Here is a 57671-nt window from a genome sequence, read left to right on the forward strand (position 1 = left end):
GGGTGCCCACCCTACGTTAAACGGTGGGCACAACCCGTGCCCACCGTGTTAAACTTATGAATTCCGAGGAGCGTTGCGACGAAAGGTCTCTCTTTCGCCAGGCTCGGATCATCAACACCGCGCTCACGTTACTTTTTTCTTAACATGAAAGGAGGGCGTGATGAGCGCCGTACTGAAAAACACTTCCCAGGATTACCTCGTTGCCGACATCGGCCTCGCCGCATGGGGCGAGAAGGAAATCCGCATCGCCGAAACCGAAATGCCGGGCCTGATGGCCATCCGCGAGGAATATGCCGCCAGCCAGCCGCTGAAGGGTGCGCGCATCGCCGGTTCGCTGCACATGACCATCCAGACCGCCGTTCTGATCCGCACGCTGGAAGCCCTCGGCGCGCAAGTGCGCTGGGCGTCGTGCAATATCTACTCGACCCAGGACCACGCTGCCGCCGCCATCGCGTCGGTCGGCACCCCGGTGTTCGCCATCAAGGGCGAAACCCTGGACGAGTACTGGGAATACACCCACCGCATCTTCGAATGGCCGGGCGACAACCACGCCAACATGATCCTGGACGATGGCGGCGACGCCACCCTGCTGCTGCACCTGGGCGTGCGTGCCGAGAAGGACATCTCGGTGCTGGACAAGCCGGGTTCGGAAGAAGAAATCTGCCTGTTCAACGCGATCAAGGGCCGCCTGGCTGTCGATCCGCAGTGGTATTCGAAGCGTCTGCCGGCAATCAAGGGCGTGACCGAAGAAACCACCACCGGCGTGCACCGCCTGTACCAGATGCACCAGGAAGGCAAGCTGGCCTTCCCGGCAATCAACGTCAACGACTCCGTCACCAAGTCGAAGTTCGACAACCTGTACGGCTGCCGCGAATCGCTGGTCGACGGTATCAAGCGCGCGACTGACGTGATGATCGCCGGTAAGATCGCCGTCATCGCCGGCTATGGCGACGTCGGTAAAGGTTCGGCACAAGCCATGCGCGCGCTGTCGGCCCAGGTCTGGGTTACCGAGATCGATCCGATCTGCGCGCTGCAGGCTGCGATGGAAGGCTACCGCGTCGTGACCATGGACTACGCTGCCGAACACGGCGACATCTTCGTCACCTGCACCGGCAACTACCATGTGATCACCGAAGCGCACATGCAGAAGATGAAGGACCAGGCGATCGTCTGCAACATCGGCCACTTCGACAACGAAATCGAAGTCGCGGCGCTGAAGAAGTACGAGTGGGAAAACATCAAGCCGCAAGTCGACCACGTGATCTTCCCGGACGGCAAGCGCATCATCCTGCTGGCCGAAGGCCGCCTGGTGAACCTGGGCTGCGGCACCGGTCACCCGTCCTACGTGATGAGTTCCTCGTTCGCGAACCAGACCATCGCCCAGATCGAGCTGTTCGCCAACACGGACAAGTACCCGGTCGGCGTGTACACCCTGCCGAAGCACCTGGACGAGAAGGTCGCGCGCCTGCAGCTCAAAAAGCTGAATGCGCAGCTGACCACGCTGACCGACGAGCAGGCTGCTTACATCTCCGTCAGCAAGGAAGGTCCGTACAAGCCGGATCATTACCGCTACTAATTAGTAGTCTGGTAAGCTTTCCGTGATAGGCGCTATCCACCCGGATAGCGCCGGCCCTCTTACGCCTTCACGAAAGACACCGATATGCGCCTGCTCCTGACCTGGTTGATCAACGCCGCCGCCCTGATGGCCTTGCCGTTCTTGATGCACTCCGTGACCGTCACCAACATTGGAGCCGCCCTCGTGGCTGCGCTGGTGCTGGGCCTGGTCAACACCGTCATCCGTCCCGTGCTGGTCGTCCTGACCTTGCCGGTGACGCTGGTGTCGCTCGGGCTGTTCATTCTGGTCATCAATGCCTTGCTGTTCTGGCTGGTCGCGCACCTGGTCGAGGGCTTCCATGTCGCCGGATTCTGGTCGGCCTTCCTGGCGGCGATCCTGTACAGCGTGATTTCGTGGGCGCTTTCTACCTTACTCCTGAATAAAGATGGAAACCCCTAATATCAGCATCGAGTTTTTCCCGCCCAAGACCCCCGAGGGCACGGAAAAGCTGCGCGTGGCGCGCCAGAAGCTGGCGGAGCTGCAGCCTAAATATTTCTCGGTGACCTTCGGCGCCGGTGGCAGCACCCAGCAGGGGACGCTGGACACCGTGCTCGAGATCCAGTCCGAAGGCCATATCGGCGCGCCGCACCTGTCCTGCGTCGGCGGCACCCGCGAATCGATCCGCGGCATCCTGCGCGAGTTCCAGTCGCATAACATCCGCCGCCTGGTGGCCCTGCGCGGCGACTTGCCGAGCGGTTATGGCGGCGCCGGCGAACTGCGCTATGCCAGCGACCTGGTCGAGTTCATCCGCCAGGAAACCGGCGACTGGTTCCACATCGAAGTCGCGGCCTATCCGGAGATGCACCCGCAGGCGCGTTCCCCGCAGGACGACCTGCAGGCGTTCGCGCGCAAGGTGCAGGCCGGCGCGAATGCGGCCATCACCCAGTATTTCTACAACCCGGACGCCTATTTCCAGTTCGTCGACAATGTCGCCAAACTGGGCGTGGACATCCCCATCGTGGCCGGCATCATGCCGATCACGAACTACACCCAGCTGATGCGTTTCTCGGAGATGTGCGGCGCCGAGATTCCGCGCTGGATTCGTTTAAAACTGGCCAGCTTCGGCGACGACAGCGCTTCGATCAAGGCCTTCGGCCTGGACGTGGTCAGCCAGCTGTGCGAGAAGCTGCTGGCGGGCGGCGCGCCCGGCCTGCATTTCTACAGCATGAACCAGGCGGCGGCCACCACCGCCATCTGGCAGCGTCTGCAGGGTTCGCGCACCAGCGCTTAACAGCCCGCAGACAACAAAAGCCCGCGTGCCAAAAGTCCGCGGGCTTTTTTGATTTGTGATCCGCAGTCACAAATCGCTCAACGCGGCCAACGCGCTCAACGAATGTTGCTACGCTCGGTCACGATCGCATCCAGCGGTACATCGTGCGGACCATGCCCGAACTGCGCCTCCTGGTTGCTGTAGGCGATGCCCAGCGTGAGCGGACGCGGTACCAGTTCGAGCGTGCGGTCGTAGTAACCGCCGCCATAGCCCAGCCGATAATTTTCCGCATTAAAACCCAGGCAGGGAATCAGCAGGGCAGGGGGGCGTTCGACGAAGCGCAGTGTGGCCGGCACCGCCACGCCCATCTCGTCGGCCAGCATGGGCTCGTCCAGCTGCCATTCGGTGAAGGCGAGCGGGGCGTTGCGTTCCATCACCACCGGCAGCGCCAGGCGCACGCCGGCCAGCGCCAGCTCGGCATAGGCGGCGCGCAGGTCGGGCTCGCCGGCCAGCGGCCAGTAAACGCCGACCGTATCCATCTGGCGCAGCCGCCACCAGGCGACGACCTGGGCGCCGATATGGGCGTCCCATTGGACCTTGATTGCCGGGTCAAGCCCCCCACGTGCGGTTCTGAGCGCTTTACGCAGCGCTGCTTTGGCGGCTGTGGCATCGGCCGTCACGCTTGAGGTGTGGTCTGGCAGGCCCGAGAGCGGGCGTGGTATTCTTGAATCGCCGGTCATGGATGAAATGAAGCGTACATTGAGGTTGGTTTGATGTTTCCGTTGAAATTGTTAGCCGGCGCAAGTTTTGCTGCCTCTACCCTGTTGTCCCTTGCCCCTGCGCTGGCCCAGACGGCCCAGCCTGGAGCGCCCGCAGCGTCCCCAGTGACCACCGTGCCAGCAAGCCCCGCCGCAGCGCCGGCGACAGGCTTGCCGCAGGCGGCTGCCACGGACGCGGCGCGCGAGCAGGATGCGATCTTCCTGCAGCTGCGCGATGCTGCGCGCCAGAACGATGCCGCCAAGGCGGCCGAGCTGGCGGCGCGCCTGCCCGGCTACGCGATTCCCTCGTATGTCGACTATTATCGTCTCAAACCGCGTCTGGGCAGCGCATCGAACGAGGAAGTCCTGGATTTCCTGAAGCGCTACGAGGGCAGCGCGATCGCCGACCGCCTGCGCAACGACTGGCTGCTGGAACTGGGCCGCAAGCGCGACTGGCTGAACTTCGACCGCGAACTGCCGCTGTTCGTCAAGAACGACGACTACCAGGTCAAGTGCTACGCGCTGCTGTCGCGCGCCGTCAAAGGGCAGAACGTGGCGTCCGAAGCACGCGCGCTGCTCGACAATCCACCGCTGTACGGCGAAGCCTGCGCGGCCCTGGTCGCCCAGCTGGCCCAGTCCGGCCAATTCACCAACGCCGATCTGCTGGCCCAGCTGCGCCTGGCCGGCGAGATGCACGCCACCGGCCCCTCGCGCCGTACCGCGCTGCTGCTGGGCGCTTCCGATACGCGTGCCGCGCAGGCGGTCGACGTCCCGGCGCTGGCGATGGCGCGCGGCATCGGCACTACCCGCGCCGAGCACGAGATCTACCTGGTCGCGGTCGGCCGCATGGCGCGTACGAGTCTCAAATTGGCGACCGTCGCGCTGAACAAGAATGCGCCCAAGCTGTCTGCCGAGGAAAAGGCGATCGGCTGGTCGAACATCGCCCTGGCCGCCTCGCTGGTGCTGGCGCCCGAAGCCTACGACTACTGGCAGCGCGCCGCCGGCGCCCCGCTGTCGGAAACCCAGGCCGAGTGGAAGACCCGGATCGCGCTGCGCCGCGGCGACTGGAAGATGGTACGCGCCACCATCGAAGCGATGCCGGCGGACCAGCGCGCGCTGTCGGCCTGGACATATTGGCTGGGTCGCGCCCACCAGGCCCAGGGCCGGAAAGAGGATGCGCAGGCGCTGTTCCGCCGCATCGCCGACCAGAACAATTTCTATGGGCAACTGGCACTAGAGGAAATCGGCCAGCAGATCTCGATCCCGCCCAGCGCCATGGGACAAACCGCGCCGACCGCCGCCGAGCTGGCGCAGATGGCCGCCAATCCCGGCTTCAAACGCGCCCTGAAATTCTTCAGCCTGCGCCTGCGCTTCGAAGGCACGCGCGAATGGAACTGGACGCTGCAGAACTTTTCCGACCGTCAACTGCTGGTGGCGGCCGAATATGCGCGTCAGAACGAGATCCTCGACCGTATGGTGAACACCTCGGAGCGCACCCGCACCGAGTTCGACTACACCCAGCGCTTCCCGGCCCCGCACAACGACATCCTGCACCCGACCGCGCAGGGGCTGGGCCTGGACCAGGCCTGGGTGTATGGCCTGATCCGCCAGGAATCGCGCTTCATTTCCGATGCCCAGTCCGGCGTCGGCGCGTCCGGTTTGATGCAGGTGATGCCTTCGACCGGCAAATGGGTGGCGGAAAAGATCGGCATGACCGATTACGGCCACGGCATGCTGAACGATATCCGCACCAACATCCTGCTCGGCACCAATTACCTGAACATGGTGCTGAACAATGCCGAGGGTTCGCAGGTGCTGGCCACCGCCTCCTATAACGCCGGTCCGGGCCGCACCCGCACCTGGCGCGGCCTGCTGAACGCGCCGATGGAAGGCGCGGTCTGGGTCGAAACCATTCCGTTCGAGGAAACCCGCAACTACGTGCGCAATGTGATGTCGAACGCAACGAACTACGCCGCACTGTTCGAAAAGCGTCCGCAGTCGCTCAAGGCCCGCCTGGGGACGATCATGCCGCGCGGCGGCACGATAGCGCTGCCATGACCGGCCTGTCCTAGGAGTCCAGCATGCGTACGCTGTCGGTAGTGTTGTTCGGAGGAACAGGATTTATCGGCAGCCACCTCGCGGCAAGGCTGGCCGAGCGCAATGTCAGCATCGTCGCCGTCACGCGCCACGAGGCGCATGCGATGCACCTGATGCCGCTGGGCGTGGACATCGTCGAGGCCGACATCCGCGACGATGCCGTGCTGCGCCGGCTGGTGGCGGGCAAGGATGCCGTCATCAACCTGGTCGGCATCCTGCATTCGCAGCGCGGCACGCCCTACGGGCCGCAGTTCCGCCATGTCCACGTCGAGCTGCCGCGGCGCATCGCCGCCGCCTGTGCCGCCGGCGGGGTGCCGCGCTATTTGCACATGAGCGCGCTGGGCGCGTCGCGCAATGGTCCCTCGATGTACCAGCGCTCGAAGGCCGACGGCGAACTGGCCGCCGCCGGCGAGCCGGAGGTCGCGGCCACGATCTTCCGCCCCTCGGTGGTGTTCGGACCGGAAGACAAGTTCCTGAACATGTTCGCGCGCCTGCAGCGCCGTCTGCCGGTGGTGCCGCTGGCCGGGGCGCATGCGCGTTTCCAGCCGGTGTATGTCGGCGATGTTGCCGATGCCTTCGTTCACGCGCTGTTCATGCCGGAAAGCCGTAACAAGACGTACGAGCTGGGCGGTCCGGCGGTGTACACGTTGGCCGAACTGGTGCGCCTGAGTGGGCGCTACGCCGGCCACCCGCGTCCCATCATCCCCTTGCCGGATGCATTGGCGCGCCTGCAGGCCGGCTTCTTCGAGCTGTTGCCCGGCACGCCGCTGATCACGCGCGACAACCTGGATTCCATGAAGGCCGATAATGTTGTCAATCCGTCCAATCAGGCCTTGACAGCGGCGGCGCTCGACATCAAGCTCACGGCGCTCGAGTCCGTCGCGCCGGCCTATCTGGCGCCGACCGGGCAGCTGGACGAGCTGCGCTCCCGGGCGCGGCATGCGCATGCGGAACATCCCCATTCGAAATAGAAAGAGACCATGCAGACTATCGAACTCGACCCGACACTTTCGCAGACCCTCGACCAGGCGCGCCAGGCGGGCCTGACCCTCGTCATCGGCAACAAGAACTATTCGTCGTGGTCGATGCGCCCGTGGGTGGCGGCGGTGGCGGCCGGGATTCCGTTCACCGAAGTCCGCGTGCTGCTCGATCAGCCCGATACCGCCGCCAACATCGCGCGCTTTTCGCACGCCGGCCGCGTGCCCGTGCTGTTGGCCGGCGAGATGACGATCTGGGACAGCCTCGCCATCTGCGAATACCTGGCCGAGCAATTCCCGGAAAAGCACCTGTGGCCGCAGGACGTGGCGGCGCGCGCAATGGCGCGTTCGGTGGTGGCCGAGATGCATTCGGGCTTCCCCGACCTGCGCAGCGCGATGTCGATGAACATCAAGGCGCGCCTGCCGGGCCGCGGCCGCACGCCGGGCGCCCAGGCCGACATCGGCCGCGTCTGCGAGATCTGGGAAGAGTGTCTGGCACGCTTCGGCCACCACCGCTTCCTGTTCGGCGATTTTTCGATCGCCGACGCCTTTTATGCGCCGGTCGTGATGCGCTTTAAAACCTATGGCGTGGCGCTGGCGCCGGCCCTGCAGGCCTATTGCGACCGCATGCAGGCGCACCCGGCCGTGGCGCGCTGGGTCGAGGAGGCGATGAAGGAGACGGAAATCGCCGCCGGCCACGAAGACGAGCTGCCGGAGTAAGGGCGCATGACGATGCAGGCCTATGTCGTCGGCGGCGCCGTGCGCGATGAACTGCTGGGGCTGCCGGTGCAGGACCGAGACTGGGTCGTGGTCGGCGCCACCCCCGAGCAGATGGTGGCCCAGGGTTTCCGGCCGGTCGGCAAGGATTTCCCGGTCTTCCTGCATCCGGACACCCAGGAAGAGTACGCCCTGGCGCGCACCGAGCGCAAGACGGCGCCGGGCTACCACGGCTTCGTGTTCCACACCTCGCCCGATGTGAAACTGGAAGACGACCTGATCCGGCGCGATCTGACCATCAACGCGATGGCGCGCGCGGAGGACGGCAGCATCGTCGATCCCTATGGCGGCCAACAGGATTTGCAGGACCGCATCTTCCGCCACGTATCCGAGGCGTTTACGGAAGACCCGGTGCGCATCCTGCGCCTGGCGCGCTTTGCCGCGCGCTTCCCGGACTTTCGCGTGGCCGAGTCCACGAATGCCCTGATGCGCAAGATGGTCGAGGAGGGCGAGGTCGACGCCCTGGTGCCGGAGCGGGTCTGGCAGGAACTGTCGCGCGGCCTGATGGAGCAGAAGCCCTCGCGCATGTTCGACGTGCTGCGCGACTGCGGCGCCTTGGCGCGCATCCTGCCCGAACTTGACGCACTGTGGGGCGTGCCGCAGCCGCCGCTGCATCATCCGGAAGTCGATACCGGCGTGCACATGATGCTGGTAATCGATTACGCCGCCGAACGCGGTTTCGAATTGCCGGTGCGTTTTGCCGCCCTGATGCACGATCTGGGCAAGGGCCGTACGCCGGAACAGGATTGGCCCAAACACCACGGTCACGAAGGCATGGGGCCGCGCCTGATCAAGGAACTGTCCGCACGCCTGCGCGTGCCGACGGATTGCCGCGACCTGGCCGTGATGACGGCGCGCGAGCACGGCAACGTCAGCCGTGCGCTGGAATTGCGCCCGAACACCATCGTCACCCTGTTCGAACGTTGCGACGCGTTCAGGAAGCCGGAACGCTTCACGCAGATGCTGCTGGCCTCCGAATGCGACGCGCGCGGGCGCGGGCATGAGACGCACGAGATGCGTTACCGGGACTATCCGCAAGCCGGCTACCTGCTGCAGGCCCTGGCAGCGGCGCGTGGTGTGAATGCGGGGGAAATTGCGGGGCGCTATGTGGAGAACAAGGAAAAGATCCCTGAGGCGATCCATGCGGCGCGGGTGTCGGCAGTCAAAGTGGCGCTGAAGGACGTGCGCGACTAGGAACGCTGAAAAAATTTCCTATGCCTTTATGGCAACACCATTGAAATGGCTGAGAAGATCGCCAGATTGCTTGCTGTAGCGCCAGAGCCATTCAGCATGCAAAAGAAGGTGATCTTTCAGTGGATAACGAAAACAAAGAGCCTGGCCCAAATGCGATTCATGCGCCACGATCCTGGAGAGAGCGATATCGCTGGCTCGGCGTCATGCTAGTGGCTGCGTTTGCAGGCTTCGCGCCAGCCCCGCCGCCGCCGAAACCGCCACTATCCGAATATTCTCAGCTTGCCGAGGATCCAGATGAGCCGACCCTGGATCCTTTTGCAAAAGACGCTTGATAAGGATGAATCAAGCGTCAATGCGTAGCGCTTGCGCATCGGAAAATGGACCCGCGCCGCCAGGCTCGGCCGCGCGCCTGCGCACTGCGCTACAATAGCGCCATTGGTGCAGTGCACAAATTCTCCCTCCGACCCCATGCAGGACAAGCCCCTCCGCCGCTGGTTGCACAACCTGATCGGCAAACACGGCCGCCAGCCGGTGCTGGTCAAGGCGCTGAGCGAGCGCGATCGCCGGCGCGTGCTGCGGCATTTCATGGCGCTCGACAGCAGCGACCGCCTGCTGCGTTTCGGCAGCATGTTGCCGGACGACGCGGTCGAGAAGTATGTCGGCAAGATCGATTTTGCCAAAGACATCGTGTTTGGCGTCATCAACCGGCGTTTCCAGCTGGTCGGCGTCGGCCATCTGGCCTTCATGGATAAGCAGGCCCATCCGGACAGCCTGCATGTCACCGAGAAGGAAAAAGTGGCCGAGTTCGGCGTTTCGGTATCGGCGTCGGCACGCGGCAAGGGCGTGGGCACCCGTTTGTTCGAACGCGCGGCGATGCACTGCCGTAATTCGGACGTCGACACCCTCTATATGCAGTGCCTCTCGTCAAACCGCACCATGATGCACATCGCCAGGAAGGCCGGCATGGAGATCAAGCGCGAGTACGGCGAGGCCGACGCCCACCTGCACCTGCCGCCGCCCAGCCCCTCGAGCGTACTGGCCGAGGCGCTGGAAGAGCAGATGGCGAAGATCGATTACACGGTCAAGCTGGCCCAGAAGATCCGCAGCAGGTTCAGACGATCGGCAGGGCCGTCGTCTCCTTGATCTTCTGCAGCGCAAAGCTCGACTTCACGTCCAGCACCGCCGGGTGGCGCAGCAGCGAGCCCATCATGAAGCGCGAGAAGTGGTCCATGTCCTCGACATGCACGCGCAGCAGGAAATCCATCTCCCCCGTCATCGCATAGCAATCCACGACTTCCGGCCAGGCCGACACCGCCTGGGCGAACTCGAAGCGCGGCGAGGTGGCCGGCACACGCGCATTCGGCGCGCCTTCCGCATGCTTTTCCAGACGCACGTTCACATAGGCCAGCAGGCCCAGCCCCAGCTTGTCCGCGTCGAGCAGTGCCACGTACTGGCGGATCACCCCGGCTTCCTCGAGCCGCTTGATGCGGCGCAGGCAGGGCGATGGGGACAGGTTGACCCGCTCGGCCACGTCCTGGTTGGACAGGCGCCCATCGTCCTGCAGAATGGCCAGGATCTTCCGATCGGTTTTATCCAGCTCGATTTTTGACATGAATTTCCCTTGGTCTTCAAATGTGCCGCAATTTTATTGCGCAATTCGTTCGGTGTGGGGAATTGATTGAAATTATATGGCCGGGGCTCAGGCCTATACTGACGATAAGAATGGCGCGGACTCCACCACTTCCGGGGACGACCGCCCGCACAACAATGGAGACACCATGAACGCACCCCTGGACCGCAGCCAGCTGGCGCCGGCGCAGCCTGCGCACGAGATCACCCTCGACGACAAGTGGACGCTGCAGCGCGGCCGCGCCTTCATGACAGGCACCCAGGCGCTGATCCGCCTGCCGATGCTGCAGCATGAGCGCGACCTTGCCGCCGGCCTGAACACCGCCGGCTATATCACCGGCTACCGCGGTTCGCCCGTCACCGCGGTCGACCAGACCGCCATGAAGGCGAAAAAGCACCTGGAAGCGCACAACGTCCACTTCCACCCGGGCATGAACGAAGACCTGGCGGCGACCGCCGTCTGGGGCACCCAGCAAACCAATCTGTTCAAGGACGCCAAGTACGACGGCGTGTTCGCCATGTGGTACGGCAAGGGCCCGGGCGTGGACCGTTGCGGCGACGTCTTCAAGCACGGCAACAACGCCGGCTCCGCCAAGCATGGCGGCGTGCTGGTGCTGGCCGGCGACGACCACGCCGCCAAATCGTCGTCGACCGCGCACCAGTCCGACCACATCCTGCACCACGTCGGCATGCCGGTGCTGTATCCGTCGTCGGTGCAGGAATACATCGATTACGGCCTGCACGCCTGGGCGATGAGCCGTTACAGCGGCCTGTGGGTGTCGATGAAGTGCGTGACCGACATCATCGAGTCCGGCGCCGTGGTCGACCTCGATCCGGAGCGCGTGCAGCCGGTCATCCCGACCGACTTCGCCATGCCGCAGGGCGGCCTTAACATCCGCTGGCCGGACGCCGTGCTGGACCAGGAAGTGCGGATGAACAATTTCAAATGGTACGCGGCGCTGGCCTATGCGCGTGCCAACAAGCTGAACAAGATCATCTGGGACAGCCCGACGCCGAAGATCGGCATCATCACTGCGGGCAAGAGCTACCTGGACACCCGCCAGGCGCTGGCCGACCTCGGCATCGACGAGCAGGCCGCCAGCGAAATCGGCTTGCGCGTCTATAAAGTCGGCATGACCTGGCCGCTGGACTCCGTCGGCGTGCACGAGTTTGCGCAAGGCCTGGACGAGATCATCGTGGTCGAGGAAAAGCGCCAGGTGCTGGAATACGCGCTGAAGGAAGAGCTGTACAACCTGCCGGACGGCGAGCGGCCGCGCGTGGTCGGCAAGTTCGACGATACCGGCGAGTGGAGCATCGAGAGCCGCTCCGGCCGCGGCGACTGGCTGCTGCCCGGTACCTACGAGCTGAACCCGGCCCAGATCGCGCGCGCCATCGCTTCGCGCATCGGCCACTATTGCGCCGGCCATCCGGTGGCGCAGCGCGTCAAGGAACGCATCGCCTACCTGGAAGCCAAGGAAGAAGTGCTGAAGGCGATTCCAGTGAAGGCCAATCCGGAAACCGACCGCATCCCGTTCTTCTGCTCGGGTTGCCCGCACAACAGCTCGACCAAGGTGCCGGACGGTTCGCGCGCGCTGGCCGGCATCGGCTGCCACTACATGGTGCTGTGGATGGACCGCGAGACGTCCACTTTTACGCATATGGGCGCGGAAGGCACGACCTGGATCGGCCAGGCCCCGTTCACCGACGAAAAGCACGTGTTCGCCAACCTCGGCGATGGCACCTATTTCCACTCGGGCGTACTGGCGATCCGCGCCTCGGTGGCGGCCAAGGTCAATATCACCTACAAGATCCTGTACAACGATGCGGTCGCGATGACCGGTGGCCAGACCCACGACGGTCCGCTGGACCCGGCCAAGATCAGCCGCCAGCTGGCGGCCGAAGGCGTCAAGCCGATCATCATCGTGACCGACGAGCCCGAGAAATACCCGGCGGATTATCCGTGGGCCGAAGGCGTCACCGTGCGCCACCGCCTCGAACTGATGGACGTGCAGAAGGAACTGCGCGAGATGCCGGGCGTGTCGGCGATGATCTACGACCAGACCTGCGCCTCGGAAAAGCGCCGCCGCCGCAAGAAGGGCGAATATCCCGACCCGGCCAAGCGCGCCGTGATCAACGAAGCCGTCTGCGAAGGCTGCGGCGATTGCTCGAAGCAGTCGAACTGCCTGTCGGTCGAGCCGCTGGAAACGGAACTGGGCCGCAAGCGCCAGATCAACCAGTCCTCGTGCAATAAAGATTTTTCCTGCGTGACCGGCTTCTGCCCGAGTTTCGTCACCGTCGAAGGCGGCGGCCTCAAGAAGCCGAAGAAGGCTGCTGCGACCTCGCAAGCGCCCGAGGCAGTGCTGCCCGCGCCGCAGATCCCGGCGACCACCGAGCCTTTCGGCATCCTGGTCACGGGCATCGGCGGCACCGGCGTAGTGACGGTCGGCCAGATCCTGGCCGTCGCCGCCCACGTCGAAGGCAAGGGCGCGCTGGTGCTGGACATGAGCGGCCTGGCCCAGAAGGGCGGGCCGGTGATGTCGCACGTGCGCCTGGCCGATAAACAGTCTGACCTGCATTCGACCCGCGTCGGCACCGGCAACGCGGATCTCGTGATCGGCTGCGACCAGATCGTCACCGCCAGCCGCGACGCGCTGTCGCGCATGGGCGAAGGCCGTACCCGCGCCTTCGTCAACAACAGCGGCGCCACCACGGCCGCCTTCATCAAGAACCCGGACTGGCAGTTCCCGGCCGAGGGTTCGAAGGGCGCGATCGTGCAGGCTTGCGGCGCGAACAATGTCGATTTCGTCGATGCCGGCCAGATCGCCACCGCGCTGATGGGCGACGCTATCGCCACCAACATGTTCATGCTCGGCTACGCTTTCCAGAAGGGGCAGGTGCCGCTGCAGGAAGCCTCGATCATGAAGGCGATCGAGCTGAACGGTGTGTCGATTCCGTTCAATAAAGCCGCCTTCAACTGGGGCCGCACCGCCGCGCATGACCTGGCCTCCGTGACCAGGCTGACCACCCCGGCCAAGGTAATCGAGTTCAAGCGCACCCAGTCGCTGGACGACCTGGTCAAACGCCGCGTCGAGCTGCTGACCGCTTACCAGAACGTGGCTTACGCCCAGCAGTACAAGGCTTTCGTGGACCAGGTCCGCGCCGCCGAGGAAAAGCTGGGTAAAGGTACCCGCCTGACGGAGGCCGTGGCGCGCTACCTGCACAAGCTGATGGCCTACAAGGACGAGTACGAAGTCGCGCGCCTGTACACCGATCCGGCCTTCATGGACAAGGTGAACAGCATGTTCGAAGGCGACATCAAGCTGAAGTTCCACCTGGCGCCGCCGCTGCTGGCGAAGAAGGACAAGCAGGGGCACCTGGTCAAGCAGGAATTCGGCCCGTGGATGATGAAGGGCTTCGGCGTGCTGGCGAAACTGAAGGGTCTGCGCGGCACTGCCTTCGATCCGTTCGGTCATACCGAGGAGCGCAAGATGGAGCGTGCGCTGATTGGTGAATACCGCCGCACGGTCGAGGCCCTGCTGCCGAAGCTGACGGCCGGCAACCTGGCGCAAGCCGTGGCGATCGCCAGCATCCCGGAAGACATCCGCGGCTACGGCCACGTGAAGGAGCGCAATCTGGTGGCGGCCAAGCGCAAGGAAGCCGAGCTGATCGCGGCCTTCCATGCGGGTGCAACGGCGTCGCGCGCGGCATAGTGCTAAATTAGGACATGCACCCCATGTCCGACACCTGCCGGTCGCTGCTGCAGCAGTCACGCAGCCACGCGCCGCTGTACGGCAACCGGCTGGCGAACCACCTGCCGATGGCGCTGCTGGCGCTCGACCGCCTCGGCGCCGACGATGCCACGCTGCGCCGCTTCGCCGACGGCTACGCGCAGCGCCTGCTGCCGGCGCCGGCCTGCGCCAGCGCGCTCGATCCGCACGATTACCTCGGCAGCAGCGGCGACTATCCGCGCTTCGTGCGCTTTTTCGAGGAGCGCATCCGCGAAGCCGGGGTCGAGGCCGTGCTGCACGATTGGGTGCCGGTCCTGATGCCGGGACTGGCGTCATCGGCCTTCCACGCCATGATCCGCCTGGCGTATGCCATCGAAGGCGGGTTCGAGGACGAGATCGCGCTGGCGCTGGCCTATTGGGCCAGCGAGTACGCCAGTCTGCCGCTGCCCTTGGCGCCCGCCGAGGGCAGTCTCGAACAGATCGCCGGCCGCCTGCGGGCCAGTCTGAGCGGCTACGTGTTCAAACCCGGCATCATCATCGACAAGATGCTCGAGCTCGCCTGGGGGGCAACACTGGCGGGCGCGGCGGTGCAGCCGGCTGCGCCCCCCGCGCTGCGCGACATCGCCCGCTTTGCCTTGCAGGCGTATGTCGAACGCGAAGATTTCACTCTGCTGCACATCGTCACCGGCAGCCACGCCTTCCGCGTCGTGCAAGCCTATGCCGGCGACCGGGCATTGGCGCGCCGTTACCTGTGGCAGGCGGTGTTGACGGCCTGGTTGACCGTGGTGACGTCGCCGGGCAAAAGCCGCTCGCCGCAGCCGGGCGGCGACCTGCTGAACGAGGACGACATCGCCGCCCGCGCGCTGCGCTCGCGCGACGACCACGTCATCAAACTCTGCCATTCCGCGCTGTGCGAATACCGCGAATATGGCGATGCCGGCTATCTGCACATCGCCGTCCGCAAACTGCAGCTTGACGTTTAGAACACACTGCTTGTCGCGCAGATCCAACTGTTACAGTTGGTTGCATATGGTTGAACGGGCACGTCTATAATCAGGCGCATGAGCCCGTCATATGCACGTTCTGGCCGTCCGGCCGTTCTCCCGCGTTGTCTTGTTTCCGCTTTTGCGGCCCTGGTCTTGCTGTCCGCTTGCGGCGGCGGAGGAGGCGGCGGTGGCAGCGCGCCCGCCAGCACGCCGGTTGCCGGCGCGCCTTCGGACCCGGGGACCACGCCCCCGGTTGGCCAGGCCGACCCGATCGTCGCCGATTACAATCGCTACGCGAACCTGTGCGCCAAGCCGCGCACGGGCGTCGATGCGCAGGGCTACCCCTTCCCGGACCGCCAGGGCACGCTGCAGGACGAGATGATTTTCCTGCGCGGTTGGGCTGACAAGAATTATCTCTGGTACAACGAGATCCCGGCCACCGTACGCATGGCCGACTTCACTAATACGCTGGATTATTTCGCGGCGCTGAAGACGCCTGCGACGACCGCCTCCGGCAAGCCGAAGGACCGCTTCCACTTCACTTACACGACAGCCGAGTGGGATGCCATGACGACCTCCGGCGAGGATGTCGGCTACGGCCTGACCTGGTCGCGCAATGCCGCCACCGCACCGCGCACCTGGCTCGCTTCGATCGTCGAGCCGGGCTCGCCGGCCGCGAGGGCCGGCCTGCAGCGCGGCGATATGCTGGTGGCCGTCGATGGCATCGACTTCATCAATACCACCGGCACCGATGGCGTGAATGCGATCAATGCCGGTCTGTTCCCCGACAATGCCGGCGAATCGCACCGCCTGACGATCCAGCGCGCCGGCAACAGGTTCGACGTGACCCTGGTCTCGCAGGTGGTCGCCAGTGCCTCCGTCAAGAACACCAAGGTCATCGACACCCCGACCGGCAAGGTCGGCTACCTGACCTTCGACGACCACAATGCCGTCGCCGAGAAGCAGTTGATCGACGCCTTCAACCTGTTCAAGAGCCAGGGCGTGAACGACCTGGTGCTGGACATGCGCTACAACGGCGGCGGCCTGTTGTACGTCGCCAGCGAACTGGCCTACATGATCGCGGGACCGAGCTCGGCGGGTAAAACCTTCGAGCGCCCGGTCTACAACGACAAGACCGCGCCCGATGGCCCCATCCCGTTCCGCAACACGGCCTATGGTTTCACGTCGCCGAATCCGGCGCCGGCAGGTTCGGCATTGCCTTACCTGGGCCTGAAGCGCGTGACCGTGCTGACCACCGCCGGCACCTGCTCGGCCAGCGAAGCCGTGATCAACGGCCTGCGCGGCGTGGACGTCGAAGTCAACATCATCGGCGGCCAGACCTGCGGCAAGCCCTACGGTTTTACGCCGGTCGACAACTGCGGCACGACCTATTTCTCGATCGAGTTCCAGGGCGTGAACGCGAAAGGCTTCGGCGACTATGCGGACGGCTTCGCCCCGACCTGCACCGTGGCGGACGACCTCAACCACGCACTGGGCGATCCGACCGAGAACCTGCTGGCCACCGCACTGGCCTACCGCAACACGAATGCCTGCCCGGCGTCCGGCACTGCCCGCGCGAGCGCCGCGCAGATGCAACTGGTGCGGCCGCCAATCAAGGAGATTGGGATTTATCCGAAGCGGCAGCATTAAGACGTCATCCCCGCAGCGTTCGTATCGTCATTCCCGCCTTCACGGGAATGACGTTTACGCGTTATCAACCACAGTTCAACGCATTCCACGTCTATAATTTCCGGATAGTATTTTCCAACTCTGCCGGAGCTCATAGATGATTCGTTCTGCGTTACTGCTGGCCATGCTGGCTGCCGTTCCTTTCGCCCACGCCGCCCCCGACCTGGTCACCGTGTCGGAGCGTTCGGGCTTCACGGCCACCGGCCGCTACGACGAAGTCATCAAGCTGTGCAGTGCTTTCCAGCAGGCCTATCCGAAGCAGGTGAAATGCTTCCAGTTCGGCACCACGCCGGAAGGGCGGCCGATGATGGCGCTGGCCGTCACCCGTACCGGCGCCTTCACCGCCGAAGCCGCGCGTAAAAAGAATCTGCCGGTGACCCTGATCCAGGGCGGCATCCACGCCGGCGAGATCGACGGCAAGGACGCCGGCTTCCTGGCCCTGCGCGAGATGCTGGAAAACCGCATCGCCCAAGGTGCGCTCGACAAGCAGGTGCTGATCTTCGTGCCGGTGTTTAACGTCGATGGCCACGAGCGCTTCGCCAAGTGGAACCGCCCGAACCAGCGCGGTCCGGTCGAGATGGGCTGGCGCACCACCGCCCAGAACTTCAATCTGAACCGCGACTATGTCAAAGCCGACGCGCCCGAGATGCAGGCGATGCTGAACCTGGTGAACGCCTGGGATCCGCTGACCTATGTCGACCTGCACGTGACCGACGGCGCCATGTTCCAGCATGACGTCTCGATCCAGGTCGAGCCGGTGTACTCGGGCGACCCGGAATTCCGCAAGGCCGGCCTGGCGCTGCGCAGCAATGTCATCCAGGACATCACGAAGGAAGGCTCCTCGCCGCAGTCCTATTACATGTCCTTCAAGGAAACCGACGATCCGCAATCCGGGTTCGTCGACAGCGTGTCCGATCCGCGCTTCTCGACCGGCTACTTCCAGCTGCGCAACCGCATGGCGATGCTGGTCGAGACCCATTCGTGGAAGGATTATCCGACCCGCGTGCGCATCACCCACAATTCCATCGTCTCGGTGCTGAACCAGGTGGCCGCGCACGGCAAGGAATGGCAGCAGGCGGCTGCCGCGGCCGACGCGCGCGCATTGCGCCTTGCCGGCCAGCCGGTGGCGCTGACCTACAAGACCACCGATAAAACGACGATGGTCGACTTCAACGGCTATGCCTACACCCGCACGATGTCCGACGTGTCCGGCATGCTGATGACGCACTACGACGAGAGCAAGCCGCAGGTCTGGCACGTGCCGCTGCGCGACGAGGTGGTCGAAGACCTGCGGGTGAAGGCGCCCGGTGCCGGCTACGTGGTGCCGGCCGCGTTCGCGCAAATGGTGGCCGCCAAGCTGACCCAGCACGGCATCGGCTTCCGTAAGCTGGACAAGGCGGTGGCGAACGCGCCGGTCGAAACCTTCCGTGCCGACAAGGCGACGTTCTCGTCGAATTCCTTCGAATCGCACCAGCGCCTGACGGTGCAAGGTACCTGGAAACAGGAGCCGCGCGCACTCGCCAAGGGCGCGCTGTTCGTGCCCATCGCCCAGCCCAAGGCGCGCCTGGTGATGGCGATGCTGGAACCGCAGGCGCCGGATTCGCTGCTGGCCTGGGGCGCGTTCAACAACGCCTTCGAGCGCAAGGAATACATGGAAGAGTACGTGGCCGAAGACGTCGCGCGCGAGCAGATGGCCAAGGATCCGGCGCTGGCCGCGGAATTCCGCCGCAAGGTCGAGACCGATGCGGCCTTCGCCAAGAACCCGCATGCGCGCCTGGAGTTCTTCGCGCGCCGCCATGCGTCCTGGGACGAGCGCCTGAACCTGTATCCGGTGATGCGGACCGATAGCGCGCTGTAAGAAAGCAACGCGCGGACTGATCCCGCGCAAAGGCGGTCGATTTCGCTGCAACGGCTGACCGCGCGGCTGCTCTGACTTTGTATGGAAGAGCATAGCCGACAAAGTAGGGATGGGCGGACAGCGGGGCGGCGGTCATGAACCCGCTGGCCAGCTGCGCCATCGTCTGCCGCCGCCAGCCGCCCGAGCAGGTCGAGCGCCTGCTGGCCAGCATCACGACCGGCCGGCCGGGGCTGCTGGTCTACCTGATCGAGCAGGGCCCGCTCGAGACGCTGCGCGCCCTGGCCGCGCGCTTCGGCGCGCATTACCGCCACCAGCGCGAAAATCCCGGCCACGCGCGCACCCACAACCTGGCGCTGCGCGAGGCCATCGCCGCCGGCAGCGTCTATCACTTCATCCTCGACCCCGCCATCCAGATCCCGCTCGACGGCATCGGCAAGCTGCTGGCGTGGATGGAACAGCACCCCGACGTCGGCCTGCTGGCGCCGCGCGTGCATTATCCGGACGGCCGCCTGCAGCCGCTGTGCAGGCTGCTGCCGCATCCGCTGGAACTGCTGGTGCGGCGCTTCTTTCCGCTGCTGCACCGATCCAGCGGCCGGCTGGCGCGCTATGAGCTGCATGGCAGCGGCTATACCCGTGTGATGGACGTGCCGGCGCTGTCCGGCTGTTTTCTGCTGATGCGGGTCGAGACCGTGCAGCGCGCCGGCCTGTTCGACGAGCGCTTCTTTCACTATTTCGAGGATGTCGATCTGTCGCGGCGGGTCGGCCGCATCGCGCGCACGGTGTTCGTGCCGCATGTGGCGGTGGTGCACGACGGTGGCAGGGGTTCGTACCGCGACTGGCGGACGCTGGGACAGCGCCTGGTGTCGGGCGCGCGCTACTTCAACAAATGGGGCTGGCTGCGCGACCCCGAACGCGCCCGGGTGAATGCCCGGGCGCTAAGGGCAGCGGATCAGCAGTTCTGCAGCGGACGGCGGGCGTACCAGCCGAAGGCCAGGATCAGCAGGTAGCAGATGGCCGGCACGATCAGCGCCATGCGCAGGCTGGACATGTCGGCCGCGAAACCGGTGATCAGCGGCACGATGGCGCCGCCGACGATGGCCATGCAGATCACGCCCGAACCTTCGGCGGCGCGCTCGCCCAGGCCTTCCGAGGCCAGCGTGAAGATGGTCGGGAACATGATCGAATTGACCAGGCCGATGGCCAGCAGCGACCAGCCGGACACGGCGCCGGTGCTGTTGGCGGACACCAGCAGCAGCAGGGCGGCCAGGCCGCCAGCCGTGGCCAGCACCTTGCCCGGTGAGCAGATGCGCAGCACAAAAGCGCCCACGAAGCGGCCGACCATCGCGCCGCCCCAGTACAGTCCGATATGCTCGCCGGCCGCTTTCATTTCCAGGCCCAGCACGTCGACCTGCATCAGGTAGTTGGTGATCAGCGAGCCGACCGCCACCTCGGCGCCGACGTACAGGAAGATGCACAGTGCGCCGAAGGCAAAGCGTGGGCGCTGCAGCAGGTTGAAGGCTTTGAAGATGTTGCCTTGCGGGCTAGTGTGCTCGACCAGTTTCTTGCGGTTGATCCAGACCATCACGGCGACGATGGCCAGTGCGATCGCCAGCCCGATGTAGGTGTGGACCACGACCTGGCTTTCTGCCGCGCGGTAGGCGGCCAGCTGTACCGCGTCCAGCGTGGCCTGGTCCACCTGGGCCAGCGAACCCAGGATCAGGATCGCGCCGACGTAGGGGAAGACGGTGGTGCCGAGCGAGTTGAAGGCCTGGGCGAAGGTCAGGCGGCTGCTGGCCGTCTGCGGCGCACCCAGCATCGAGATCAGCGGATTGGCCACCACCTGCACGATGGTGATGCCGGCCGCCAGCACGAACAGGGCCAGCAGGAAGGCGCCGAACAGGCTCGACGATGCAGCCGGGATGAACAGCAGGCAGCCGGCGGTCATGGTCAGCAGGCCGACCACGGCGGTGCGCATGTAGCCGATACGGCGCACGATGGCGGCCGCCGGCAGCGAGACGATGAAATAGGCGGCAAAGAAGGCCGACTGCACCAGCATGGCCTGGGCATAGCTGAGCGTGAAGAGTTCCTTCAGCTTGGGGATGATGACGTCGTTCAGGCTGGTGATGCCGCCGAAGATGAAGAACAGGGCGAACACGAAGACGCGCAGGCTGGCGACGTTGTGATTCACAGGGGCGTCGCTTTGCGCAGCGCCGGCAGGATGGCCGATTTGCATAAGAATAATCCAGGGTGGGTTGATGCGGCAGGTAGGAATATTACATGGCTTTGGCTTGAAAACATGCGTAGAGGTATGAAAGCGACATGTTTCATTGGTATAAATGCCGTACTAGTCTGATCGCCCGACCACCGGGAACGCCATCCCAGCCACAGCGCCCATCCTTGATGAACACATTCGACCGCCACCCCGTCAAAGCTATCCTGTTCGACGTCTACGGCACGCTCGCCGAGATCGGCGACAAGCGCGCCCCGTTCCGCCGGCTGTTGCAGATCGGCGCCCGCCAGGGCCGCCAGCCCGGCAGCGACGACGCGCGTACCTTGATGGCGCAGCCGCTCGGCTTGCAGGATGCGGCGGCGCTGTTGGGCATCCGCCTGAGCGAGGCCGAGCACGCGCAGCTCGCTGCCGATTTAAATGCCGAGATCGCCTCCATCGCGCCCTTCGCGGACACGCTGCCGACGCTGCAGGCCTTGCACGGCCGCGGCTACAAACTGGGTCTGTGTTCGAATCTGGCGCTGGACTACGCGGCGCCGATCATGGCCGCGCTGCCGCTCGCGCTGGATGCCTATACCTGGAGTTTCGAGGCGGCGGCGATCAAGCCGGATCCCGCGATCTATGCGCAGGCATGCCGACAGCTGGGCTGTGCGCCCGCTGAGGTGCTGATGGTCGGCGACACGGTCGACGCCGATGTCGAAGGGCCGCGTGGGTTCGGGATGCAGGCGCTGTTATTGGACCGCAAGGGACGCTCGCGCAGGGAGGATGCCTTGTCTTCCCTGTTCGCGCTGTGCGATCTGCTGTAGCGGCCTTTAGGGCGTTCCCAGCAAGATTGTCCTGATCTTGCCGTCCGCCCCCGGCAGCAACTGGTACAGCCGGTCGAACTCATCGTCCGCAATATCGGTGCCCGGCGCGCCGCCGAACAGCGTCACCAGCTCCGGCAGCGTATTCGAATGCCCGACCACCACTACCGCGCCGCTCAGCTTGCGTACCTGTTCGACCAGCGCGCGAGGCGCCAGCGGATCGTAAAGCTGCACCGTCAAACCGGTCTGCTGGGCCAGCGGCGCCGCCGTCTGCCGGGTGCGCGCCGTCCTGGTGCTGAAGATGGCCGTGATGCCGGCGCGGTGCAGGATCGCGGCGACGTGGCGCGCGCGCTCATGCCCGCGCGGCGTCAGGTCCGGATCCTGGCCGGCCAGCTTTTCGCCGTGACGCACCAGAAAGATGGCGGAAGGTTCCGCCGCCGCCAGGCCCGGCAGCAGGGAGACGGCGGCCAGTGCGGCGCACAGCAGTCGGCGGAACGTGCTCATCGGATGCTTCCTTTAGAGAGGCTGCAGCGGAATGGTGCCCGGCAGGGTCGACGGCGTCGAGCACGGTTCTTCGTCGAAGGCGATGTCGCCGTTCGGGTTGGCGATGCCGTCCGTTTTCAGGTCGACGAAGCCGAACATGTCGCGGTCCATCAGGTGCGACGGCACCACCGTGGAGAGCGACGAGAAGATGTTCTCGACGCGGCCCGGGTGCTTCTTTTCCCAGTCGCGCAGCATGGCCTTGATCTGCTTGCGCTGCAGGTTTTCCTGGGAGCCGCACAGGTCGCAAGGGATGATCGGGAAACCCTTCACTTCGGCATAGCGCTCGGTGTCGGCTTCCTTCACATAAGCCAGCGGACGGATCACCATGTGCTTGCCGTCGTCCGAGACCAGCTTGGCCGGCATGCCCTTGATCTTCGCGCCGAAGAACATGTTCAGGAAGAAGGTCTCGAGGATGTCGTCGCGGTGGTGGCCGAGGGCGATCTTGTTGCAGCCCAGCTCGTCCGCCACGCGGTACAGGATGCCGCGCCGCAGGCGCGAGCACAGCGAGCAGGTCGTTTTGCCTTCCGGGATCAGGCGCTTGACGATGCTGTAGGTGTCCTGGTTCTCGATGTGGTACGGCACGCCCAGCTTGTCCAGGTAGGCCGGCAGCACCTCGGCCGGGAAGTTGGGCTGCTTCTGGTCGAGGTTGACGGCCACCAGTTCGAACTTGATCGGCGCGCGCTCGCGCAGGGTCATCAGGATGTCGAGCAGGGCATAGCTGTCCTTGCCGCCGGACAGGCAGACCATCACCTTGTCGCCATCCTCGATCATGTTGAAATCGCCGATCGCCTGGCCGACCAGGCGGCACAGGCGCTTGTGCAGCTTGTTGTTCTCGTATGCGACTTTCTCGGCCTGTTTGTCAGCCACTTCTAAAACTTCACTCATGCTTGATCCTTGATCTGGAATACTTCGACGCCGACGCCTTCGCAGTCGGGGTACACGTCCGGTTTCATCGTCGACACGCTGGCGGCGCGCACGCGCGGGTGGGCCAGCATGGCTTTCACGACGTCGTCGCACAGGGTTTCCTGCAGGTGCACATGGCCCTGGGCGATGCGCTTGGCGATGGTTTCGCGCATGAAGTCGTAGTCGACCACTTCGTGCAGCTGGTCGTCCTTCGGGGTCGACATCGCCAGCGGGACGAACAGCTCGACATTGATCAGGACGCGTTGCTCGCCCTTCTTCTCGAAGTCGTGCACGCCGATGTTGATCATGACTTCGTAATTGCGCAGGAACAGCCGGCGGCAATCGCGCAGCTGCGGGTGGGACAGGGCGGACAACATAGAAACCTTTTATTTAGTTAAAAACATCACGTCGCGCTCGAGCGGCACCAGGTGCTGGCCGCCGTCGACGAGCAGGGTGGTGCCGGTCAGGGCGCGTGCATTCGCCGCATAGCAGACGGCCTCGACGATGTCCTGCGGGGTGGACGAGCGCCCCAGCGGCGTGACGGTATGGGCCTGCTGGAAGCCGTCTTCGGTCTGGTCGCCGGACACCATCGTGATGCCGGGTGCGACGCCGACCACGCGCAGCTTCGGCGCCAGGGCCTGGGCCAGCAGCGTCGTCGCCGTGTGCAGTGCCGATTTGGACAGCGTGTACGACAAAAAATCCGGGTTGAGATTGTACAGTTTCTGGTCGAGCAGGTTGACCACCACGGCCTGGCCGCCTTCCGCGACCTGCGCATGCAGGGCCGAGGCCAGCAGCAGCGGCGCGGTCACGTTGCACTGCATGTGGGCCGCCAGCAGGGCCGGCGAAAAGGCGGCCGGCTTGTCGTATTCGAACAACGAAGCGTTGTTGACGATGCAATCCAGGGCACCGAGCAGATGCACGACCTGGCGCGGCAGGGTACGCACGGCGTGTTCGTTCGTCAGGTCGGCCTGCAGCGCCACGGCGCGCCGGCCGAGTTCCCGGATCGCGTGCACGACTTCCATCGCCTCGGCTTCCGAGGCGCGGTAGTGGACGGCGATGTCCCAGCCGGCTTTTGCCATGCCGAGGGCGATTTCGCGGCCGATGCGGCGCCCGGCGCCGGTCACCAGCGCCACGCGGGCGCGCCCGGCGTGCGGGGGGAGGTCCTTGGAAGCGGTGTCTGTCATGTTCTGCCTGATATGTCCTACAATGGCCGGATGTCCCTACCCGCACCGAATAGCGACGCGCTGGCCGCGTCCCAGGCTTTGCAGCGCCTGATTGCTGCCGAGATCGCCGAACAAGGCGGCGCCATCCCGTTTTCGCGTTTCATGGAACTCGCGCTGTACGCGCCCAACCTGGGTTATTACAGCGGCGGTGCGGCCAAGCTGGGCAGGGACGGCGACTTTACCACCGCGCCCGAGATCAGCCCGCTGTTCGGCGCCACGCTGGCGCGGGCAAGCGCCGCTATTATGGCCCAAAGTGGCCCCAACATTATCGAATTCGGCGCCGGCACCGGCAAGCTGGCACGCGACGTGCTGAGCGCGCTGGATGAACTCGGCGTCAGGGTCGACAGCTATACCATCATCGAACTGTCGGGCGAACTGCGCGCGCGCCAGCAGGAGGCACTGAAGGATTTCCCCCAGGTGCGCTGGCTGAACGGTTTCCCGGACGCTTTTCACGGCGTGGTGCTGGCCAACGAGGTGCTGGATGCCATGCCGGTCGAGCTGGTCATGAAGGAGGGCGATAGCTGGAGCCGCCAGTACGTCACGGTGCAGGCAGGCGCGTTTACCCTGATTCCGGGCCAGGCCGATGCCACCCTGCTGGAGCAGATCGCGCGCCAGATCCCGGATCACGACAAGCTGCAGGACGGCTACCTGACCGAGATCCACCCGGTGGCCTGCGGCTTCATGCGTTCGCTGGCGCAGATGTTCGAGAACGGGAAGGGCGCCGCGCTGCTGTTCGACTACGGCTTCCCGGCCCACGAATACTATTTCGACGAGCGCACCGGCGGCACCCTGATGTGCCACTACCGCCACCACGCGCACCCGGACCCCTTTTATCTGCCCGGCCTGCAGGACATCACCGCCCACGTCGACTTCACCGCCATGGCGCTGGCCGCGCAGGATGCCGGCCTGGATGTGCTCGGCTACATGAACCAGGCTTCCTTCCTGCTGGCGGCCGGAATCGGCGAACTGCTGCTGCGCACCGACCCCGAAGATGCGCTGCGCTACCTGCCGCAATCAAAGGCAGTGCAGAAACTGGTATCGCCGGCCGAGATGGGGGAACTCTTCAAGGTCCTGCTGGTCGGGAAAGATGTGGCGCTTGACCCTGCAATTGTGCGTGCGGACCGTAGCCACCGGCTTTAAAATCTGACAACTTGCGCGCCGGATATAAACCCGGCTATGCTGTACCGTCACTATGCTCCGACTTTATGGCCAAAATCCACACACACTATGACAATCTGAAGGTGTCGCGCCACGCGCCTCAGGAAGTCATTCGTGCGGCCTACAAGGCGCTGAGCCAGAAATACCATCCCGACAAGAATCCGGGCGACGAACGTGCCGCCCGCATCATGGCGATCGTCAATACCGCCTACAACATCCTGTCCGACCCCATCCGCCGCAAGGAGCACGACGACTGGATCGCGTCGGAAGAATGGGAAGTGGAGTGGCTGGAAAGCTCCCACGGCGATGAAGGCCGCCCGCGCCCGCATGGCGACCCGCAGTGGGAACCGCGCCAGGTCGAGGCGCCGGCGCGCTGGCGCTTCCTGCTGGCGCCGCGCTGGTGGGGCGGGATGCTGGCCTTTTTTGCCGGCGGCGTGGTGCTGACCATCCTGCTGGTCGATCCGCCGAAAGTGCTGCCCTCGGCCCTGGCCTGGGCCGGCAAGCCGCCTGCGGTGACGCCCCCGAATTCCCCGCCCGATCCGCTCGGCGCCGACACCAGCAATGACGGCTGGGCCCGCCCCGCGGGCCAGTCCGATGCGCCGCCCGACATCAAGGCCCTCGGCACGACCCAGCTGGTGGTGCCGGCGCGCGCCCCCGACTGCGATACCGATCTGCAGAGCCAGGTCTCGCCGAACGGCGATCCGTGGCCGGCCCAGTCCGGCTACATCGACAGCTTCCCGGTCGGTAACCAGGGCGAGGAAATGCAGATCCTCATCGACAACAGCAACAATCCCTCGCCGGTGCTGGTCAAGGTCTACGACATGGACCGCCGCTCGAATGTGCGCCATGCCTACGTGCTGGGACGCGCCAAGTTCCTGGTCGACAAGCTCTCGGCCGGCAAGTACGAGGTGCGCTACCAGAACATCCTGGTCGGCGGTTCGCGCAGCGAATGCGTGAATGGCCGCCGTTCTACCGGCCTGCGCCAGGCGGCCGCCCGCTGATCCCCGCCGCTGCCGGCGGCAGCAAAGTGTGGTTTTCTGAGACAGTTCCTGCCGCTGCTCTGCGGTGAGTAAGTATTTTGTTCCCTGGACGTAATATACTCGGGCAGCCGCGGGCCCATGCAGCCTGCAGCCCAGCCCAACGCAGGCAAATCGGAAAAACCGGGATATGAACGAATTAGACGGGCTCAACGCCCTGATCATCGAGCCGCATGCCGGGATGCGGGCGACGATCCATAACATGTTGACCATGTGCGGCCTGAGCAAGGTCGATCATGCCGGCAGTTCCAATCAGGCCGTCAAGCATCTCGGCCTCAAGCATTACGACCTGGTGCTGTGCGAATACGCGCTCGAAGGCGGCCAGGACGGCCAGCAACTGCTCGAAGACGTGCGCCACCACAAGCTGATGCCGCTGTCGACCATGTTCTTCATGGTGACGGCCGAGGGCGATTACGGCAAGGTCGTCAGCGCCGCCGAGCTCGGTCCCACCGACTACATCCTGAAACCCTTCACCGCCGACCGCCTGCTCGAGCGCATCGCCCGTGCGCTGGACAAGCGCAATGTGTTCCTGCCGGTGTACGAACTGATGGAGTCCGGCAACCAGCGCGAAGCCATCGACCTCTGCATCGAGGGCGAGGAAAAGCATCCGCGCCATGCGATCGACTTCCTGCGCCTGCGCGCCGAACTGCACATGTTCCTCGGCGAGCCGGAACTGGCCGAGCCGATCTACCGGCGCCTGATCGACGCCAAGGCGATTGCCTGGGCGCGACTGGGCCTGGCCAAGACCCTGTTCCTGCGCGAGCGCTTCCACGAGGCGCAGGACCTGCTCGAAGACCTGGTCGACACCAACAAGAACTTCGTCGATGCCTACGACTGGCTGGCCCGCACCCATGAGGCGGTCGGCGCGCTGGAGCAGGCGCAGGCGGTGCTGGGCGATGCCGTGGCCGTCTCGCCGCATGCGGTGCGGCGCCTGCGCAAGCTGGGCGAGACCGCGCTCGAAGCCGGCGACCACGACACCGCGGAAAAAGTGCTGAAGCAGGTCGTCAGCAAGGCCAAATACTCGGAATTCAAGGACCCGCAAGACCACGTGCGCCTGGTGCAGACCCTGGTGCGCAAGGGCGACCCGGTGCAGGCGGCGGCCGTGATCCGCGACCTCGACAAGTCGATGGCCTACCAGAAGGGGGCGGCGCTGTGCAGCGCGATCGCCTCCAGCATGGTGCATGAATACACCGGCAACGAGGCGCGCCTGAACGAATCGCTGATCGCGGCGCTGGCGGCCAGCAAGGATGCGCCGGCGCTGGCGCCCGACCTCAAGCTGGAACTGGCGCGGGTGGCGATCGAAAACAACATGGAAGAGGGCGCGGCCGAAGTGATGCGCGAAGTGATGCGCAATGCCAAGGACGGCGCCGCGATCGGCCGCGCGATGGCGGTGTTCGAGAAGACCGGCCATGGCGACCTGGCCCAGCAACTGGCCAGGGAAAGCCGCCAGCAGGTGGTCGACCTGGTCGCCGGCGGCGCCGCCAAAGCCAGGGAAGGCGACTTCAAGGGGGCGGTGGCGCTGATGCAGGAAGCAGTCGCCAAGCTGCCCGACAACCCGCAGGTGGTGTTCAACGCCGCCCTGGCGGTCCTGAAATGCCTCGACAACAACGGCTGGGAAGAGCGCCTGGGCCAGCAGGCGATCGTGTATATCGCCGCCGTGCGCCGCCTCGACCCGGTCAACCCCAAACTGCCGGCGCTGGCCGGCCTGCACCAGCAGGTGCTGAAGAAATACAACAAGGCACCGCGACGGAAATGAAAGCAGGTTCCCTTCCACCATTGGCACCGGACGAGATTCCAGACGGGCGCCGGGTCCGTGCCGCGCTGCTGAACAAGGTCTGCGGCGACGAAGACATGTTCGCGCTCGGCAGCTCGGTCGCGCGCGTGGTGCAGATGGCCTCGTCGGACGACGAGGGCACCCATGCGCTGGCCTATTACGTGCTGTCCGACGTCGCGCTCACCCAGCGCATCCTGCGCCTGGCGAATACCGTCAAATACCGCACCGCCAACGGCACCGCCGTCACCACGATCTCGCGCGCCATCTCCCTGCTCGGCTTCGACAACGTCAAGACCACTGCGCTGGCGATGCTGCTGGTGGACGCGCTGGCCAGCAGCGAGCACGCCTGGAGCGTGCGGATCGAGCTGGAAGCCTCGCTGTGCGCCAGCCTGGTCGGCCGCGAGATGGCGCGCCACAGCTTTTACCAGGGGGCGGAGGAAGCCTCGATAGGCGCGCTGTTCAAGAACCTGGGCCCGCTGCTGGTGGCATCCCACGCGCATGAACGCTACCGCGAGATCGGCGCCCTGGTTGCCTCCGGCAAGCACAAGCTCGGCCAGGCGGCGCAGATGATCCTCGGCTGCAGCTACGATGCCTTGTCGGAGGCGGTGCTGGGCGAATGGAAGATCCCGGACGTGATCATGCGGGCCCAGCGTCCATTGGCGGATGGCGCGCTGAAGGTGGCCGTCAACCGCGGCGAATGGATGCGCCAGGTGGCATCCTTCAGCCTCGACGTGGCGCGCCTGCTGGCCAGACCCGGCGACCCGGCCGGCAGCCAGGAAGCGCAAGCCCTGCTGGCGCGCTACGGCCATGCGCTGAACATCGACGGCCAGCAGCTCGACGAACTGTTCGGCGCGGTGGCGCGCGAGATGAGCGGCCTGCTGCAGAGCATGAATCTGGAGCCGGCGCCGCGTCCGCCCGAAGGCGAGAGCGACGGCCTGCCCAACGTGCTGTTGCTGGCGACCCTGGGCGCGGGCGAAGAAGAGCAGGGCAGCTACCCCAGCGGCAAGCCGAAGAACGCGCGCGAACTGTTGCTGGCGGGGGTGCAGGACGTGACGCAAATGCGCGCGTCGGGCACGCACAAGGTCAACGATGTGGTGCTGGCCGTGCTGGAGACGCTCTATACGGCGATGGGCTTCCGTTTCGCCACCGTGGTGCTGAAGGACGTGCGCAGCGGCCAGTACCGCGCCCGCGTGTCCTTCGGCGCCGACAAGGCGGCGACCCAGGCCGGGTTTGCCTTTCCGGCGGCCGGCGCAAGCGCAGCGGCGAACCGCGACCTGTTCTTCCTGGCGATGGCGAACAATGCCGACCTGATGATCTCGGATGCGTCCAGCCCGAAGATCCGCGACCTGCTGCCGTCCTGGCACCGCCAGCTGCTGCCGGATGCGAAGAGCTTCATCGTGCTGCCGCTGGTGGTCGGCCAGGCCCAGCTCGGCCTGTTCTATGCCGACCGCACCCAGACCGCACCGGAAGGCGTGCCGCCGGACGAGACTTCGCTGATCAAGGCGCTCAAGGGCCAGGTACTGGCTGCGCTTGCGCCCTGACGAACTCGCCGAACTCGCGCGCCGGCATCGGCCGGCCGAACAGGTAGCCCTGGGCTTCGTCGCTGCGCTTGTCGCGCAGGAAGCCCCATTGCGCCTGGGTTTCCACCCCTTCCGCCACCACCGACAAGCCCAGCGAATGCGCCAGCCCGATCGTCGCGCCGACGATCGCGGCGTCGTTCGGATCGTGCTCGATATCCTTCACGAAGCCGCGGTCGATCTTGATGCGGTCGATCGCGAACAGCTTCAGGTAGGCCAGCGAAGAGTAGCCGGTGCCGAAGTCGTCGATCGCCAGCTTGAAGCCGCGCGCGCGCAGCTGGCGCAGTAGGGCGCGGGTGTTTTCCGGGTCGCGCATGGCGGCCGTTTCGGTGATCTCCAGCTCCAGCCGCGAGGGGTCGATCTGGTGCTGGGCCAGCAGTTGATCCAGGCGCGACAGCAGAGCGCCGCCGCCGAACTGGCGTGCCGACAGGTTGACCGCCAGCCGCAAGCCACCGAGTCCCTCGTGCTGCCATTCCGCCAGCAGGGCCATGGCGCGCGCCAGTACCCAGTCGCCGAGCGGCAGGATCAGGCCGGATTCCTCGGCGATCGGGATGAAGCGGCTCGGTTCGATGCTGCCCAGCTCCGGGTCGTGCCAGCGCAGCAGCGCCTCGGCGCCGATCACGCGCCCGGTCTCGAGCGAGACCTGGGCCTGCAGGTGGACCTCGAAGCCGCCGCGCTCGAGCGCCGCCCACATTTTCGTTTCCAGCATCAGGTGCTCGTGGGTGGCGGCGTTCATCGCCGGCGAGAAGAACCGGAAATTGCCGCGGCCGTCGCGCTTGGCGGCGTACATCGCCATGTCGGCATGCCGCACCAGGGTGTCGGCATCCTCGCCGTCGTCCGGGAACAGGGCCACGCCGACGCTGGCGCCGCTGTGCGCGGTGATGCCGTTCAGGTAATACGGCTGCTGCAGCGATTCGACCAGGCGCACCGCCACCGTCGTCACGCTGTCGGGCGTGAGCGGCCCGCCCAGCACGATGATGAATTCGTCGCCACCCAGGCGCGCCAGAGTATCGACGTCGCGCAGCAGGTCCTTCATGCGTGCGCTGGCGCCCACCAGCAGCTGGTCGCCGGCCTGGTGACCGAGCGAATCGTTGATCTTCTTGAAGTGGTCGAGGTCGATGAACAGCACCGCCAGCGCCATCCCCGAACGGCGCGCCAGCGCCAGCTGCTGCTCCAGCCGCATACCGAGCGCGGCGCGGTTTTCCAGGCCGGTGAGCGGGTCGTGGTGGGCCAGGCGATGGATGTGGGCCTGCGAGCGGTGCTGCTCGGTCAGGTCGCGCAGGATGCAGACGTACATCCGTTCGCCGGGCAGCTCGACCAGCGACACCGACAGCGCCAGCGGGAAGGGCTGGCCGCGTGCGTCGATGCCGCTCAGTTCGCGCTCATCGAGGGCGGCGCCGTGCATGCGCCGCAGCAGTTCGGCGCCGTCTTCGCCGGTGGCGCCCGGCACCAGGGTAGTGAAGTCCAGGCCGGGCAGGTGGTTCTGCGGATAGCCGAACAGGGCCGCCGTGGCCGGGTTGCTCGACACCACCACGCCGCCCGCATCGACGGTGAGGATGGCGTCGCCGGCGTTGTCGAGGATGGCCTGCAGGCGCGCCTCGCGGTCGCGCAGGCGTGCGGTGCGGTCAAGCACCTGTGCTTCGATCGCCGCGCGTTCGCCGCTGGTGAGCAGCATCAGCGCACCCAGCAGTGCAGTCAGCAGCAGGCCGGCGGTCAGCACGGTCCAGCTGACCAGGCCGCGCTGCGCTTCCATGTAGGCTGGCGTCGGCGAAAAGCGCAGCGCATAGTTGCGCCCGCCGTAGCTGAGCTTGACGCGGTAGTCGGCGCGGTGGACGGGGCGCAGGATATCGCCCACCAGGGCGCGCGGCTTGCGCTCGGTAACGTCGGCCAGGCTGTAGACGAAGCCGCCGAAGCCGCTGCGCTTGACGGCCTGTTCGACGAAGGTGTGGGTGTCCAGCACCAGGGCCAGCATGCCGACAGGCGGCAGGCCGGGCTCGCCCACTGCGCGGAACAGCACGACGCCGGTGTCGCCGGTGCTGACCAGCTGCAGCGGCGCCGAGGCCAGCGGCTGGCTGCTGCGCAGGGCGCGCCGGGTCACGTCGGCACGCTCGGGTGCGGTCATGAAGTCGATGCCGCGCATGAAGCTGTTGGAGGGCGGCCAGGTGTAGAGCATCGGCAGGTAGAGCGGGCGCTCGCCGGCGCGCCGCATCTTGCGGTCCGGACCTACTTCGCGCAGGCCGGGAAAGGCCGGGTCGATCTCGGCGCGGACCCAGGCTTCGAAGCCGGCGCGCTCGGCATTCGTGACCGGCACCATCCAGTTCAGGCCGATGATGTCGCGGCGCCCGTCCACATAGCCTCTGGCGATCCGCAGGAACTTGTCGCGCGCCATGTATTTTTCTTCGGCGCCGAGGGTGCGCGCGAAGGTGCCGACGAAGCGTTCATGCTCGTTCAATTCGGCCTGCATGCCGTCGGCCACCTGCTGGGCCTTGAGGCGGTAAGGCTGCAGGTGCTGTTCGGTTTCCCATTCGACCGCCTGCTCGTAGATCGCCACCACCGCCGTCGCCGCCAGCATCAGGGGCAGGGCCACCGGCAGGGCGCGGCGGCGCCACAAGGGACGCGGGCGCCCGCAGATGATCCAGACCAGCGGGGCGGCCAGCAGCACGCCGATGGTGTCGCCGGCCCACCAGTTGACCCAGTTGCCCCAGGTTTCGGCGGGCGGGACCAGGCCCAGCCAGTACAGCGCCGACACGCTCATGCTGGCGTTGATCAGGCACATCAGCGGGGCCAGTACCAGGAAGCGGCCGACGTCGCGCGCCGAATCGAGGGCAGGGCGCGCCAGGCGCCGGAACCAGCGTGCGCCCAGCCAGGCCTGCAGCACCGAGCCGAGCGTGGTGACGGCCAGGATCACGGCGCCGGCGGAGGGGGTGGCATCGGGCCCGAGCCAGCTGCCGGGCAGGTGCAGCAGCGCCGCGCCCAGCGCAATCGCGGGCAGGATGCGCCAGCCGGTGGTGACCGCCAGCGCGAAGCCGGCGCCGGCCGGCAGGAAGACTGGGGTGGCGTAGCCGGGCGGGAGGTCGAGCGTGTCGCTGATGAAGCGCATCGCGACATAGATGCCGACAACGAACAGGTTCGCCAACAGCAGCTGTGACCAGTGCCATCGTGCCGTACCGCGCAGTGGAATGCGGACCATGTTGGAAGCCCCGTGTTTTGGGGAAGTCTAGCCTCTTCCGTCAATACACGGCGCTTATCTTGATTATTCTGAAAACAGCCCTTGCGGAGTTGCGGTTGGGTCGCTACAATCACGCCCCGAAGCAACGACACTGTGTGAGTCAGATCAGTTCTGATGAAACGATAGTTGACAGAAGTTTGTCCGTGCTTCATACTCTGCGGTTCTTCGCGGTGGGGTGGCCGAGTGGTTAAAGGCAGCAGACTGTAAATCTGCCCTCTCTGAGTACGCTGGTTCGAATCCAGCCCCCACCACCAAAAAGCGTTGATCGTGTTGTGAATCGAAAGCAGTTGAGTTGAGAAGTACCTCGTGCGGGTGTAGCTCAATGGTAGAGCTGAAGCCTTCCAAGCTTATGACGAGGGTTCGATTCCCTTCACCCGCTCCAGTTTCAAATCAGCCCTTGTAGCTCAGTGGTAGAGCACTCCCTTGGTAAGGGAGAGGCCACGTGTTCAATCCACGTCAAGGGCACCAGAATTTAAATCGGCAGTCAGCTGTACTCGACCGTCAGACGTGCCTGGTAATTTCAAACATCGTTAGGATCTTAGGAGTCAAGAATGGCAAAGGAAAAATTCGAACGGACCAAGCCGCACGTCAACGTCGGCACCATTGGTCACGTTGACCACGGCAAAACCACCCTGACGGCTGCTATCGCAACCGTTCTGTCGAAGAAATTCGGCGGTGAAGCCAAGGCCTACGATCAGATCGACGCGGCTCCGGAAGAAAAAGCACGCGGCATCACCATCAACACCGCGCACGTCGAGTACGAGACCGCAAACCGTCACTACGCTCACGTTGACTGCCCAGGCCACGCCGACTACATCAAGAACATGATTACCGGTGCTGCGCAGATGGACGGCGCGATCCTGGTGTGCTCGGCCGCTGACGGCCCGATGCCGCAGACCCGCGAGCACATCCTGCTGGCGCGTCAGGTTGGCGTTCCGTACATCATCGTGTTCCTGAACAAGTGCGACCTGGTCGACGACGAAGAGCTGCTGGAACTGGTCGAAATGGAAGTGCGCGAGCTGCTGTCGAAGTACGAGTTCCCGGGCGACGACCTGCCGATCATCAAGGGTTCGGCTCGTATGGCGCTGGAAGGCCAGGCTGGTCCGCTGGGCGAAGACGCCATCATGCAACTGGCTGACGCACTGGATTCGTACATCCCGACCCCGGAACGTGCCGTTGACGGCGCCTTCCTGATGCCGGTTGAAGACGTGTTCTCGATCTCGGGCCGCGGTACCGTGGTGACCGGTCGTGTCGAGCGCGGCATCATCAAGGTCGGCGAAGAGATCGAAATCGTCGGTATCATCGACACCGTGAAGACCACCTGCACCGGCGTGGAAATGTTCCGCAAGCTGCTGGACCAGGGTCAAGCTGGCGACAACGTCGGCCTGCTGCTGCGCGGTACCAAGCGTGAAGACGTCCAGCGTGGTCAGGTTCTGGCCAAGCCGGGCTCGATCAAGCCGCACACCGACTTCACCGGCGAAGTGTACGTGCTGTCGAAAGACGAAGGTGGTCGTCACACCCCGTTCTTCAACAACTACCGTCCGCAGTTCTACTTCCGTACCACCGACGTGACCGGCTCGATCGTTCTGCCGGCCGACAAAGAAATGGTGATGCCGGGCGATAACGTGTCGATCACCGTCAAGCTGATCGCTCCGATCGCGATGGAAGAAGGTCTGCGCTTCGCAATCCGCGAAGGTGGCCGTACCGTCGGCGCCGGCGTGGTTGCCAAGATCATCGCCTAAGTAGTAGATGTACCTCCGGGAGGAACGTTTCTGTTCCTCCCAACAACAGAGTATTGCGCGGTGCGTCCGCACCGCGTATAATGCTCGATTCAGCTAGAAGTTTATGTAGGGGAGTAGCTCAATTGGCAGAGCGTCGGTCTCCAAAACCGAAGGTCGCGGGTTCGATTCCCTCCTCCCCTGCCACCGAATTCGGTGCCCAGCACCCGAAAGTAAATAAGTATGTCTAATCAATCCGTGCAAACCGTCAGCACCTCGAACGACAAGTTCAAGGTTGCGCTGGCAGTGGTTGCTACGATTGCAGGCGTGGTTGGCTTTTTCGTTCTGAAAGGCCAGAACAAACCAGCTCTGGTGTGCGCAGGCGCACTCGTGGCTGGTTTGCTCATTGCCGTCCTGCTGTTGTGGACGTCCGCTACCGGACGCGACTTCCTGGGCTTCGCCAAGGAGTCCGTGCGTGAGACGAAGAAGGTTGTTTGGCCCACCCGCAAGGAAGCAACCCAGATCACGATGGTGGTCTTCGGTTTCGTCCTGATGATGGCGATTTTCCTGTGGGGCACGGATAAGATTCTTGAATTCCTGATGTACGACGTGATCCTGGGGTGGAAACAATAATGAGCGATAACGTGCAGCAAGATAACGTGCCGGGCGACGCCCCGGCACAAGACGCTGGTGCGCCGCTGAGTACTCCGGTCAGCAACAAGCGCTGGTACGTCGTGCATGTCTATTCCGGCATGGAAAAGAGCGTGATGCGCGGCCTGACCGATCGTATCGAGCGCGCTGGCATGACCGAACAGTTCGGCCGCATCCTGGTCCCGACCGAAGAAGTGGTCGAGGTCAAGAACGGCAGCAAATCGGTGTCCGAGCGCCGCTTCTTCCCGGGCTATGTGCTGGTCGAGATGGAAATGACCGACGAGACCTGGCACCTCGTGAAGAACACGCCGAAAGTCACCGGCTTCATCGGCGGCAAGAGCAACAAGCCGACCCCGATCCCGGCCCGCGAAATCGACAAGATCATGCAGCAGGTCCAGGAAGGCGTCGAAAAGCCGCGGCCCAAGGTGCTGTACGAAGTGGGCGAGCAGGTGCGTATCAAGGAAGGCCCGTTCACCGACTTCAACGGCAACGTCGAAGAAGTCAACTACGAAAAATCGAAGGTGCGTGTCACTGTCACCATCTTCGGCCGCGCAACTCCGGTGGAACTGGAGTTCGGGCAGGTAGAGAAAGTCTAAAACGCGTAGTCGGAGCGTCGCAGCAGCTAGGCGGAATCCGATAAGAGGAGCTCCGCCGGATAAGTGGTATCGGCGGAGCGCTACCACTCAATCGAGAGATTAGGAGCCATCATGGCAAAGAAAATCATCGGTTTTATCAAGCTGCAAGTGCCGGCTGGTAAAGCAAACCCGTCCCCTCCGATCGGCCCGGCCCTCGGCCAGCGCGGTCTGAACATCATGGAATTCTGCAAGGCGTTCAACGCCAAGACCCAAGGCATGGAGCCGGGTATGCCGATTCCGGTCGTGATCACCGCCTTCGCGGACAAGTCCTTCACCTTCGAGATGAAGACCCCGCCGGCAACCTACCTGATCAAGAAGCTGTCGGGCGTCACCAAGGGTTCGGCCAAGCCGCACACCGACAAGGTCGGCACCCTGACCCGTGCTCAGGCTGAAGAAATCGCAAAAACCAAACAGCCGGACCTGACCGCTGCCGACCTGGACGCTGCTGTGCGCGTCATCGCCGGCTCGGCACGTTCGATGGGCATCACGGTGGAGGGTATCTAAATGGCTAAGCTGTCCAAGCGCGTCAAAGAAATGAAAGCCAAAGTGGATCGTAACAAGGTCTACGCTTTCGACAACGCTGTTGCAATCGTCAAAGAATTCGCTACCGCCAAGTTCAACGAGTCGATCGACGTCGCCGTCCAGCTGGGCGTGGACCCGAAGAAGTCGGACCAGGTTGTTCGTGGTTCCGTCGTTCTGCCGGCCGGTACCGGCAAGACCGTCCGCGTCGCTGTGTTCGCACAAGGCGACAAGGCCGAGCAGGCTAAAGCCGCCGGCGCCGACATCGTCGGTATGGAAGACCTGGCAGAGCGCGTGAAGGCCGGCGACATGCCGTTCGACATCGTGATCGCTTCGCCGGACACCATGCGTATCGTCGGTACCCTGGGTCAGATCCTGGGCCCGCGCGGCCTGATGCCGAACCCGAAGGTCGGCACCGTGACCCCGGACGTGGCTGGCGCCGTCAAGAACGCCAAAGCCGGTCAGGTCCAGTACCGTACCGACAAGGCTGGTATCGTGCACGCCACCATCGGCCGCAAGTCGTTCTCGGACGACCAGCTGAAGTCGAACCTGGTTGCACTGATCGACGCACTGAACAAGGCCAAGCCGGCATCGTCGAAAGGCGTGTACCTGCGTAAGGTCGCCATCTCGTCGACCATGGGCGCTGGCGTCCGCGTCGACCAGGGCACCCTGGCTGCGTAATCGACGGTCGTATCGTCGCCCCCGCGCAGGCGGGGGGCCAAGTTTTAAAGTTTTAGTCCTCGTAGTTTCATCGCGGGGCAGATCTTTGGGCTGGCGGACTGAACCCCGCCAGGCAATCAAAGACCGTTGGGCCGAAAGCAGAGGTTGAGCCGGAGGTTAATACAACACCCAACGCAGATGGCGAACCCGAACAAGTTTTGTAGTCGATGCTTTGTCGTACTTCTTAACTTCGGACGCCGTGTTCGAACCGATACGGGGAATAATCCTCGCATCATTTAAGGAGATTGACCGTGGGTCTTAATCTGAATGACAAAAAGGTCGTCGTCGAAGAAGTTAGCGCAAAAGTAGCAACCGCGCAAACCATCGTCGTCGCCGAGTACCGTGGCATCCAGGTTAGTGCTCTGACGAAACTCCGTGCAAATGCTCGTTCGCAGGGCGTGTACCTGCGTGTTCTGAAGAACACGCTGGCTCGTCGCGCTGTGGAAGGCACCCAGTTCGCACCGCTGGCTGACACCATGGTTGGTCCGCTGATCTACTCGATCTCGGACGACGCCGTGGCAGCAGCCAAGGTAATCAGCGACTTCTCCAAGACCAACGACAAGCTCAAGGTCATGGGTGGTAACTACGCTGGTAAGAACCTGGATGTCGCTGGCGTCAACGCGCTGGCAAGCATCCCGAGCCGTGAAGTCCTCATCGCCCAGCTGCTGGGCGTCATGCAGGCTCCGGTTTCCGGCTTTGCACGAGTTCTGGCTGCCGTGGCAGCACAAAAAGGCGAAGGCGCCGCACCGGCAGAAGCCGCAGCGGAACCGGCAGCGGCTGAATAAGCCCTGGCCTTTTTGCTCAAGTACTAATCACACATCAAATATTTGGAGTTTCAAATGGCAATTAGCAAAGAAGAGTTCCTGGACGCAGTTGGCGCAATGTCGGTCATGGAACTGAACGACCTGGTCAAGGCATTCGAAGAGAAGTTCGGCGTGTCGGCAGCTGCTATGGCAGCACCGGCAGCTGGCGGCGGCGCAGCTGCTCCGGCAGCTGAAGAGCAGACCGAATTCAACGTCGTGCTGGCTGAAGTCGGCGCGAACAAGGTCGGCGTCATCAAGGCCGTCCGCGAAATCACCGGTCTGGGCCTGAAAGAAGCCAAGGACCTGGTCGACGGCGCACCGAAGACCGTCAAGGAAGCCCTGCCGAAAGCTGACGCTGAAGCCGCCAAGAAGAAGCTGGAAGAAGCTGGCGCCAAGGCCGAGCTCAAGTAATACATATGCAATGGGCGCCGGCAACGGTGCCCAAAGCCGGAGTCAAAGCTTGCAGATCCCCGCCGAAAGGTGGGGTATGCGGCTTTGGCTCTTTTGTCGTCCCTGCGACAAACACGCGTTACCCCTGCAATACAGAGTATCACCCGCAGTACGGAAGTAATCGTAACACAGCAGTACCGGCTGTCCTTTATCACCTGGCGAACGGTGGCGAGTTTTGAGGTCTTGCATGTGGTGGCAACGCTACTCGCAATCCCTGAAGTCTCATCCCTTTCTGTCACTCACGGAGTGTCCATGCACTACTCATTTACTGAGAAGAAACGCATTCGCAAGTCGTTCGCGAAGCGCGCCAACGTTCACAACGTTCCCTATCTCCTGGCTACGCAGCTGGAGTCCTACGAGAATTTCCTGCAAGCGGACGCAGCGCCGTCCGTGCGCAAGAACGAAGGCCTGCAGTCGGCTTTCAGCTCCATCTTCCCGATCGTGTCGCACAACGGTTTTGCGCGCCTCGAGTTCCTCTCTTACGTGCTGGGTGACCCCGCTTTCGACGTCAAGGAATGCCAACAACGCGGTCTGACCTTCGCGTCGCCGCTGCGCGCCAAGGTGCGTCTGGTGATCCTGGACAAGGAATCGCCGACCAAGCCGGTCGTGAAGGAAATGAAGGAACAGGAAGTGTACATGGGCGAACTGCCGCTCATGACCGCCAATGGCTCGTTCGTTATCAACGGCACCGAACGCGTGATCGTCTCGCAGCTGCACCGCTCGCCGGGCGTGTTCTTCGAGCACGACCGCGGCAAGACCCACTCCTCGGGCAAGCTGCTGTTCTCGGCACGTATCATTCCTTACCGCGGCTCGTGGCTGGACTTCGAGTTCGACCCGAAGGACATCCTGTTCTTCCGCGTCGACCGCCGCCGCAAGATGCCGGTGACGATCCTGCTGAAAGCCATCGGCATGACGCCGGAGCAGATCCTCGCCAACTTCTTCGTGTTCGACAACTTCAATCTGCGCTCGGAAGGCGCGGAACTCGAGTTCGTGGCCGAGCGCCTGCGCGGCGAAGTCGCGCGCTTCGACATCGTCGATCCGAAGTCGGGCAAGACCATCGTCACCAAGGACAAGCGTATCAACGCCAAGCACGTCCGTGACATCGAAGCTGCCGGCATCACCTACATCTCGGTACCGGAAGACTACCTGGTCGGCCGCGTGCTGGCGACCAACGTCGTCGACGGCGACACCGGCGAGATCATCGCCAACGCCAACGACGAGCTGACCGACGAGCTGCTGGGCAAGCTGCGCGACGCCAACATCTCGGCGATCCAGACCCTGTACACCAACGACCTGGACCAGGGCGGCTACATCTCGCAGACCCTGCGCACCGACGACACCGCCGACCAGACCGCCGCTCGCGTGGCGATCTACCGCATGATGCGTCCTGGCGAGCCGCCGACCGAAGAATCGGTCGAGGCACTGTTCAACGGCCTGTTCTACATGCCGGAACGTTACGACCTGTCGGCTGTCGGCCGCATGAAGTTCAACCGCCGCATCGGCCGTGACGAACTGACCGGCGACATGACCCTGTCGAACGAAGACATCCTGGCCGTGATCAAGATCCTGGTCGAGCTGCGCAATGGCCGCGGCGAAGTCGACGACATCGACCACCTGGGTAACCGCCGCGTGCGTTGCGTGGGCGAACTGGCCGAAAACCAGTTCCGCGCCGGCCTCGTGCGCGTCGAGCGCGCCGTCAAGGAACGCCTCGGCCAGGCCGAAGCCGACAACCTGATGCCGCACGACCTGATCAACAGCAAGCCGATCTCGGCCGCGATCCGCGAATTCTTCGGTTCGTCGCAGCTGTCGCAGTTCATGGACCAGACCAACCCGCTGTCGGAAATCACGCACAAGCGCCGTGTTTCCGCACTGGGCCCGGGCGGCCTGACCCGCGAACGCGCCGGCTTCGAGGTGCGCGACGTGCACCCGACCCACTACGGCCGCGTGTGCCCGATCGAAACGCCTGAAGGCCCGAACATCGGCCTGATCAACTCGCTGGCACTGTACGCCCGCCTGAACGAATACGGCTTCCTGGAAACCCCGTACCGCAAGGTCGACGGTTCGAAAGTCACCGACAAGATCGAATACCTGTCGGCGATCGAAGAAGGCCGCTACATCATCGCCCAGGCAAACGCCGCGATCAACGAAGAAGGCCAGCTGGTCGACGAGCTGGTGTCGGCACGTGAAGCCGGCGAAACCATCCTGGTCTCGCCGGAACGCATCCAGTACATGGACGTGGCCCCGGGCCAGGTCGTGTCGGTGGCAGCTTCCTTGATTCCGTTCCTCGAGCACGATGACGCGAACCGTGCACTGATGGGCGCCAACATGCAGCGCCAGGCCGTGCCTTGCCTGCGTCCGGAAAAAGCCTTCGTCGGTACCGGTATCGAGCGCACTGTCGCCGTCGACTCGGGCACCACCGTGCAGGCGACCCGTGGCGGTCTGGTCGACTACGTCGACGCCGGCCGTGTGGTGATCCGCGTGAACGACGACGAGGCGCAAGCCGGCGAAGTCGGTGTGGATATCTACAACCTGATCAAGTACACCCGTTCGAACCAGAACACCAACATCAACCAGCGTCCGATCGTGAAGGTCGGCGACCGTGTTGCTCGCGGTGACGTGATCGCCGACGGCGCATCGACCGACCTGGGCGAACTGGCACTGGGCCAGAACATGCTGGTGGCGTTCATGCCGTGGAACGGCTTGAACTTCGAGGACTCGATCCTCATCTCGGAGAATGTCGTCAAGGACGACCGCTACACCTCGATCCACATCGAGGAACTGTCGGTGGTTGCCCGTGATACCAAGCTGGGCCCTGAAGAAATCACCCGCGACATCTCGAACCTGGCAGAAAACCAACTGGCTCGTCTGGACGAGTCGGGCATCGTCTACATCGGCGCCGAAGTGCAAGCCGGCGACGTGCTGGTCGGTAAGGTCACCCCGAAGGGCGAGACCCAGCTGACCCCGGAAGAGAAGCTGCTGCGCGCGATCTTCGGCGAAAAAGCGTCCGACGTGAAGGACACCTCGCTGCGCGTGCCGTCGGGCATGGTTGGTACCGTGATCGACGTGCAAGTCTTCACCCGTGAAGGCATCGTCCGCGACAAGCGCGCCCAGCAGATCATCGACGATGAGCTGAAGCGTTTCCGCCTGGACCTGAACGACCAGCTGCGCATCGTCGAAGGCGACGCCTTCCAGCGTCTGGAGCGTCTGCTGGTGGGCAAGACCGTCAACGGCGGTCCGAAGAAGCTGAACAAGGGCGCGGTCATCACCAAGGAATACCTGGCTGACCTCGACAAGTTCCACTGGTTCGATATCCGTCCGGCCGACGACGAAACCGCCAACGCACTGGAGGCGATGAAGGAGTCGATCAACGAGAAGCGTCACCAGTTCGACCTGGCCTTCGAAGAGAAGCGCAAGAAGCTGACCCAGGGCGACGAGCTGCAGCCGGGCGTGCAGAAGATGGTCAAGGTCTACCTGGCCGTCAAGCGCCGCCTGCAGTCGGGCGACAAGATGGCAGGCCGTCACGGTAACAAGGGTGTGGTCTCGCGTATCGTGCCGGTGGAAGACATGCCGTTCATGGCGGACGGTACCCCGGCCGACGTGGTGCTGAACCCGCTGGGCGTGCCGTCGCGTATGAACGTCGGTCAGATCCTCGAAACCCACCTCGGTTGGGCGGCGAAGGGCCTGGGCCTGCGTCTGGGCGAAATGATCAAGGCCAAGGCCGAGACCGAGCAGCTGCGCGCCTTCCTGGGCAAGATCTACAACGAAACGGGCAAGAAGGAAGACCTGGACAACTTCAGCGACGAAGAAATCGTCACGCTGGCGAACAACCTCAAGAACGGCGTGCCGTTCGCGACCCCGGTGTTCGACGGTGCGCACGAAGACGAAATCCGCCGCATGCTGGACCTGGCCTTCCCGGACGAGATCGCGACCCACCTGGGCATGACCCCGTCGAAGAACCAGGTCACGATGTACGACGGCCGCACCGGCGAAGCATTCGAGCGCAAGGTCACCGTCGGCTTCATGCACATGCTGAAGCTGCACCACCTGGTCGACGACAAGATGCACGCCCGTTCGACCGGTCCGTACTCGCTGGTGACGCAGCAGCCGCTGGGTGGTAAAGCCCAGTTCGGTGGCCAGCGCTTCGGTGAGATGGAGGTGTGGGCACTGGAAGCCTACGGCGCGTCCTACGTGCTGCAGGAAATGCTGACCGTGAAGTCGGACGACGTGAATGGCCGTACCAAGGTGTACGAGAACCTGGTCAAGGGCGACCACGTGATCGATGCAGGTATGCCGGAATCGTTCAACGTGCTGGTGAAGGAAATCCGCTCGCTGGGTATCGACATCGATCTCGAGCGCAGCTAAGGCCAGTACCCCGTCGCCCCCGCGAAGGCGGGGGTCCAAGTACTTGGGTTCCCGCTTTCGCGGGAACGACGACTGAAGTAAAGAATTCAATCACCCGGAGTGATAAATGAAAGCACTGCTCGATCTATTCAAGCAAGTTCAGCAAAACGAGAGCTTCGACGCCATCAAGATTGGCCTGGCGTCGCCCGAGAAAATCCGTTCGTGGTCGTACGGCGAAGTCAAAAAGCCGGAAACCATCAACTACCGTACCTTCAAGCCGGAACGTGACGGCCTGTTCTGCGCCAAGATCTTTGGCCCGATCAAGGATTACGAGTGCCTGTGCGGCAAATACAAGCGCCTGAAGCACCGCGGCGTGATCTGCGAGAAGTGCGGCGTCGAAGTCACGCTGGCCAAGGTGCGCCGTGAGCGCATGGGCCACATCGAACTGGCTTCGCCGGTCGCCCACATCTGGTTCCTGAAATCGCTGCCGTCGCGTCTGGGTATGGTCCTGGACATGACCCTGCGCGATATCGAACGCGTTCTGTACTTCGAAGCATACGTCGTGACCGATCCGGGCATGACCCCGCTGAAGAAGTGCCAGATCATGTCGGAAGACGACTACGCCGCCAAGTACGAAGAGTACGGCGACGACTTCACCGCATTCATGGGCGCCGAAGGCATCCGTGAACTGCTGCGCTCGATCGACATCGACCGCGAAGCCGAAGCGCTGCGCGTCGAACTGAAAGAGTCGAAGTCGGAAGCGAAAATCAAGAAGTACGCCAAGCGCCTGAAAGTGCTCGAGGCGTTCCAGCGTTCGGGCATCAAGCCTGACTGGATGATCATGGAAGTGCTCCCGGTTCTGCCGCCGGAGCTGCGTCCGCTCGTCCCGCTGGATGGTGGCCGTTTCGCGACCTCCGACCTGAACGACCTGTATCGCCGCGTCATCAACCGTAATAACCGTCTGAAGCGCCTGATGGAACTGCGCGCACCGGAAATCATTACGCGTAACGAAAAGCGCATGCTGCAGGAAGCAGTGGACTCGCTGCTGGACAACGGCCGTCGCGGTAAGGCGATGACCGGCGCCAACAAGCGTCCGCTGAAGTCGCTGGCTGAAATGATCAAAGGTAAGGGCGGTCGTTTCCGTCAGAACCTGCTGGGCAAGCGCGTCGACTACTCGGGCCGTTCGGTCATCGTGGTGGGTCCGCAGCTGAAACTGCACCAGTGCGGTCTGCCGAAGCTGATGGCGCTGGAACTGTTCAAGCCCTTCATCTTCAACAAGCTGGAACTGATGGGTCTGGCAACGACCATCAAGGCGGCGAAGAAGCTGGTCGAGCAGCAGGAACCGGTGGTCTGGGACATCCTGGAAGAAGTCATCAAGGAACACCCGGTCATGCTGAACCGTGCGCCGACCCTGCACCGTCTGGGTATCCAGGCGTTCGAGCCGGTGCTGATCGAAGGTAAGGCAATCCAGCTGCACCCGCTGGTCTGCGCGGCATTCAACGCCGACTTCGACGGTGACCAGATGGCAGTCCACGTCCCGCTGTCGATCGAAGCACAGATGGAAGCCCGCACCCTGATGCTGGCTTCGAACAACATCCTGTTCCCGTCGAACGGCGAGCCGTCGATCGTCCCGTCGCAGGATATCGTGCTGGGTCTGTACTACGCGACCCGCGAGGCGATCAACGCCAAGGGCGAAGGCATGATGTTCCCGGACGTGTCGGAAGTCATCCGCGCGTACGACAACAAGGAAGTCGAGCTGGCGACCCGCATCACCGTGCGTATCGTCGAGTTCCCGAAGAACGAGCAGGGCGGCTTCGACCAGACCCTGACCCGCTACGAGACCACCGTTGGCCGTGCGATTCTGTCCGAGATCCTGCCGAAAGGCCTGCCGTTCTCGGTGCTGAACCGTCCGCTGAAGAAGAAGGAAATCTCGAAGCTGATCAACACGTCGTTCCGCAAGTGCGGCCTGCGTGCGACCGTCGTGTTTGCCGACAAGCTGATGCAGTCGGGCTTCCGCCTGGCGACCCGCGCCGGTATCTCGATCGCCGTCGACGACATGCTGATCCCGGACGTCAAGAAGGGCATGATCGCGACCGCCGAAGCGGAAGTGAAGCAGATCGAGCAGCAGTACGCTTCGGGTCTGGTCACCGCCGGCGAGCGTTACAACAAGGTCGTCGACATCTGGGGCAAGACCTCGGACGAAGTCGGCAAGGCGATGATGGACCAGCTGAAGGTGGAACCGGTCGTCAAGCGCGACGGCACCCACGGCACCCAGGAATCGTTCAACGCGATTTACATGATGGCCGACTCGGGCGCCCGTGGTTCGGCAGCCCAGATCCGTCAGCTGGCCGGTATGCGCGGCCTGATGGCGAAGCCGGACGGTTCGATTATCGAAACGCCGATTACCGCGAACTTCCGCGAAGGCCTGAACGTTCTGCAGTACTTCATCTCGACGCACGGCGCCCGTAAGGGTCTGGCCGACACCGCGCTGAAGACCGCGAACTCGGGTTACCTGACCCGCCGTCTGGTCGACGTGACCCAGGATCTGGTGGTGATCGAGGACGATTGCGGCACCACCAACGGCACGCACATGAAGGCGATGGTCGAAGGCGGTGAAGTCATCGAGCCGCTGCGCGACCGTATCCTCGGCCGTGTTGCCGGTACCGACATCGTGAATCCGGAAACCCAGGAAACCCTGTACGAAGCCGGCACGCTGCTGGACGAAGACATGGTCGAAGAGATCGAGCGCGTCGGTATCGACGAAGTGAAGGTCCGCACCCCGCTGAACTGCGACACCCGTTATGGCCTGTGCGCGAAGTGCTACGGCCGTGACCTGGGCCGCGGCCTGCTGGTCAACGCCGGCGAAGCCGTCGGTGTGGTCGCTGCACAGTCGATCGGTGAGCCGGGTACCCAGCTGACCATGCGTACCTTCCACATCGGTGGTGCGGCATCGCGTGCGGCAGTGGCATCGTCGGTCGAAGCCAAGTCGAACGGTACGGTCCGCTTCACCGCGACCATGCGTTACGTGACCAACGGCAAGGGCGCGCAGATCGTCATCTCGCGTTCGGGCGAAGTGCTGATCACCGACGACCACGGCCGTGAGCGCGAGCGTCACAAGGTGCCGTACGGCGCGACCCTGACCGTCCACGACGGCATGGTGGTGAAAGCAGGCGTGCCGCTGGCAACCTGGGATCCGCTGACCCGTCCGATCATCACGGAATACGGTGGCACGATCAAGTTCGAAAACGTGGAAGAGGGCGTCACCGTCGCTCGCCAGGTGGACGAAGTGACCGGCCTGGCAACCCTGGTGGCGATCGACCCGAAACGCCGCGGTTCGGGCAAGGTCAATCGTCCGCAGGTCAAGCTGCTGAACGAAGAAGGCCAGGAAGTGAAGATCGCCGGCACCGAGCACGCCGTGACGATCGGCTTCCAGGTCGGCGCACTGATCATGGTCAAAGATGGTCAGCAAGTGTCGGTGGGTGAAGTGCTGGCACGTATCCCGACCGAGTCGCAGAAGACCCGTGACATTACCGGTGGTCTGCCGCGCGTTGCCGAGCTGTTCGAAGCCCGTTCGCCGAAAGATGCCGGCATGCTGGCGGAAGTCACCGGTACGGTCGCCTTCGGTAAGGAAACCAAGGGCAAGCAGCGCCTGGAAATCACCGACATGGACGGCAACAAGCACGAGTTCCTGATTACCAAGGACAAGCAAGTGCTGGTGCACGACGGCCAGGTGGTGAACAAGGGCGAGATGATCGTGGACGGCCCGGCCGATCCGCAAGACATCCTGCGCCTGCTGGGTATCGAAGCGCTGGCCCGCTACATCGTCGACGAAGTGCAGGACGTGTACCGTCTGCAGGGCGTGAAGATCAACGACAAGCACATCGAGGTGATCGTTCGCCAGATGCTGCGCCGTGTCCAGATCGTCGAAGCCGGCGACACCGACTACATCGTCGGCGAGCAGGTCGAGCGTTCGGAACTGCTGGAAGAGAACGATCGCGTCATCGCAGCCAACAAGCTGCCGGCGACCTACGAAAACGTTCTGCTGGGTATTACCAAGGCATCGCTGTCGACCGACTCGTTCATCTCGGCCGCATCGTTCCAGGAAACCACCCGCGTGCTGACCGAAGCGGCGATCATGGGCAAGCGCGATGGTCTGCGCGGCCTGAAGGAAAACGTCATCGTCGGCCGCCTGATCCCTGGCGGTACCGGTCTGGCATTCCACCGCGCCCGCAAGGAGAAAGAGCAGTGGGAAGCCGAAGAGCGTCAGGCGCTGCTGCAGCAGGAGAAGGCCAACATGGCTGCCGAACTGCAGGCTGTCGAAGACCAGCAGACTGCTGCGGCTTCGCTGGAACAGAACCACGGCGACGGCGAGTGATTTTCGCTTCAGCTTCCAGCCGCTGATAACGGCTGATGAGAACGGCACCTTCGGGTGCCGTTTTTTTTCGTCCATGCGGCGTGCGGCCGGGCATAATGGATCGCCATGAACACACCGACCGCACTGATCATCATCGACATGCAGAAGGGTATGCAAAGCCCGGCTCTGCCGCCCCGGAACAATCCCGACGCAGAGAACAACATCGCCCGCCTGCACGCCGCCTGGCGCGAAGCAGGGCAACCCGTGGTCAGCGTGCGCCACATCAGCCGTTCGCCATCGTCGGTGTTCGCGCCGGGCCAGGATGGCGTCGAATTCCAGGACCGCTTCCTGCCGCTGGCCCACGAACACGTGGTCGAAAAGAACGTGCCCGACGCTTTCATCAACACGGGCCTCGAACGCTGGCTGCACGCACGCGGCATCCGGCACCTAGTGATCGCCGGCGTCAGCACCAACAACTCGGTCGAGGCGAGCGCGCGCACGGCTGGCAACCTGGGCTTCGAGACGGTGGTGGTGGCGGACGCCTGCTTCACGTTCGACAAGCGCGATTTCGGCGGCACCCTGCGCAGCGCCAAGGAAGTGCACCTCATGGCGCTGGCCAACCTGGACGGCGAATACGCCACGGTGCGCACAACGGCGGAGCTGCTGCGCGAACTGCCGCGCTGATCCATAAAATCCAGTTTACAGGATATTTATATCCACTATACTGGACGACATGGACATCAACCAGCTCATCGCCCAGCGCCTGCGCGAACTGCGCGACGCCCAGGGTCTCTCGCTTGCGCAGCTCGCTGAACGCAGCGGCGTCAGTCGATCCAACATCTCGCTGATCGAACGCGGCGAGAGCAGTGCCACCGCCACCGTGCTCGATAAGCTCAGCGCGGCACTCGGCGTGACGGTCGCCTCGCTGTTCGAAAAGTCGGCCGCCGATGCGCCGTCGCCGGTCGCGCGCGTAGAAGATCAACCGGTGTGGACCGACCCTGGTTCCGGCTACGTGCGCCGCAACCTGTCGCCGGCGATGTATTCGCCGATCCAGCTGGTCGAGGTCAGCTTCCCGGCCGGGCAGCGCGTCGCCTACGAGACCAGCACGCGCGACGCCGAGGTCCACCAGCAGGTCTGGCTCATCGAAGGCAGGATGGAAGTCACGGTCGGCGCCACGCTGTGGACCTTGGCGCCCGGCGATTGCCTCGCCATGCGGCTCGACCAGCCGATCGCCTACCACAACCCGACCGATCAGCCGGCGCGCTATCTGGTCGCACTGGTCACGCAAGTCCACAAACCGCCGCGGAGGGAAGCATGACGACCGACACGATGACTGTACGCAGCCTGGACGCCGCCGAAACCCGGGAACGCATCGCCGAGCTGGCCGAGGTGCTGCGCGATTGCGTCGAGGGCGGCGCCTCGGTGAGCTTCATGCTGCCGATGGCGCGCGCCACCGCGCTGGCGTTCTGGGAAAAGGTGCTTGAAGCCGTCGCGCGCGGCGAGCGCACCCTGCTGGTGGCCGAAGACGATCGAGGCATCGTCGGCACGGTGCAGCTGATCACCGACATGCCTGAGAACCAGCCGCATCGCGCCGACGTCGCCAAGCTGCTGGTGCACCGGCGTGCGCGCGGCGCTGGGATCGGCCGGCGCCTGATGGAAGCGGTGGAAGACGCCGCGCGCGCGCAGGGCAGGCGCGTGCTGGTGCTGGACACGGCCAGCAGCACCGCCGAGCGTTTATATGAGCGCCTGGGCTGGCAGCGGGTCGGCGTGGTGCCGGATTATGCGTACCTGCCGGATGGGGCGCTGTGCGCGACGGCGTTCTATTACAAGCACGTTTGAACCGGCGCCGCAACGACGGCCGAGCGTACCGTCCGCCCCCGGCTATAAGCTTGACATACACTATCTCCGCTTCCTCATCCAAACCTGAAAGGAGACGGTAATGAACAACGCCAGAATCGCCCTGCTGGCCTGCACCCTCGCCGCAGCCGCCGCTGCCAGTGCCCAGTCGACCAGCGCGGACCAGTCCACCAAAGCGCCCCAGACCCCGGTGCCTGCCGCCGCGGGCGCCAGCGGCCAGTTACAGGCGCCGATGACCCTGGTCACCGCCGCCGGTACCGGCAAGATGATCGGTGTCGTCTCGATCAGCGAATCGCCGAACGGCCTGGTGTTCACGCCCAAGCTGACCGACCTGCCGCCGGGGCCGCACGGCTACCACGTGCACGAAAACGGCAGCTGCGGCGTCAATGAGAAGGATGGCAAGAAGGTCGCCGCGGGCGCCGCCGGCAGCCATCTCGACCCAAGCGGCAGCAAGCAGCACCTGGGCCCGACCGGTGCCGGCCACCTGGGCGACCTGCCGCCGCTGGTGGTGGGCGGCGACGGCCGCGCCACCGTGCCGGTGACGGCGCCGCGTCTCAAGAGCCTGGCCGAGATCAAGGGCAAGGCGCTGATGATCCACGCGGGCGGCGACAACTACGCCGACAAACCGGCGCCGCTGGGTGGCGGGGGCGAGCGCATCGCCTGTGGTGTGATCCAGTAAGCAGCTGGCCATAGCGGAAATATTGCATCGAGTGTATGCATTGATTTAACAATGCCTGCTATGATGGGTAGCTGAGCCGACCATCCGGATCGGTCCCGTTCGACGATACTATGCCCTGGCCTTTCGACCTTGCCGCGTCCGCAGATGCACACGCCGAGAACGTGAGCGGGATGGAGCTGCTGATGCAGCGCCATCCCTGGGAGACGACCGCCGTCGGTCCGGTCGCGTCCTGGCCCTTCAGCCTGCAACTGGCGGTGCGCACGCTGCTCGACTGCCGGCTGCCGATGTACCTGGCCTGGGGCGAGGGCAATACGCAATTCTTCAACGACGCCTACGCCCCCATCCTCGGCGACAAGTTCGCGACCGCGCTGGGCAACGATACCCGCGTGACCTGGGCCGAGATCTGGCCGGTGATCGGTCCGATGTGGGCAAGCGTCAAGCGTGGCGAAGCGCAGGGTTCGGACAAGCTGGAACTATCGATCAACCGCTACGGCTACTTCGAGACCTGCTGGTTCACCTATTCGTACAGCCCGGTCTACAGCGAGGAGGGCAAGGTCGAAGGCGTGTTGTCCACTTTCGTCGAGACCACCGGCAAGGTGATGGCCGAGCGCCGTCACGCCTTCCAGCTGGCGCTGGCCGACATCCTGCGCGCCGAAACCGCCGCCGACGCCCTGCTGCAGGCAACCTGGCGCCAGGTCAGCCGCTATGCCACCGAGACGGTGGTGGTGTATGCGACGGTCGACCATGCGGCGCAGGCGGCCGTGATCCGCGAACAGTGGCGCCAGGGCGCGCCGGACGGCGAAGCGGGACGTGTGGTGCCGCTCGAGATGCTGGCTTTCGGGCGCGCCGCCCTGCTGCTGCACGGCGAGACCGTGTGCGTGCCGGACGTCGCCGCGGAAGCGGACATTGCCGGCGCCGATGCCTGGCTGGCGCAGGGCATCGTGTCCGGCCTGGTGGTGCCCTTGATGGACGGCGCGCGCCTGGAAGCCGTGATGGCGCTGCATGCCCCGGTCGCCCAGCGCTGGGAAACCGCCGAAGTGCACCTGCTGGAAGACAGTGCGCGGCGTGCCTGGGAAGCGCTGCGCCGCATCCGCGCCGAGCAGGCGCTGCGCGAAGAAACCCGTACCCTCGAGTTGATGAAGGACGCCACCGGCAAGCTGGCCTCGACCCTCGACCTCGAACCGCTGATGCAGGCGATCACCGACGCCGCGACACAGCTCACCGGCGCCGAATTCGGCGCCTTCTTCCATAACCACACCGACGGCAACGGCGACGCCTACCTGCTCTACACCCTGAGCGGAGCGCCGCGCGAAGCCTTCCAGGATTTCGGCCAGCCGCGCGCCACCGCGGTGTTCGCCCCGACCTTTTCCGGCAGCGCGCCGATCCGCAGCGACGACATCACCACCGACCCGCGCTACGGTTCGATGGCGCCGCACCACGGCATGCCGCCTGGTCATCTGCCGGTGCGCAGCTACCTGGCGGCGTCGGTGGTGTCGCGCTCGGGCGAGGTGATCGGCGGCCTGTGCTTCGGCCATTCGCAACCCGGCATGTTCAGCGCGCGCACCGAAGAGCTGATCGGCGCCTTTTCCGGCCAGGCCGCGATCGCGATCGACAACGCGCGCCTGTACGACATGGCACAGAAGGCGGCCCAGGAGCGTGAACACCTGCTGGCCAGCGAACGCGCCGCGCGCGCCGAGGCCGAGCGCCACAACAAGATGAAGGACGAGTTCCTGGCAATGCTGGCGCACGAGCTGAGGAACCCGCTGGCGCCGATCACCAGCGCCGCCCAGCTACTGCGCCTGTCCGAAGTGAACGAGGGCCTGCGCCTGAAGGCCAGCAACATCATCTCGCGCCAGGTGCGCCACATGACGGAACTGGTCGACGACCTGCTCGACGTCTCGCGCGTGACCCGCGGCCTGATCAAACTGGAAACCGAGGTGCTGGACCTGAACAAGGTGGCGATGGCCGCCGTCGAACAGGCCCGCCCGCACATCGAGGAACGCCGCCACGCGCTGGTGGTCGATCTGCCGCCGGAGCAGGTACTGGTCGAGGGCGATCGCACGCGCCTGATCCAGGTGCTGGTCAACCTGCTCAACAACGCGGCCAAGTACACGCCGGCCGGCGGCCGGATCGCACTGTCCGTGACCCGCGACGGCGACACCAGCACGGCCAGCGTGTGCGACAACGGCAGCGGCATCGACGCCCAGCTGCTGCCGCACATCTTCGACCTGTTCACCCAGGCCGACCGCGCGCCCGACCGCTCGCAGGGCGGCCTGGGCATCGGCCTGGCGCTGGTCAAGAGCATCGTGCGCATGCACGAAGGGACTGTTGCCGCCTCCAGCGGCGGCGCCCAGCAGGGCACGACGATGACGGTCACGCTGCCGCTGGCAGCGGCGCCGGCACGCGCCGGCCAGGCCCCGCGCGCGCACCTGGCTGCCGCCGAGACCCGGCCGCTGATGGTCACCATCGTCGACGACAACCTGGACGCCGGCCATTCGCTGGCGGTGCTGCTGCGCGCCCACGGCCACACGGTGCAGGTGTTCGAGGACGCCTCGAGCACGCTGCGCGCGCCGGACATCGCGGGCACCGAAGTCTTCATCCTCGACATCGGCCTGCCCGACATGACGGGCTACGAACTGGCGCGTCGCCTGCGCCGCCTGCCGGCGCATGCCAGGGCCGTGTTCGTGGCGCTGACCGGCTACGGCCAGGAGCGCGACCGCGAGCTGTCGCGCCAGGCCGGCTTCGACCATCACCTGGTGAAGCCGGTCGATATCGCCAAGCTGGCGCAGATCCTGGCGCGCGTACATGCCGTCGTCCCCGCGCAGGCGGGGACCCAAGCTCTACAAACGTAGGCTCAGCGCTACCAAGCTTGACGGGGAAGGGTACTTAGTTAGCGCGCGCCTTCGCGAACTGGTCGCCCGGCTTCCAGGCCGGCATCGCCGGCGCGTCCGCCACCATGCGGCCCAGGTTCAGCGTGTACTGCGCCTGCTGCACCATGCCGGACAGGTCCCAGTTCGGATCGTATTCGTCGCCGGCCTGGTGGTAGCGTGCCCCATAGGCCTTGCGCTTGGCATCGCTGGCCGCCTTGTCCTTCACCCAGTCGTGGCCGCCCGAGATCGAGAACGCCGGCACGCCGGCCTTGGCAAAGCTGAAGTGGTCGCTGCGGAAGTAGCCGCCGGACAGGTCGGGGCGGGCTTCGGCTACCGTCAGCCCCATCGCTTTCGCGGTGCTGGCGGCGAGCAGGCCGAGGCTGCTGCGTTCGCTGCCCTGCACGCCGATGTCCTTCACCGCGCCGACGAAGTTCAGGCTGTCCAGGTTCAGCGCCGCCGCCGTTTTGTTCAGCGGCCACAGCGGACGGGCGGCATAGGCCGCGCTGCCCAGCAGGCCCTGTTCTTCGGCCGCGACCCACAGGAACATCTGGCTGCGTTTGGCCGGATGCCGCACCGCTTCCTGGGCCATCGCCAGCAGGCCGGCGCTGCCCGAGGCATTGTCGACGGCGCCGTTGAAGATGACGTCGCCCTTGGCCGGATCGCCCTGCATGCCCAGGTGGTCCCAGTGCGCGCTGTAGATCACCAGTTCGTCCTTCAGCTTCGGGTCGGTGCCCGGCACGATGCCGGCCACGTTGAACTGTTCCAGCGTGCGCACCGCCGCCTTGGCCTGGCCCTGCACGCGGGCGTTCAGCAGCACCGGCTTGAAGGATTTGTCTTCGGCCGCTGCGCGCAGCTTGTCCAGGTTCTGGCCGGCGGCGCTGAACAAGGTGCGCGCCGCCGCATCCGTCATCCAGCCCTGCATGCCGGTGCCGAGGTCGGCGTCGGCGAGCTGGAAGCGCTCGGCGGTCCAGCTGTTCTGCACCACGCTCCAGCCGTAGGAGGCGGAGGCATCGGTGTGAATCAGCAGCACGCCGGCCGCGCCGCGGCGCGCCGCTTCCTCGAATTTATAGGTCCAGCGGCCGTAGTAGGTCAGGCCCTTGCCATTGAAGCGCGCCGGCTCGGCGCTGGTGGGGGCGGGGTCGTTGACCAGCATGACCAGCACCTTGCCCTTGACGTCGGCGCCCTTGTAGTCGTCCCAGCCGCCTTCTTCCGGCGCCGTGATGCCGTAGCCGACGAACAGCAGTTCGGCATCCATGTCGTGCACCGCCCTGGCATCGCCCGGCGCCCAGACCCAGTCTTTAGCGAAGCTCAGCGCCAGCGGCTTGCCGCCCGCGGCCAGCGAAACCGAACTCTCTTGCGGTTGCGCCTTCACGCCGGCGATGCGCACACTCTGGCGGTAGCTGCCTTTGTTTGCCGGCAGCAGGCCGGCGGCCATGGCCTGGGTCTCCAGGTAAGTGACGGTCAGTTCGCCGCCGCGCTGGCCGGTGCCGCGGCCTTCGAGCGCGTCCGAGGACAGGAAGGCCAGATGGGCGCGCAGCGGCGCTTCCTGGACAACCGCGGGAGCAGCGGCCTTGTTGACGGGTTGTGCCGCGTGTGCGGAAAAGGCCAGCGCCAGGCTGGCGGCGAAAGTGGTATGGACAATTTTTTGCATCCGGCCATTCTAGCGGAAGATCAGCACGTCGGACGAGATCGTGGTGCCGGTCTGCGGCAGCAGGCGCGGGAGCATGCCGGCGGGACGCGGCGGAAGCTCGTGGTCGGGCAGCCCCGGTATGCGCTCCTGGATGAATACCGTGAAGGGCTGATCGTGGACGAAGTCGATGGCGAAGCGCAGCTCGCGGTCTTGCATGCCGTGCAGGTCGAGCGTCCAGCCGCGGTAGCGCCGGTCGGTCAGCACGCGGCCGTTGACCGTGGTCTTGAGCGTATCGGCGGCCGGGATGCGCAGCAGCAGTTCCGGCGCCCGGTTCTTCGAGCGCAGCAGGAACGCCACGTGACGCCCTGCGGGACCGCGCTGGTCTTTCTCGACGATCAGGTCCGGATAGGCGATGGCGTCGTTGCGCCTGGCCGCCGCGTACCACACCGGGGGGCTGCCGTCGCCGAGCATGTAAGGCAGCTGGTAGGGATACAGGGCGTTGGGGAAGATCGTACGCGTCCAGGCATCGAGCGGCCCCGCCGGATACATCCAGAAGGCCTGCCAGCTGGGCGTGTCCTTGAAGTAGACCAGCTGGTTCGGCACCGGCAGCTCGGGCGGGACCGGGCTGGCGCGGTGGGCCAGCACCAGGCAGATCGACACGCCCAGCAGCAGCGGCCGCACCACCAGCCGCGTGCCGACTTCCGCCAGCAGCGGGCCGCACAGGGCGGGCAGGCAGCAGCCCAGCACCGAAGGCAGCACCAGCCAGGCCGGCGACAGGTGCAGCAGGCTGTCGCGCGCCGCCGGCACGATCAGCAATGCCGCCGGCAGCGCGGCCAGCAGCAGCACGATGCGCCTGTATGCCGCGCGCCAGCCCTGGGCGCGACGGCTGGCCAGGACCAGCCAGGCCGCCTGCGCCGCCAGCAGCGGCCAGGCCAGCACATAGCTCGCACCGGGCGCCAGCCAACTGGCGCAGAGCAGGGCGATGGCGAGCACGCACATCGTGCCGAGCAGCATGGCGTGCACGCCGATCCGCGCCTGCAGGATGCGCTGCAGGCCGATGAAGGCGGTCAGCGGCAATAGCGTGAAGGCCAGCAGCTGCCAGCGCACCGCGGCGGCCAGGCCAGGGCCTTCGGCCAGCAGCCCGACATCGTAGCGCGGCGCGAGGCCGGGCAGGAAGTCGCGGCAGACCCAGGCCGCGGCGATGGACAGCATCAGCATCAGCAGAAAGCCGAAGGCGCCGTGCACGATGTCGATGCCGTCGAGGTCCTGGCGCCGGATGGCGCTTCTGCAGACCACCACGCACAGCACGCCGGCCAGCAGGGCGAGCGGCCACACCAGCAAATAGGAATAATGGAGCACGCCCAGCGCCGGGAGCGTGAAGAGGACCTGGCCGCGTGCTTCCGGTTCCGGCAGCGCCGCCGCGCCGAAGTGGCGCAGCAGGGCCAGCATGGTGTCGCCCTCGTGCTGCAGGCTGGCGGCGTCCAGGCGCTCGGGCACGTCCCAGGCGCCGCCGCCCAGGGGGCCGGCGGTGGTGGCGAAATGCAGCACCGCCGGACCCGGATCGGCGAGCAGCGCGGCGCCGGCGTGCTGCGGCAGCCGGGCGTACAGCTCGCCCATGAAGGACGAGCCCTGCGGACCCGGCGCCAGCGAAGACCAGGCGTCGACCGTGAAACCGTCCGCGCGCTCGGCGCCGATCAGCTGCAGCGCGCCGCGGTTGCCGAGATTGTCGAAACGCAGGGCGACCCTGGCGCGGCGCGCCCACGGATGCGACTGCACGAAGCCGCGCGTGCCCAGGGCCTGGCCGCCATCGCCGTCGGTGAACACGACCAGCAGGTCGTTGTCGAGCGGCGGCCCCGCCTGCAGCACGCGCAGGGTTTCCAGCAGGGCCGCACTGGAGGCGGCGCCGTCGGCCGCGCCCAGGCTGGCGGCGCCCGAATCGTAGCGGGCCACCGCCAGCACTGCCGGCCGGCTGCCGTGGCCCACCACCATGCCCGGCTTCCTGACGATCACGTTGTGGACCTCGGCCAGCGTCACGCGCACGTTGGCGGTCAGATCCACGGAGGCGGCGCGCACCGTCTCCGTCTGTACTTCCGGCTTCAGCCCGAGCCCGCGCAGCTGGGCCAGCAGGTAATCGCGCGCCTGTTGGTTGGCGGGACTGCCGACCGGGCGCGGCGCCTGCGACAGCGCCTGGACGTGGGCCTGGGCGCGGGCGACCGAAAAGCCGGCCGCGGCAGGCGTCCTGCTTGCCGCATCGGGCACGGGAAGTTGGCGCGGGGCCAGCGCGAGCCAGGCCAGCAGCGCGCCCAGCAGGCATGCGGCGGCCAGGCCCTGCATCCCGGCGGCGCCGGGCAGGGCGGAGTCGTGCGACATCGAGATCTCCAGACGAAAAAAAAGCCCGCCGGCTGAGAGAGGGGACGGGCGGGCTGTAAAGGGAACGCGTTAGCGAGACCTGGGGCGGCTCAGTCGAGTGTCCAGACATAGGCCATCTGGGCCCAGCCGGCTTCCGGCACCCCGTTGTTCATGGCCGGCTTGAATTTGCACAGGCTGAGCGCGCTCAGCGCGGCACGGTCCAGGGTGCGCGAACCGCTGCCCTGCAGGACCCGCGCCGAACTCACGCGGCCATCCGTGCCGACCAGCAGGGCCAGGGTGGTGGTACCGGTCTCGCCGTTGCGCGCCGCGCTGGCCGGATAAGCCGGCAGGGCGCAGCTGTTGGCATCGGCAAGGACCGCGGAGTGCATCTGGCCGGTATTCGTGGCCGGTTTCGCGGCCGGCGCTACCTCGGGGGCGACGCCGGATGTGGCGGCGGGCGGTGGCGTCGGCTCGGTCCTGGTAGTGGTGACGAGGGGCGGCGCCTCGAGCGGCGGCGCCACGTCGACCTCGACCTTCGGCACCACGATTGCCGGCGGGGCCAGCTGCTGCATCGGCTTCGGCGGATCCACCGGCGTCGGCGGCGGTTCGGGCCGCGTCGGCTCGAGCGTCACCGTCAAGTCGTCGGGGGGACTGGTCAAGGACAGGTGCCGGGTGCCCAGGCCCTGGACGAGCAGGGTGCCGAGCACCACGTGCAGGCCGGCGATCAACATGAATTTCGTGGTTTTGTTGCCATTGCCGTGAGGCGAATGAGAGAAATGCATGGCTGTCCTCCGTGTTGTCGATTCAGGTTGGAAGCGGTTTGGCTAAGATGTGGAATCAATATATGCTAGGTGCTAGCAATGTGTAAAGCGAATTCTTGGTAAATTATCTTCTCTTGTTTGAGCGTTGTGGCTTCGTTGGAGTTGCCGCTCTTGTATGGAATAATCACACCATTCCCATACCAGAGAATGGTAAGCAGATGAAGAAAGAGCAAAAACCGATCCGCGTGATGCTGGCGGACGACCACCCGATCGTGATGACCGGTTTCGCCATGTCGCTCGGCGCGCAGGGCATGGAAGTGGTAGGCCAGGCCAAGACCCCCG

44 protein-coding genes, 4 tRNA genes and 1 riboswitch (1 of these 49 running past the window's edge) are annotated in these 57671 nt (G+C 64.9%); of the genes, 37 read left to right on the plus strand and 11 right to left on the minus strand.

The genetic code is table 11. The features are described from left to right. The first annotated feature begins 59 nt into the window (after positions 1 to 59). A riboswitch (S-adenosyl-L-homocysteine riboswitch) is annotated at positions 60 to 132 on the plus strand. 28 nt (positions 133 to 160) lie between these two features. From ahcY to metF, 3 genes are all read left to right on the plus strand, one after another. Further along, positions 161 to 1576 (plus strand): adenosylhomocysteinase, encoded by a 1416-nt coding sequence (gene ahcY, locus NX782_RS17870; protein ID WP_258846837.1) that lies wholly within the window; start codon positions 161 to 163, stop codon positions 1574 to 1576. Positions 1577 to 1660: 84 nt separating this feature from the next. Further along, positions 1661 to 2014 (plus strand): phage holin family protein, encoded by a 354-nt coding sequence (locus NX782_RS17875; RefSeq protein WP_258846838.1) that lies wholly within the window; start codon positions 1661 to 1663, stop codon positions 2012 to 2014. Continuing rightward, a complete protein-coding gene (metF, locus tag NX782_RS17880; RefSeq protein WP_258846839.1) occupies positions 2001 to 2846 on the plus strand; it encodes a methylenetetrahydrofolate reductase [NAD(P)H] in 846 nt (281 codons plus the stop codon). Before NX782_RS17875 ends, metF begins: the two co-directional genes overlap by 14 nt. A gap of 95 nt (positions 2847 to 2941) precedes the next feature. Here metF and NX782_RS17885 read toward each other — a convergent pair whose 3' ends face one another. Then, positions 2942 to 3505, minus strand: a complete 564-nt coding sequence (locus NX782_RS17885; protein ID WP_258846840.1) for a 5-formyltetrahydrofolate cyclo-ligase — start codon at positions 3503 to 3505, stop codon at positions 2942 to 2944. 93 nt (positions 3506 to 3598) lie between these two features. Between NX782_RS17885 and NX782_RS17890 the strand changes: the two genes are divergently transcribed. The 5 genes from NX782_RS17890 to NX782_RS17910 all read left to right on the plus strand — a co-directional run bounded on the left by NX782_RS17890 (position 3599) and on the right by NX782_RS17910 (position 9771). After that, positions 3599 to 5641: a lytic transglycosylase domain-containing protein gene (locus tag NX782_RS17890; RefSeq protein WP_258846841.1), complete on the plus strand. Its 2043-nt coding sequence runs from the start codon at positions 3599 to 3601 to the stop codon at positions 5639 to 5641. Between the two features lie 23 nt (positions 5642 to 5664). After that, complete coding sequence (locus NX782_RS17895) at positions 5665 to 6651, plus strand: complex I NDUFA9 subunit family protein (RefSeq protein ID WP_258846842.1); 987 nt, start codon at positions 5665 to 5667, stop codon at positions 6649 to 6651. A 9-nt stretch (positions 6652 to 6660) separates the two neighbouring features. Then, on the plus strand, positions 6661 to 7377 hold the full coding sequence (locus NX782_RS17900) for a glutathione S-transferase family protein (RefSeq protein ID WP_258846843.1): 717 nt from the start codon (positions 6661 to 6663) through the stop codon (positions 7375 to 7377). A 12-nt stretch (positions 7378 to 7389) separates the two neighbouring features. Continuing rightward, positions 7390 to 8628, plus strand: a complete 1239-nt coding sequence (locus tag NX782_RS17905) for a multifunctional CCA addition/repair protein (RefSeq protein ID WP_258846914.1) — start codon at positions 7390 to 7392, stop codon at positions 8626 to 8628. Positions 8629 to 9096: 468 nt separating this feature from the next. After that, complete coding sequence (locus NX782_RS17910; RefSeq protein ID WP_258846844.1) at positions 9097 to 9771, plus strand: GNAT family N-acetyltransferase; 675 nt, start codon at positions 9097 to 9099, stop codon at positions 9769 to 9771. On the opposite strand, the gene NX782_RS17915 is transcribed toward NX782_RS17910, so the two are convergent. Continuing rightward, a complete protein-coding gene (locus NX782_RS17915) occupies positions 9740 to 10240 on the minus strand; it encodes an Lrp/AsnC family transcriptional regulator (RefSeq protein WP_258846845.1) in 501 nt (166 codons plus the stop codon). The two genes, NX782_RS17910 and NX782_RS17915, sit on opposite strands and share 32 nt — an antisense overlap. 166 nt (positions 10241 to 10406) lie before the next feature. On the opposite strand from NX782_RS17915, the gene NX782_RS17920 reads away from it, so the two are divergent. From NX782_RS17920 to NX782_RS17940, 5 genes are all read left to right on the plus strand, one after another. After that, entirely contained in the window at positions 10407 to 13967 is a 3561-nt protein-coding gene (locus tag NX782_RS17920; RefSeq protein WP_258846846.1) for an indolepyruvate ferredoxin oxidoreductase family protein, read from the plus strand. Positions 13968 to 13990: 23 nt separating this feature from the next. Next, positions 13991 to 14968, plus strand: coding sequence for a questin oxidase family protein (locus tag NX782_RS17925; protein WP_258846847.1), 978 nt, complete (start codon positions 13991 to 13993; stop codon positions 14966 to 14968). A 156-nt stretch (positions 14969 to 15124) separates the two neighbouring features. Further along, positions 15125 to 16621 (plus strand): S41 family peptidase, encoded by a 1497-nt coding sequence (locus NX782_RS17930; protein ID WP_258846848.1) that lies wholly within the window; start codon positions 15125 to 15127, stop codon positions 16619 to 16621. A gap of 136 nt (positions 16622 to 16757) precedes the next feature. Then, positions 16758 to 18518: a M14 family metallopeptidase gene (locus NX782_RS17935; RefSeq protein ID WP_258846849.1), complete on the plus strand. Its 1761-nt coding sequence runs from the start codon at positions 16758 to 16760 to the stop codon at positions 18516 to 18518. 134 nt (positions 18519 to 18652) lie between these two features. Then, positions 18653 to 19525 (plus strand): glycosyltransferase family protein, encoded by an 873-nt coding sequence (locus NX782_RS17940; RefSeq protein WP_258846850.1) that lies wholly within the window; start codon positions 18653 to 18655, stop codon positions 19523 to 19525. On the opposite strand, the gene NX782_RS17945 is transcribed toward NX782_RS17940, so the two are convergent. Further along, complete coding sequence (locus NX782_RS17945; protein ID WP_258846851.1) at positions 19468 to 20751, minus strand: sugar MFS transporter; 1284 nt, start codon at positions 20749 to 20751, stop codon at positions 19468 to 19470. The two genes, NX782_RS17940 and NX782_RS17945, sit on opposite strands and share 58 nt — an antisense overlap. Positions 20752 to 20918: 167 nt before the next feature. Between NX782_RS17945 and NX782_RS17950 the strand changes: the two genes are divergently transcribed. Further along, entirely contained in the window at positions 20919 to 21551 is a 633-nt protein-coding gene (locus NX782_RS17950; protein ID WP_258846852.1) for an HAD family hydrolase, read from the plus strand. Between the two features lie 6 nt (positions 21552 to 21557). Here the strand turns inward: NX782_RS17950 and NX782_RS17955 are convergent, their stop codons facing one another. The 4 genes from NX782_RS17955 to NX782_RS17970 are packed head-to-tail and all read right to left on the minus strand — an operon-like array spanning position 21558 to position 24178. Then, positions 21558 to 22052: a SixA phosphatase family protein gene (locus tag NX782_RS17955; RefSeq protein WP_258846853.1), complete on the minus strand. Its 495-nt coding sequence runs from the start codon at positions 22050 to 22052 to the stop codon at positions 21558 to 21560. Positions 22053 to 22064: 12 nt separating this feature from the next. Next, positions 22065 to 22976 carry a tRNA 2-thiocytidine(32) synthetase TtcA gene (gene ttcA / locus NX782_RS17960; protein ID WP_258846854.1) on the minus strand — a complete coding sequence of 304 codons (912 nt, stop codon included), beginning with the start codon at positions 22974 to 22976 and terminating at the stop codon, positions 22065 to 22067. Continuing rightward, on the minus strand, positions 22973 to 23371 hold the full coding sequence (locus NX782_RS17965; protein ID WP_258846855.1) for a dihydroneopterin aldolase: 399 nt from the start codon (positions 23369 to 23371) through the stop codon (positions 22973 to 22975). The genes ttcA and NX782_RS17965 overlap by 4 nt, the downstream gene beginning before the upstream one ends. 9 nt (positions 23372 to 23380) lie before the next feature. After that, positions 23381 to 24178 carry an SDR family oxidoreductase gene (locus NX782_RS17970; RefSeq protein WP_258846856.1) on the minus strand — a complete coding sequence of 266 codons (798 nt, stop codon included), beginning with the start codon at positions 24176 to 24178 and terminating at the stop codon, positions 23381 to 23383. 30 nt (positions 24179 to 24208) lie between these two features. Between NX782_RS17970 and NX782_RS17975 the strand changes: the two genes are divergently transcribed. From NX782_RS17975 to NX782_RS17990, 4 genes are all read left to right on the plus strand, one after another. Next, on the plus strand, positions 24209 to 25357 hold the full coding sequence (locus NX782_RS17975) for a class I SAM-dependent methyltransferase (protein ID WP_258846857.1): 1149 nt from the start codon (positions 24209 to 24211) through the stop codon (positions 25355 to 25357). Positions 25358 to 25422: 65 nt separating this feature from the next. Beyond that, positions 25423 to 26376: a J domain-containing protein gene (locus tag NX782_RS17980; protein ID WP_258846858.1), complete on the plus strand. Its 954-nt coding sequence runs from the start codon at positions 25423 to 25425 to the stop codon at positions 26374 to 26376. A 166-nt stretch (positions 26377 to 26542) separates the two neighbouring features. Next, positions 26543 to 28168, plus strand: coding sequence for a tetratricopeptide repeat-containing response regulator (locus NX782_RS17985; protein WP_258846859.1), 1626 nt, complete (start codon positions 26543 to 26545; stop codon positions 28166 to 28168). Then, entirely contained in the window at positions 28165 to 29727 is a 1563-nt protein-coding gene (locus NX782_RS17990) for an HDOD domain-containing protein (RefSeq protein ID WP_258846860.1), read from the plus strand. Before NX782_RS17985 ends, NX782_RS17990 begins: the two co-directional genes overlap by 4 nt. On the opposite strand, the gene NX782_RS17995 is transcribed toward NX782_RS17990, so the two are convergent. Continuing rightward, positions 29693 to 32953: an EAL domain-containing protein gene (locus tag NX782_RS17995; protein ID WP_258846861.1), complete on the minus strand. Its 3261-nt coding sequence runs from the start codon at positions 32951 to 32953 to the stop codon at positions 29693 to 29695. The genes NX782_RS17990 and NX782_RS17995 overlap by 35 nt on opposite strands. 208 nt (positions 32954 to 33161) lie before the next feature. Here NX782_RS17995 and NX782_RS18000 point away from each other — a divergent pair. From NX782_RS18000 to NX782_RS18085, 18 genes are all read left to right on the plus strand, one after another. Next, positions 33162 to 33246, plus strand: a tRNA-Tyr gene (locus tag NX782_RS18000). A 54-nt stretch (positions 33247 to 33300) separates the two neighbouring features. After that, a tRNA-Gly gene (locus NX782_RS18005) sits at positions 33301 to 33374 on the plus strand. Between the two features lie 11 nt (positions 33375 to 33385). After that, positions 33386 to 33460: transfer RNA gene (locus NX782_RS18010), tRNA-Thr, on the plus strand. A gap of 83 nt (positions 33461 to 33543) precedes the next feature. Continuing rightward, positions 33544 to 34734: an elongation factor Tu gene (gene tuf, locus NX782_RS18015; RefSeq protein ID WP_258846862.1), complete on the plus strand. Its 1191-nt coding sequence runs from the start codon at positions 33544 to 33546 to the stop codon at positions 34732 to 34734. A gap of 107 nt (positions 34735 to 34841) precedes the next feature. Further along, a tRNA-Trp gene (locus tag NX782_RS18020) sits at positions 34842 to 34917 on the plus strand. 36 nt (positions 34918 to 34953) lie between these two features. Then, positions 34954 to 35343, plus strand: a complete 390-nt coding sequence (secE, locus tag NX782_RS18025) for a preprotein translocase subunit SecE (RefSeq protein WP_258846863.1) — start codon at positions 34954 to 34956, stop codon at positions 35341 to 35343. Next, on the plus strand, positions 35343 to 35957 hold the full coding sequence (gene nusG / locus NX782_RS18030) for a transcription termination/antitermination protein NusG (protein WP_258846864.1): 615 nt from the start codon (positions 35343 to 35345) through the stop codon (positions 35955 to 35957). The genes secE and nusG overlap by 1 nt, the downstream gene beginning before the upstream one ends. Before the next feature lie 111 nt (positions 35958 to 36068). Continuing rightward, entirely contained in the window at positions 36069 to 36500 is a 432-nt protein-coding gene (gene rplK / locus NX782_RS18035; RefSeq protein ID WP_258846865.1) for a 50S ribosomal protein L11, read from the plus strand. Continuing rightward, positions 36501 to 37196 carry a 50S ribosomal protein L1 gene (gene rplA, locus NX782_RS18040; RefSeq protein WP_258846866.1) on the plus strand — a complete coding sequence of 232 codons (696 nt, stop codon included), beginning with the start codon at positions 36501 to 36503 and terminating at the stop codon, positions 37194 to 37196. Positions 37197 to 37486: 290 nt separating this feature from the next. Continuing rightward, positions 37487 to 38020, plus strand: a complete 534-nt coding sequence (gene rplJ, locus NX782_RS18045) for a 50S ribosomal protein L10 (protein WP_258846867.1) — start codon at positions 37487 to 37489, stop codon at positions 38018 to 38020. A gap of 54 nt (positions 38021 to 38074) precedes the next feature. Continuing rightward, a complete protein-coding gene (gene rplL / locus NX782_RS18050; RefSeq protein ID WP_052234154.1) occupies positions 38075 to 38449 on the plus strand; it encodes a 50S ribosomal protein L7/L12 in 375 nt (124 codons plus the stop codon). Positions 38450 to 38740: 291 nt separating this feature from the next. Then, positions 38741 to 42850: a DNA-directed RNA polymerase subunit beta gene (gene rpoB, locus NX782_RS18055; protein ID WP_258846868.1), complete on the plus strand. Its 4110-nt coding sequence runs from the start codon at positions 38741 to 38743 to the stop codon at positions 42848 to 42850. Positions 42851 to 42956: 106 nt separating this feature from the next. After that, positions 42957 to 47204: a DNA-directed RNA polymerase subunit beta' gene (rpoC, locus tag NX782_RS18060; RefSeq protein WP_258846869.1), complete on the plus strand. Its 4248-nt coding sequence runs from the start codon at positions 42957 to 42959 to the stop codon at positions 47202 to 47204. Positions 47205 to 47309: 105 nt separating this feature from the next. Then, positions 47310 to 47867, plus strand: coding sequence for a cysteine hydrolase family protein (locus tag NX782_RS18065; RefSeq protein ID WP_258846870.1), 558 nt, complete (start codon positions 47310 to 47312; stop codon positions 47865 to 47867). A 49-nt stretch (positions 47868 to 47916) separates the two neighbouring features. Next, on the plus strand, positions 47917 to 48501 hold the full coding sequence (locus NX782_RS18070) for a helix-turn-helix domain-containing protein (protein ID WP_258846871.1): 585 nt from the start codon (positions 47917 to 47919) through the stop codon (positions 48499 to 48501). Further along, the gene (locus NX782_RS18075; RefSeq protein ID WP_258846872.1) at positions 48498 to 49022 is read left to right on the plus strand and encodes a GNAT family N-acetyltransferase; all 525 of its coding nucleotides are present in this window, start codon (positions 48498 to 48500) and stop codon (positions 49020 to 49022) included. Before NX782_RS18070 ends, NX782_RS18075 begins: the two co-directional genes overlap by 4 nt. A gap of 100 nt (positions 49023 to 49122) precedes the next feature. Next, complete coding sequence (sodC, locus tag NX782_RS18080) at positions 49123 to 49719, plus strand: superoxide dismutase [Cu-Zn] SodC (protein WP_258846873.1); 597 nt, start codon at positions 49123 to 49125, stop codon at positions 49717 to 49719. Positions 49720 to 49829: 110 nt separating this feature from the next. Next, positions 49830 to 52571 (plus strand): hybrid sensor histidine kinase/response regulator, encoded by a 2742-nt coding sequence (locus NX782_RS18085; RefSeq protein WP_258846874.1) that lies wholly within the window; start codon positions 49830 to 49832, stop codon positions 52569 to 52571. Positions 52572 to 52605: 34 nt separating this feature from the next. On the opposite strand, the gene NX782_RS18090 is transcribed toward NX782_RS18085, so the two are convergent. The 3 genes from NX782_RS18090 to NX782_RS18100 all read right to left on the minus strand — a co-directional run bounded on the left by NX782_RS18090 (position 52606) and on the right by NX782_RS18100 (position 57299). Further along, on the minus strand, positions 52606 to 54240 hold the full coding sequence (locus tag NX782_RS18090) for a M28 family peptidase (protein ID WP_258846875.1): 1635 nt from the start codon (positions 54238 to 54240) through the stop codon (positions 52606 to 52608). Between the two features lie 9 nt (positions 54241 to 54249). Then, positions 54250 to 56589 carry a M28 family peptidase gene (locus tag NX782_RS18095; protein WP_258846876.1) on the minus strand — a complete coding sequence of 780 codons (2340 nt, stop codon included), beginning with the start codon at positions 56587 to 56589 and terminating at the stop codon, positions 54250 to 54252. Between the two features lie 89 nt (positions 56590 to 56678). Continuing rightward, positions 56679 to 57299, minus strand: coding sequence for an energy transducer TonB (locus NX782_RS18100; RefSeq protein WP_258846877.1), 621 nt, complete (start codon positions 57297 to 57299; stop codon positions 56679 to 56681). A 248-nt stretch (positions 57300 to 57547) separates the two neighbouring features. Between NX782_RS18100 and NX782_RS18105 the strand changes: the two genes are divergently transcribed. Then, positions 57548 to 57671, plus strand: partial view of a response regulator gene (locus tag NX782_RS18105; protein WP_258846878.1) — the 5' portion only. 527 nt of this gene lie beyond the right edge of the window; 124 of the gene's 651 nt are visible here — the first part of the coding sequence; the start codon lies at positions 57548 to 57550; its stop codon lies off the right edge, out of view.

Origin of the sequence: Massilia norwichensis (genome assembly GCF_024753245.1) — a bacterium.
Taxonomy (GTDB): Bacteria; Pseudomonadota; Gammaproteobacteria; order Burkholderiales; family Burkholderiaceae_D; genus Telluria; species Telluria norwichensis.

Coding starts and splice junctions, on each gene's coding strand:
- ahcY (WP_258846837.1), top strand. CDS start 161: ATGAGCGCCGTACTGAAAAACACTTCCCAGGATTACCTCGTTGCCGAC.
- NX782_RS17940 (WP_258846850.1), top strand. CDS start 18,653: ATGAACCCGCTGGCCAGCTGCGCCATCGTCTGCCGCCGCCAGCCGCCC.
- NX782_RS17915 (WP_258846845.1), bottom strand. CDS start 10,240: ATGTCAAAAATCGAGCTGGATAAAACCGATCGGAAGATCCTGGCCATT.
- rplL (WP_052234154.1), top strand. CDS start 38,075: ATGGCAATTAGCAAAGAAGAGTTCCTGGACGCAGTTGGCGCAATGTCG.
- NX782_RS18085 (WP_258846874.1), top strand. CDS start 49,830: ATGCCCTGGCCTTTCGACCTTGCCGCGTCCGCAGATGCACACGCCGAG.
- NX782_RS18090 (WP_258846875.1), bottom strand. CDS start 54,240: ATGCAAAAAATTGTCCATACCACTTTCGCCGCCAGCCTGGCGCTGGCC.
- NX782_RS18100 (WP_258846877.1), bottom strand. CDS start 57,299: ATGTTGATCGCCGGCCTGCACGTGGTGCTCGGCACCCTGCTCGTCCAG.
- NX782_RS17950 (WP_258846852.1), top strand. CDS start 20,919: ATGAACACATTCGACCGCCACCCCGTCAAAGCTATCCTGTTCGACGTC.
- NX782_RS17945 (WP_258846851.1), bottom strand. CDS start 20,751: ATGCAAATCGGCCATCCTGCCGGCGCTGCGCAAAGCGACGCCCCTGTG.
- rpoB (WP_258846868.1), top strand. CDS start 38,741: ATGCACTACTCATTTACTGAGAAGAAACGCATTCGCAAGTCGTTCGCG.
- secE (WP_258846863.1), top strand. CDS start 34,954: ATGTCTAATCAATCCGTGCAAACCGTCAGCACCTCGAACGACAAGTTC.
- NX782_RS17995 (WP_258846861.1), bottom strand. CDS start 32,953: ATGGTCCGCATTCCACTGCGCGGTACGGCACGATGGCACTGGTCACAG.
- NX782_RS17985 (WP_258846859.1), top strand. CDS start 26,543: ATGAACGAATTAGACGGGCTCAACGCCCTGATCATCGAGCCGCATGCC.
- NX782_RS17935 (WP_258846849.1), top strand. CDS start 16,758: ATGATTCGTTCTGCGTTACTGCTGGCCATGCTGGCTGCCGTTCCTTTC.
- NX782_RS17925 (WP_258846847.1), top strand. CDS start 13,991: ATGTCCGACACCTGCCGGTCGCTGCTGCAGCAGTCACGCAGCCACGCG.
- tuf (WP_258846862.1), top strand. CDS start 33,544: ATGGCAAAGGAAAAATTCGAACGGACCAAGCCGCACGTCAACGTCGGC.
- NX782_RS17975 (WP_258846857.1), top strand. CDS start 24,209: ATGTCCCTACCCGCACCGAATAGCGACGCGCTGGCCGCGTCCCAGGCT.
- NX782_RS17905 (WP_258846914.1), top strand. CDS start 7,390: ATGCAGGCCTATGTCGTCGGCGGCGCCGTGCGCGATGAACTGCTGGGG.
- NX782_RS17970 (WP_258846856.1), bottom strand. CDS start 24,178: ATGACAGACACCGCTTCCAAGGACCTCCCCCCGCACGCCGGGCGCGCC.
- rplK (WP_258846865.1), top strand. CDS start 36,069: ATGGCAAAGAAAATCATCGGTTTTATCAAGCTGCAAGTGCCGGCTGGT.
- NX782_RS17890 (WP_258846841.1), top strand. CDS start 3,599: ATGTTTCCGTTGAAATTGTTAGCCGGCGCAAGTTTTGCTGCCTCTACC.
- NX782_RS18075 (WP_258846872.1), top strand. CDS start 48,498: ATGACGACCGACACGATGACTGTACGCAGCCTGGACGCCGCCGAAACC.
- rpoC (WP_258846869.1), top strand. CDS start 42,957: ATGAAAGCACTGCTCGATCTATTCAAGCAAGTTCAGCAAAACGAGAGC.
- NX782_RS17990 (WP_258846860.1), top strand. CDS start 28,165: ATGAAAGCAGGTTCCCTTCCACCATTGGCACCGGACGAGATTCCAGAC.
- NX782_RS18065 (WP_258846870.1), top strand. CDS start 47,310: ATGAACACACCGACCGCACTGATCATCATCGACATGCAGAAGGGTATG.
- NX782_RS17910 (WP_258846844.1), top strand. CDS start 9,097: ATGCAGGACAAGCCCCTCCGCCGCTGGTTGCACAACCTGATCGGCAAA.
- ttcA (WP_258846854.1), bottom strand. CDS start 22,976: ATGAGTGAAGTTTTAGAAGTGGCTGACAAACAGGCCGAGAAAGTCGCA.
- NX782_RS17895 (WP_258846842.1), top strand. CDS start 5,665: ATGCGTACGCTGTCGGTAGTGTTGTTCGGAGGAACAGGATTTATCGGC.
- NX782_RS17980 (WP_258846858.1), top strand. CDS start 25,423: ATGGCCAAAATCCACACACACTATGACAATCTGAAGGTGTCGCGCCAC.
- NX782_RS17920 (WP_258846846.1), top strand. CDS start 10,407: ATGAACGCACCCCTGGACCGCAGCCAGCTGGCGCCGGCGCAGCCTGCG.
- NX782_RS17955 (WP_258846853.1), bottom strand. CDS start 22,052: ATGAGCACGTTCCGCCGACTGCTGTGCGCCGCACTGGCCGCCGTCTCC.
- NX782_RS18070 (WP_258846871.1), top strand. CDS start 47,917: ATGGACATCAACCAGCTCATCGCCCAGCGCCTGCGCGAACTGCGCGAC.
- sodC (WP_258846873.1), top strand. CDS start 49,123: ATGAACAACGCCAGAATCGCCCTGCTGGCCTGCACCCTCGCCGCAGCC.
- NX782_RS17965 (WP_258846855.1), bottom strand. CDS start 23,371: ATGTTGTCCGCCCTGTCCCACCCGCAGCTGCGCGATTGCCGCCGGCTG.
- NX782_RS17875 (WP_258846838.1), top strand. CDS start 1,661: ATGCGCCTGCTCCTGACCTGGTTGATCAACGCCGCCGCCCTGATGGCC.
- rplA (WP_258846866.1), top strand. CDS start 36,501: ATGGCTAAGCTGTCCAAGCGCGTCAAAGAAATGAAAGCCAAAGTGGAT.
- metF (WP_258846839.1), top strand. CDS start 2,001: ATGGAAACCCCTAATATCAGCATCGAGTTTTTCCCGCCCAAGACCCCC.
- NX782_RS17900 (WP_258846843.1), top strand. CDS start 6,661: ATGCAGACTATCGAACTCGACCCGACACTTTCGCAGACCCTCGACCAG.
- NX782_RS18095 (WP_258846876.1), bottom strand. CDS start 56,589: ATGTCGCACGACTCCGCCCTGCCCGGCGCCGCCGGGATGCAGGGCCTG.
- nusG (WP_258846864.1), top strand. CDS start 35,343: ATGAGCGATAACGTGCAGCAAGATAACGTGCCGGGCGACGCCCCGGCA.